This window comes from Pseudonocardia nantongensis, from assembly GCF_046546495.1.
In the GTDB taxonomy this organism is placed as follows: Bacteria; Actinomycetota; Actinomycetes; order Mycobacteriales; family Pseudonocardiaceae; genus Pseudonocardia; species Pseudonocardia nantongensis.
The window spans coordinates 113,013-153,912 of the sequence record NZ_JBKGXT010000016.1; the positions used below are offsets into that span (position 1 = coordinate 113,013).

The following is a 40,900-nucleotide window of genomic DNA, read 5'->3' on the forward strand; positions in this document are numbered from 1 at the left end:
CGACTGCCGTGTGCCGAACCTTCTCGGGCTCGGCGCTTCGGTGGGGGGGCTGGTCGTCGGTCGGCGGATCTGTGAGCCGCGTCCGGAGCCACGGGACGATGCTCGGTGCTGACGGTGGGCCGGCAGTTTCAGTGCCCAGGATGCGCAGCATGGGCGTCACGCTCGACAGCTCGTCTGTGCTGACGTTCCCGTGTGTGAGAGCGGTTCCGGGGGATACGACGTCCATCGCGGTCCAGGTGCTGGTGGAAGTATCGCGGACGAGGTGCACGGCGGGGGCGAGGTCGATGCGGGCCAGGTGCTCCAGCACCGCGGCCTGGTGAGTGGCATCCGGGTCAGGACTCGACCGCAGAATGAGGTGCGCACCGTTCCGGGTGGTTGCCTCGACGACGTGGGCGAAGCGTGCGGCGAAGGTCCGTCCGGTCGGTGTCACTGCGAGGGCTTGGCATATCTCGACCAGCTCGGCGGGTAGGGCCGCGACCCATGCGGTCCCGCGGTCGGGCCATCGGGAGCGTGCGGCGTCGGCGACGGCCTGGTTGAGCGAGGGCATCAGCGCAGTGCAGTGGCGAGCGTGTGCATGTCGTCGACGACGACCAGGGCGTCCGCGTCGGCGAGTCCCTCGGCGCGGTCGGGCTTCTTGGCGTAGCCGATGCAGGGGACCCCGGCGGCGCTTCCGGCGATGGCGTCGGTGATCGAGTCCCCGACGAACACGGCCTGGGTCGGTGCTGCTCGGGTGATGTCGAGTGCGGCGTTCAGGAGGTGGGGGTCGGGCTTCATCTGCTCGGGGTGGCCGAAGGGCCGGCCGATGATGTGCGCGACATGGTCGGTGAGGTCGTGACGGGCGAGGTAGGTCCGGATTGCCCGTTCGGAGTTGTTGCTGACGATCAGCACCGTCCGGCCGGTCGACGTGGCAGCGCGGATGAGCTCGTGAGCCCCGGATGTGGGTGCGGCGACGGCGGCGGCGCGGGTCTCGTGCTCGATCACGTGGGCCTCGACATCCCGGCCGGATTCCGAGGAGTGCCGGTAGGCGGCGCGCAGAAGCACGAGCGGATCGTCGGTGTGGATGTCGGAGAGATCGACGCCACGCACCGTGGCGAACCGGCGGACGGCGTCAGCGACATCGGGTGCGGAGGGGCCGGCGAACAGGTGCGCGACGGGGCCGTCGAAGTCGAGCAGGATCACGCGGGCACCGCGGAGCAGGTCGGCGAGCTGGGCTCGGGTTCCGGCCGGGAGGCTCACTGCGGGTACTCGCGGCTGATGGTGGTCCACACGGAGTCGAACCAGGTCCGTGCCTGCGCGACGTACTGGGGGCCGTTGCTGGTCTCGGTGTCGTCGCCGGTGGAGAAGTGGAACAGGGTGGCGTCCTTGCCCATCGGGTCGAAGATCGACACGGGGGCCTTGTCGATGGTGACGGTGTGCTCCAGGACGGGGTAGAAGCCGAAGAAGGCTTCCTCGTCGTTGATCAGATAGAGCTTGAACAGCGGCGAGGCGCTGTGCGCCCGTACCTCGGCGGTCGCGGTCTTCACGAGTCCGAGGTCGGCGAGTTCGCCGACGCCGTCAATGATGCTGTCGACGGCGCGGCGGGTGATCCGGTCCGCGCGCCTTCGTACCGCGGGGTCGTCGGCGGCGGTGTCGGCCCGGCACGGCAGCGCGAGCGGCGCCCCAGGGTCGGACAGCATGACCCGGATCGCGATCGACTCCGGAGTGAGTCGCCCGGCGCGGACCTTGTCCAGGACCTCGGACAAGGTGTTCGCCAGGGTCTCGCCGGAGAACCCGGCGAAGTCGATCCGCACATGCGGGTCCTCGAACGCAGCCTCGATATGCGGGCGCAGCCCGACCGGTAGCTCGGTCTGAGCCCGGACGAAGACTCCGCTCCCCTGCCGGCTGATCAGCAGCCGTTCCGCATAGAGGGGGCGCAGCGCCGCCTTCACGGTCTCGCGGGCCACCCCGTAGCGCTCGGCCAGGTCCGGCTGCGACGGCAGTTTCTCCCCCGCCTTGAGCTTCCCGAGCTTGATCGCGGCACGGATCTGGTTGGCGATCTGCTGCGACGGAGTGCGCGGATCGTCCTGGTCCAGGTGCGCGAGGAAGTCGGCGGGCGTGCTCATGTCTCCACCGTATCCGGTGGCTGACTAGCCCGGCTAGCCATCTTCGCCGAATGGCCTTGACATGGCTAGTCATCTCCATCATTCTGATCTGGCTAGCCAAGCTGGCCAAGTGATTGAAGGAGAGAGCAATGAGGGATCTTCCGGTGGTGCTCGACGGCTTCAAGCTCACGGTGGTGGAGCCGCCCGCACCCAAGACACGGCAGGACGCCAACGGTGCCGATGTGCCGGTGACCGACCGGGACGGGGTGGCGCAGTTCGTGGTGTCGCTGTTCGCGAAGTTGCAGGTGCAGGCGGGGCAGCGGGCCCCGAAGGGTGAGGAGATCAAGGTGACCCTGACCGCGGACCCTGGGGAGGGGTTTCCGGAGGACACCCGGGTGCAGCTGATCGACGCGAAGATCAACCCGTACTCGATCGAGTCCCCGGACGGGCGCACGGTGTCGGGGATCGCGTTCAAGGCGATGGGGATCAAGCACTCCGGCCCGGCGCCGGTGCCGATGCGGCGTGGCAAGGACAACGGGGAGGGCGAGTCGTGAGCCGCCCGGACTTCCTGCCCTCGTCCACGGTCTCGGTCGGGCTCCACGTCTACGAGAGCACCGAGTTCGTGACCCGCACCTACCCGGACGAGGACCGGGTCACGATCGACGCGACCGGCTCCGGCGGATCGGTGACGATGTTCCTCGACCGCCCCGACATCGCCCGCCTGTGCACGGTGCTGGGGCAGGCCGAGCACGACCTGACAAGCAGACAGCACGACAACGGGGCCCGCGCGATCAGCGGTCCGGCCGCCTGACACCGCGGCCCCGTTCTTCCGGCCGGACCTGTTTCCGGCACTTCCATGCAATTCCGAGACGGGGACACCTGTGTCCCGAATCAGGGGTGATCGCCAGTGGTGTGTGGCGACTGCAGCAGTAGCCGCGCCTGCGACGTCTGCGACGGCTACGGCGACTCGACCAACGGAATCGAGTGCGCGGCGTGTGGCGGTTCCGGGGCCTGCCCGGGCTGCTTCGGAGACGGCGAGACCAGCGGCACGGCGTCGCTGGCGGAGACGGAGGCACAGCGATGAACACGACCACGAGCACTCGGCCCCGGACGACGGGGGTCGGGCGGTTGGTGCGCCGGTTGGAGATCGAGCGGCGTCGTTGGTCGCGCAACGACTACCCGGTGGTGCCGACCGAGCAGGCGTGGCGGGCCGGAGTCGCCGAGGGCCTGCGCCTGGCCCAGCTCGCGATCCGCAAGGGCGTGTAGGCGGTGGCGCTCAACCTCGGGCCGCGGGACCGGGTCACGACCCTGCCGAAGGTCAACCGGCGCGCACTGCGCAAGTACGGCGAGTTCTGGCGGGCCCTGCAGCTGGTCGGCGACGCCCTCGCGGAGGCGGAGAAGGTCGCCGCCAAGTCCACCGACACCGGCCAGGGCAAGCGTGGCGGCAAGGGCGTGTCGGCGAAGGCCGGCGCCGACGCACAGCACTGGTCGGTCGCCTCCCCGGACGAGATCTCCGCGTCGGCGAAGAAGGCCCACGCCTCGCTGAAGGTGATGGCGTCGTCGGCGAAGAAGTGGGAGGCCGAACTGGTCTCCCGGGAGTGGAGGAAGTGATGTCGAAAGCCGTCGACCGCACCGTGGAGGAGTTGGACGCGGCGATGCGCGAACTGCGGCGCTCGCTGCACGGGATCCCGTATCGGACCGGTGGGTTCAAGAACACCCACGACAACCTCGCCCGCGACGTCGCCCACCTGACCGTCCATCTGGACTCGGCGCGGGGCGCATTGCGCGAACAGAAGTGACCACCCGTGGTGGTGGGGTCGCCCGCCGAACTGATTCTTGGCGGAAACACACGGCGGGCGCCCCTGCTACCCGACATCTCATCGTGAGGACTGGTAGCAATGACCAAGCGTAGTAGCACCGCAACCCGCATGAACGGCCCGGCTCGATCGCATGCCGGGCGCGCCACCCGGCCCCCGGGACGGGAGTTCCAGGCCCTCGCCTGGGTCGCCCGGCATCCCGGGTTCGTCGCCGTCCCCCTCGTGGTGCTCGGCCTGGCCCTGATCCTCGGCCCGCTCGTCACGACGGCCGTCCTCGGCGGCCTGGTCGTCGGCGCGCTGGTGTGGGGCCGGGCCCACCCGGCGAGCTTCGACCGATTCGCCGCCCCGCTGCTGCGGGCTACGTGGCGGCGCTGGACGGTCTACCGCGGCCGCCGCTGGGCGCAGCTCATGTCTGACACCGGGCTGAGCCGCGAGCACCGCCACACCGGCGCCCAGCTCGTCCCGCGCGTGCTGCGGGTGCGGTCGTCGTCGGCGTCGATCGACACCGTCTACGTCCGCATGGTCCGCGGGCAGGACGTCGCCTACTGGCAAGAACGCGCCTCCGTGCTCTACGAGGCGTTGATCGCGCACCGGGTCGCGATCACCCGCCACCGCCCCGGCGTGGTCGCCGTGGTGATCGAGTGGGAGCTGCCGTTCACCCGCACCATCCCCGCCCCCGACATCCCCGAACAGACCGACGACGTCGACCTCGGCGCGGTCGAGATCGGGGACAACGAACGCGGCGAACCCTTCACCGCCCCCGTCATCGGCGGACACCGCCTCGTCGCCGGCGCCTCCGGAGCGGGCAAGGGCTCGATCCTCTGGTCCACGCTGCGCGGGGTCGGGCCCTGCCTGCGCGACGGCATCGTCCGGGTCTGGATGGTCGACCTCAAGGGTGGGGTGGAGACCGAGCAGGGCGCGCCCCTGTTCCACCGCTACGCCACCACCATGGCCCAGGCGCTGGAGCTGCTGACCGAGTTCCGCGACAGCATGCGGGACCGGCAGGACGACATGCGCGAGCAGAACATCCGCGCCGCCACCCCCTCAACCGGAACCCCGGTGGAGCTGCTGGTCATCGACGAGATGGCCATGCTCACCGCCTACGGCGACCGCACCAGCGTCCGCGACGCCCTACGCCTGCTGGCCGAAGTGATGACCCAGGGCCGCGCGTCGCTGTTCGCCGTCCACGGCTACCTCCAGGAGCCCTCCAAAGACGTCCTCGACGTCCGCGAACTGTTCACTCAACGGATCTGCCTCGGCGTCACCGCCGCGAGCCACGTCGACATGGTCCTCGGCGAAGGCGCCCGGGAACGGGGAGCACTCGCGGACGAGATTCCCGGCGACACCCGGCACGCCGGTATCGGCTTCGTCATCGACCGCGGGTCGCGGCTGCCCATCCGGTTCCGCGCCGCATTCACCACCGACGACGACATCGCCGAACTCGTCCAGCGGTGCACCCCGCCGGCCGATGCCGACGTGATCGACCTCGACACGGAGCGGGGCGCGGCGTGATGGGCACGACCACCGTCTGGGTACTGCGCACCTGGATCAAGTCCACCCTGCTCCTGACGCTGATCGTCGTCGGCACCTGGCTCTACCTCGGCACCGCCTCGGGCTGGTTCTGGGTCGTCACCAGCGGCGCCCTGGTCGCCGAGTACTACGTGATCCGCCAACTCGCCCGCGAATGGTCCTGGGAGGCCCGCGCCACCTGGTGGTGGTCCGCATGACCAGCACAGTTCAGGGAGCGCTGTTCGGCGAGCCCGTCACGGTCGAGACCAGCGACCACGGCCCGGCCGCAACGCAAGACCCGCGCGAGGTCGCCCGCATCGTCGCCGCCGCGCAGGAACCGGGGTTCCTGATCATCGAACGGACCGGGCACGTCCTGCGGGCCGACCCCGCCCGACCCGGCTGCGCTGACGCCGTGTCCCGCCACGACGGGGACACCGTGGTCCAACTCCTGGACTCCGGGCACTTCCGGCTCGGCGGCACCCACCACGTCCACCACAACAGCTCGGAGGGACCGGCCCGGTCCGTACTGGTGCCCAAGGCGACGCGGGACACGGTGTCGCGCTGGGACCACCTCCACCCCATCCCGGCCCCGGAGCCGATGAAGGCGCCGCAGCGCTCCACCGGCGTGATCGGTGTCGACGTCGTCCAGCCCGGCAAGGCGCTGGTCACCCTCGGCGGCACCGGGGCTGGCGGCACCGTGCTGCGCGACGGCACCCGCTATCGGGTCGAGAACGACCACGGCGCACTCGTCGGCCACGCCAGCTCCTACCGGGCCGCTGCGCGTCTCCTGGCCCGCTACCACGGCTTCACACCGGGCCCGGTCGAGATCGAGCACGAACACCGCACCTACCGACGCTGAACCCGCCACCTTCCGCCCCGGCCCCGCCGCGTGAGACCAGCCCCGGCCAGGACCGGCGCCCACCCACAGCCATAAACCGTCCCGGGAGGGATGCCGCCATGACGGCTGCCACCACCCAGCACGACCACGACCTGTCACACCTGCTCCGCTCCGACGGATTCCAGGAATGGCGCCGCGAGGTCACCGCCCTCGGCGGCTGCGCCGCCCCCATCCACCTGTCCGGGTCCTCGCGGATCCACGACCGCGCCACGGGCGCCGTGCTGGCCGAGCGGGAGGGCGACATCCTCGCCCCGTGCGGGAACCGGCGGGCGTCGGTGTGCCCGGCCTGCTCGGACCGCTACGCCTCCGACGCCTACCACCTCCTCCGCGCAGGAATGGCCGGCGGCAAAGGCGTCCCCGACTCGGCCGCAGCGCATCCGCGGCTGTTCGTCACCCTCACCGCCCCGTCGTTCGGGCCGGTGCACACCCGCCGGGTCACCGCCCGCGGGCTCGTCGCCCCCTGCGGGTGCGGGGACAAGCACCACCGCGACGACCCCCGCGTCGGCACCGCCCTCGACCCGGATTCCCACGACTACACCGGGGCGGTGCTCTGGCAGGCCCACGCCGGGAAACTCTGGAACCGCTTCGCCATCCGCCTGCGCCGCATCCTCGCCGGAATGCTCGGCATCAAGGTCCGCGACTTCACAGATCACGCCCGCCTCTCCTACGCCAAAGTCGCCGAATACCAACGCCGCGGGCTCGTGCACTTCCACGCCGTCGTCCGCCTCGACGGCCCCGACGGACCCACCACCCCGCCTCCTGCCTGGATCACCGCCGAGGGCCTCAACGTTGCAGTCCGGGACGCGGCCCGCTCGGTGTCGCTCGTCGTGGACCGGCCGGACGGGACGCCGCTGCCGCTGGCCTGGGGGCGGCAGGTCGACATCCGACCGATCACCTCCACCGCGGCCGCCGCGCTCGAGGACGACCACGGCGAGATCACCGACTCAGCACTCGCCGCCTACGTGGCCAAGTACGCCACCAAAGGCACCGGCAAGAGCGAGGCAACCGACCGGCCGATCCGCGACATCACCCACCTCCGCCACCTCGACATCACCGACCACCACCGCCGCCTGATCGAAACCGCGTGGGAGCTCGGCGGCCTGGACCAGTACGAGGAGCTGAACCTGCGCCGGTGGGCGCACATGCTCGGGTTCCGCGGCCACTTCCTCACCAAGTCCCGCCACTACTCCACCACCTTCGGCGCCATCCGCGGCGAACGCCGCAGCCACCGGCTCGGCGAGACCCTCGCCGCCCTCGACACCCCGGTCGATGCCGGGTCGGTGCTGGTGGTCAACGACTGGCAGGTCGTCCAGATCGGGCACCGCAACGACGCCGAACGCGAGATCGCCCTCGGCATCGCCGAACGACGACGCGAACAACGCCGCAACGGCAACACCGACGCACGGAGGACGTCATGACAACGCGATACCTGACCGTGCCGGAGGCGGCGGACTACCTCAACACGTCGGTGCGCTTCGTCCGCCGACTGATCGCCGAGCGCCGGGTCGCCTTCCATCACGTCGGCCGCCACGTCCGACTCCGGGTCGCCGATCTGGAGGCGTTCATCGAGGCCGGACGAGTCGAGCCGGTGACCGCCGCCGACGTCCGCCGCCAGCTCCGGAAGGTGGGGTAATGGCACGCGGTAACCGACCCGGACACCGCCGGTTCGGACTGATCAGGAAGCTGCCATCCGGGCGGTACCAGGCGTCCTACCTCGGCCCCGACGGACGACGACGGTCCGCGCCGGACACGTTCGCCCGCAAGCGCGAGGCCGAGCAGTGGCTCTCGACCGTCGAGACCGAGTTGCTCCGCGACGACTGGACCGACCCGGGCCTAGGCAAGGTCCCGCTGCGCGAGTTCGCCGAGCAGTGGATCGCCGAGCACAAGATCAGCCGCCGGACCCGGGACGAGTACGCGAGCCTCTGGGAGCGGCACATCGCGCCGTTCCTCGGCGACTACCCGCTCGGCCAGATCAGCACCGATCGGGTCCGCTCGTGGCGCGCGAACCTGCTCCGCGGGGGCCGTTCCGAGGACCGGACGACCAAGGCCTACCGGCTCCTGCGCGCGATCCTGAACACCGCGGTCGACGACGGGCTCATCAAGCGCAACCCGTGCCGGATCAAGGGCGCCGGGCAACACCGGACCCCCGAGCGCCCGACAGCGACCGTCGCGCAGGTCAACAAGCTCGCCGGGCTCGTACCGCGGCGGTTCCGAGTGCTCGTGCTCGCGGCGGCGTTCACCGGCCTGCGGTGGGGGGAGCTGGTCGGCCTGCGGCGCTGCGACATCGACCTCGACGGCGCCGCCGTCCACGTCTACCGGCGACTGGCCGAGCACAAGAACGGAGAGATCGAGGCCGGCCCCACCAAGTCGATCGCCGGCGCCCGCACCGTCGCCCTGCCCGATGTCCTCGTCGGCGAGCTACGCCAGCACATCGCGGAGTTCGCCGAGTCCGGCTCCGAGGGCCTGGTGTTCACCGGCGACCGGGACGGCCCGCTACGCCGGGGGAACTTCCACCGCGCCACCGCCTGGACTCGCACCGTCGTGGCCGCAGGCCTGCCCAGCGGCTTCCATTTCCACGACCTGCGCCACACCGGCAACCACCTCGCCGCCACAGCCGGGGCCAGCACCCGCGAGCTGATGCACCGGATGGGCCACGGCTCCATGCGCGCCGCGCTGATCTACCAGCACGCGACGACCGAGCGGGATCGGGCCATCGCTCAGCGGCTCAACGACCTGGTCCAGCGCGACGACGACAACGCCGGGGACAACGACGGCTAATTGCACGTTAGTTGCACGGAACGACAACGGCGCCCCTCCCAAGATCGGGAATGGGCGCCGTTTTCGCTGGTAGAACCACTTGAGCGGGCGACGGGAATCGAACCCGCGTAGCCAGTTTGGAAGACTGGGGCTCTACCATTGAGCTACGCCCGCATGCCCGACCGGAACCCGATCGGACATCACCAGCGTAGCCGACCGCACCACCGTGAACACTTCCGGCCCGCCCTACGAACACACCTTCCGGACGAACCGGGAGGTGACGAACGCCGATGGCGGTGCGCAGACGGACCGTGCGGGCGGCACAGCCGGACGCCGCCGGCCCCGGCATGGACAGCGAAGCCGGGTTGCGGGCGGCGTACTCCGCGCACGGGGCGGAGATCTACCGCTACGCGCGTCGCCAGCTCGGCGACGACGGCGGGGCCCAGGAGGTGGTGCAGGAGGTCTTCCTGCGGGCATGGCGCCGCGCCGACGCCTACGACCCCTCGATCGCGAGCCTGCGGGTGTGGCTGTTCGCGATCGCGCGCAACGTCGTCGTCGACGAGATCCGGCGGCTGAACGTGCGCCCCTGGCGCCGCGAGCTCACCGACGAGCCCGAGTCGGGCCGGGACTCGGTCGACCCGGCCGACGACGTCCTGGTCGACACCTGGCTGGTGGAGGAGGCGTTGAGACGGCTCCGGCCCGAGCATCGGCAGGCGATCGTCGAGGCCTACCTTCGCGGCCGCCCGCACGCGGAGATCGCGGCGGAAGCAGGGGTACCGCTCGGGACGATTCGGAGTCGGGTCTTCTACGGGCTCAAGGCGTTGAGGCTGGCGATGGACGAGATGGGGGTGGAACCGTGACGCCGGACGAGCACCGGACCCTGCGCGAGTCGCTCGGCGACCACGCGCTCGACAGGCTGACAGCCCGCGAGGCGGCCACCCTGCAGGCCCACCTGGACGGCTGCCCGGAGTGCCGAGCCGAGCTCGAGGAGATCTCGTCGGTGTTGCCGGCTCTGCGCCGGGTCGATCCCGATCGGCTCGACCACACGCCGATGCCGCCACCGGACCTGGGTGATCGGATCGTCGCCGCGGCCCGGGCCGAGGGGCGCGACGCCCGCCGGCGTCCGCGGTGGATTCCGGTGGCCGCCGCGGCGACGGTCGCGATCCTCGTCGGCGGGGCCGCCGGGTACCTGGCCGGCGACTACGACGGCATTCCCCGCGAGCCCGTCGCGGTGCAGGCGATGGATCCCGCGGTGCAGGCCGATGCCATGGCGATCCCACACACCTGGGGCGTCGAGATCGTGCTGGCCGCGGACGGCTTCGCCGAGGGATCCACCTACCGCGTCGTCGTCGAGTCCGACGACGGGCGGGCGGTCAGTGCGGGCGAGTTCGTCGGCACCGGAGCGGACCCGATGACCTGCAACCTGAACTCGTCGGTGTTGCGCGCCGAGGCAGCCGGGTTCCAGGTGCTCGACGACCGCGGCTCGGTGGTGCTGCGCGGCGAGCTCTGATCGCGGTGGCCCGTCACACCGCGCGGGCGTGCACGACCAGGTTGTCGTGGTAGCTGCGCTCGCCACGGTCGAACTCGCCCGCGCAGGTGACCAGCCGGAGCACGTCGCCGGACGCCGCGCCGAACACCTCGAACGTCGGGAACTCGTCCTTGGGAACCTGCTGCGTGCGTTCCACCGTGTAGCGACCGACGGTGCCGTCCCCGCGACCCACCTCGATCACGTCCCCGGCCGCCAGGTCCCGCAGCCGGTAGAACACCGCCGGACCGGAGCGGGAGTCGACGTGCCCGAGCAGCACGGTCGGGCCGGGCCCGTCGTGGTCGAACCAGCCGACACGGTCGTAGTCCTGCGGGACCTCGGCGGCGCCGTCGCCGTCGATGCCGAGCCGGAGCAGCTCGGGCTCGTCGACATCGATCGCGGGGATTCGCACGGACGTCGGCGCCATCCCGTCGGCGTCGGCGGCGACCGGCGCCTGCACGACCGCACCGGCCGGGGGCTCCGGCGCGCTCGGCGTCCCGCATCCCGTCAGGACCAGCAGCAACGCGACGACGCCCGGGAGCAGCAATGCTCCCGGGCGCCCGTCACGTGCGTGCTGCTCAGCTCTGGGCACGGCTCCGGCGGACCAGCACGACGCCGGCCCCGGCCGCGGCCGCCAGCCCGGCGGCACCGATCGCGTAGGCCGTGGTGTCGTTGGACGAGCCGCCGGCGCCGGTCTCGACGCCGCCCATCGGGACCTCCATCAGCTGGCCGCGGACCGCACCGGGCACGAAGTCGGCGGTGTGGGTGTCACCGAAGAACGCCGACGGGTCGGCCTCGATCTGCTTGAGCGAGAAGCCGGTCGCCGTGTCCTGGCCGTCGTCACCCTCGAGCCCGGTCGTGAACGGGCCCTGAAGGCATCCCGACGAGGTGCGGACGTCACCGTCACCCTCCGGGTTCGGGAACGCCAGGCGCGGGGGACCCGACTCGCCCGCGGCCGCCTCGTGGATGTGCGTCGCGGTCTTCGCGGGACTCTGGTACTCGCCGGTGACCCCGCGCAGCGTGAGGTCGTAACAGACGATCTCTTCGTCGCTGTTGAGCCGGTAGTTGAACTCGCCGGTCGCACCCTCCTGGCCGGGGGCCGACTGACCTTCACCGTTGATGATCATGTCGGGGGTCGCCGACGCGGTGTACATGCTGGTGAACGAGTCGGGCTCGGGAACCGAACCGTCCTGGGCGAACGCCGTACCGGCGGTGGCGGCGAACGCGAGGGCGCCCGCCGCGGTGACGGCGGCGAGACGGGGCAGGGAACGGCGCATCGCGGAGTCCTTTCCGGGGTTTTTGTCCTTGATGCCCTTCTCTACGACGCTCGCGGTGACCGCGTTCACCGGTCCGCCCGATCCGGTGAGGCTGCGGATCGCCGTCGGACGGGACTGCCCGTGGAACGGTGACGGAGATCGCGCACCGGGAGAGGTAGGCCACGTCCGGGGACGGGAACGGATCGCGAGATCGACGCGATGCAATGGGTGCAAGCAACGATCCACACACGACTTGAAGAGAAGGAAGCGATGACTGCCCTGTCCCGCACGTCCCAGCCGACTGCGACCTCCCGCCTTCGCCCGAGCAATGTCGCGGCTCTCGCTCTCGGTTTCGTGGCGTGCCTCAGCGGCCTGATCCCGACGGCGTTCGTCGTACTGGCGTTCTGATCCCGCAGCGTCCACGTGCTGCCCGAACCCTCGCGGACCCGGGCAGCACCGGACACGCGGTTCGGCCGTGCCGATCCGCCGGCCGAACCCCGGTGGTCCCACGCGGACTGCACCGCACGGCCACTCGATGTCCGGCGCCCCACCGCCGGGCCGACCGGACGCCACACACCGGATCCACGGCACCTCCCGTCGGAGAACAGGCCTTCGTCCGGCGGCGATGAGACCGGTCTAGACTCCGCGTCACGGGGTGTGGCGCAGCTTGGTAGCGCACTCGCTTTGGGAGCGAGGGGCCGTGGGTTCAAATCCCGCCACCCCGACCACATCCGACCTGCGGAAACAGGTCGGCGCTACACACCCAGGTAGAAGCGGGTGCCCTGATCGTCGGCGCAGCTCGACAGGAGCCCGTAGGGCTGGCGTTCCGGATCGGTGGCGGTGCCGCCGGCCGCACGCACCCCGTTCACAGTGGCCTCGATGTCGTCCACCGCGTACATCGGCACCACGGTCGGCTGTCGATGCCCACCGTGCAGGCCTGCCATCGGGTACATCTCGTCGACCTGCCAGCCGTCCTCGTGGCTTCCGGGGCTGAACGTCCAGCCGAACGCGGCGCCGAAGAAGGCACGGGCGCGGGCGGAGTCGGCGACCTCGAAGGTCAGGTAGGTGAGCCGGCCGTGTCCGCGCGAATCGCCCTCGTGAATGGCGAACGGCAGTCCCTGGTCGTCCGTGCAGTTCGCGGACCGCCCGTGGTCGGTGTCGACAGGGTCCTCGGCCCGCCCACCCGCCGACCGGATGCGCTCGACGGCGGCGTCGGCATCGTCCACGCCCTGGCTCAGGAACATCGTGTTGTGCCGCGGCCAGTCGTCCCACACGCCCGCGGGCAGCGCCGCCAGGGAGACGATGCTCTGCGGCGGCGACGCCCCCGCGACCATCCGGTGCTGCGGCGCCTCGTCGCTGTAGGACCAGCCGAGCGCCGTCGCGAAGAACGTCGCCGCGCGTTCCAGATCGGCGACCCACAGGGCCGCGTAACCGACCGTGCCATGAATGCTCATCGTCGTCATAACTGCAGGCTAGGACCGGTGTCGCACGGTGGCTTGGAGGAATCGGACTCCTCGATCGACCTGGCATCGACGTCGATCACGCCGATAGCTCGTGAGGCGCTCGCCGCGCCCCACACCCCGGGCGACCTCCGGGGAGGGGTATCTCCCCGGAGGCCACTCGCGGCGGTAGCACCTCCGGTGGGCGGAGTGACCGTCAGCGTCCGGGTGGCGCGGGTCCGTCGCGCGCAGGCCCTCCCGGTAGCCCAACGCCGTCCCTGGGAGCGAGGGGCCGGCCAGGCCCTGGAGGGTTCGCAGACCACCGCATCTGGCATTGATGGCCCCTTCGAGTCCCGCCGTGAGGGATGAGGAGTGAGGTAGCGGCCAGGCACTCGACGAACGTCGGCAGCCAGCCCCCGGACCGCTACCCCGGGATCACCCGGTCGGTCAGGCCGGCGAGCCGGTGGCCGAGGGGAACTCGGGCGCGCGCTTCTCGCGCAGCGCGGCGGCGCCCTCGACGACGTCGGGGCCCATGAAGCAGAGCATCTCGTAGGCAGCGGAGGCGTCGAAGGTCGGGCCGGCGGTGCGCAGCCAGCTGTTCAGCGAGCGCTTGGTCAACCGGATGGCCTGCTGGGAGCCGTTGGCCAGGGTCTGCGCGACCCGCAGCGACTCGGTGAGGACCTGGTCGCGGGGCAGCGCCTTGGCCACCATCCCGAGGCGCTCGGCCTCGGCGCCGGTGACCATCTCGCCGGTGAGCAGGTAATAGCGGGCCTTGGCCATCCCGGCCAGCAGCGGCCAGATGATCGCGGCGTGGTCCCCGGCGGAGACGCCGAGTTTGACGTGACCGTCGCCGAGCTTGGCGTCCTCGGCGCAGATGGCGATGTCGGCCAGCAGCGCGACGACGACTCCGGCGCCGACGGCGACACCGTTGATCGCGGACACGATCGGCTTCTCGCAGTTGATGATGTTGTAGACGAGGTCGCTCATCTCGGTGAGCATGTGCGAGACACGCTCGTGGTCACCGGCCATCCGCTCGACCATCTCCAGGTCGCCACCGGCGGAGAAGGCCTTGCCCGCGCCGGTGATCACCGCGACCCGGGTCCGCGGGTCGGTGGAGACGTCCTTCCAGACGCGGGCGAGCTCGCCGTGCAGCTGCTCGTCGGTGGCGTTGTACTTGTCCGGGCGGTTGATGGTGATCTGGAGGACGCCGTTGTCGAGGCGCTCGAACGCGAGCTGGTGGTAGTCGGCGAAGTTCATGGCAGATGGTCCTTCCTGTCGGGTCAGGGGGTTTCGAACCGGCCCTGGGCGTCGTCGTCGATGGCCTGGTCGCGGGCCTGGTAGTGGATCTTCTTGCCGGTGGCGGTGAGCGGGAGCCGGTCGACGAAGCGGTAGCCGCGCGGGCGCTTGTAAGTGGCCAGCATCGTGTGGGCCCGGCAGTGCGCCTCGCAGTCGGCGGCGGTCAGTGCCGCGTCCTCGCGGATGATGTAGGCGACCACACGCTGCCCCCAGCGCTCGTCGGGAACGCCGACGACCAGCGAGTCGGAGATGCCCGGGTGCTCGTTGAGGGCCTCCTCGACCTGCACCGGGTGCACGTTCTCCCCACCCGAGATGAGCATGTCGTCCTTGCGCCCGACGATCGTGACGTACTCATCGGCATCCCAGGTGGCGAGATCGCCGATGTAGATCCAGCCGTCGTGGAACTTCTCGGACTCCTGATCCGGGGAGTTCGCGTAGGCGTACCCGGCCTTGGGGGTCTGCACGATCACCTCGCCGACCTCGGTGCCGTCCTGGGCGACACGCTCGTCGGGCGTGGCCCGCCGGTCGTCGTGGATGCGGACCACGCGCACGTCGTCGTCGGTGCAGGCGCGCCCGGCGGCGCCGGCGTGGTCGGGCAGGTCGCTGGGGCGCAGGAAGGTGTTCCAGAACGACTCGGTGGTGCCGTAGCCGTTGAAGATGCGCGGGGTCAGCAGCTCCTGGTAGCGCAGGCAGGCTTCCCGCTCCAGCGGCGCCCCCATGGTCACGATGCCGCGCAACGTCGACAGGTCGCGCGGCCGGTCGGACTGGGCCCTGGCCAGCATGGCCAGGTTGGTGGGGGCGCCGATCAGGTAGGTCAGCTCCCACTCGGCGACCTGGTCCAGGCACAGCTCGGGGTCGAACGTGCGCATCGGAACGATCTCGGCGCCCAGGTAGAGCGCCGGGTTGGGCCCGCCCGAGTACAGCCCGCCGCGGTGGAACCACGGTGTCATGTTCAGCGTGCGGTCCTCGGGAGCCAGCGGGAAGTGCATGATCACGTCGTGCGCGCTGAACACCTCGACCATGCTGTTGAGGGGGACGCCCTTGGGCATCCCGGTGGTGCCCGAGGTGTAGAGGCGGGTGGTCTCGTCGTAGACCGTGCGCGACGCGGCGGGCACGGTGGCGTCGGTGTCGAACAGCTCCTCGAACGGCATCGCGCCGGGTAGCGGGGCACCGGCGCCGACGGCCGCGACCACCGCCGGTCGGTGCTCGGCCCGCTCGAGCGCACTCTGCACCTGCGGGCTGAGCTCGGTGTCGTAGACGAACACCGTCGGGCGGCTGTCGTCGAGGATGTACGCCGTCTCGCCGGCGGCGAGCCGGAAGTTGATCGGCGAGCCGACCGCGCCGCAGGCCTGGGTGGCCACGTAGAGCTGGGCGAACTCCGGGCAGTTGTAGAGCTGGTAGACCACCACGTCCCCCGGACGGACGCCGGCCGCGGCGAGCCCGGCGGCCAGGGCGTCGACCCGGGCGCCGAGCTCCGCGTAGGTCCACCGCGCCCCCGTCGCCGGGTCGCTCATCGCGACCCGGTTCGCGAATCGGCGGGTGTTGCGGCGGAAGCCGGCCAGATAGGTGAACTCGCGTTCGAAGAACGTCCGGTAGGCAGTCGGGTCGTAGGTGAACATCGGATGCCTCCTCGTTGAGGGCGGTGCGGGGCGGTGCCGGCCCGGCCGGGTCAGGCGAAGGCGGAGATTCCGGTGAGCGCCTGACCCATGATCAGGGTGTGCACCTCGTCGGTGCCCTCGTAGGTGCGCACGCTCTCCAGGTTGTTGGCGTGCCGCAGCGCCGAGTGCTCCAGGGTGATGCCGTTGCCGCCGAGCACGGTGCGGGCCTGCCGGCAGACGGCGATGGCCTCGCGTACGTTGTTGAGCTTGCCCAGCGAGATCTGCTGGGGGCGGAGCGTGCCGGCGTCCTTGAGCCGGCCGGTGCGCAGCGCGACCAGCACCCCCTTCTGGATCTCCAGCATCATGTCGACGAGCTTCTGCTGGGTGAGCTGGAACGCGGCGATCGGCACCCCGAACTGGCGGCGCTCCAGCGCGTAGGCCAGGGCGTCCTCGTAGGCGTCGCGGGCGGCGCCCATCGCTTCCCACATGATCCCGTAGCGCGCCTCGTTGAGGCAGGAGAACGGCCCGCGCAGCCCGAGCACCTCGGGGAGCACCGCGTCCTCGGGAAGGCGGAGATCGCTCAGCGCGATCTCGGCCTGGATGGAGGCCCGCATCCCCAGCTTGGGTTCGATCGCGGTGGCGGTGAACCCGGGGGTGTCGGTGGGCACGACGAAGCCGCGGACGCCCTCGTCGGTCTTGGCCCAGACGACGGCGACGTCGGCGATCGTGGCCAGTCCGATCCAGCGCTTGGCGCCGTTGAGCACCCACCCGTCGCCGTCGCGCTGCGCGCGGGTGGTCATGCCGGCCGGGTCGCTGCCCGCGTCCGGCTCGGTGAGCGCGAAGCAACCGATCGACTCGCCGGCGGCCATGTCGGGCAGCCAGCGCTGCTTGTGCTCCTCGGAGCCGAACTTGTGGATCGCGCTCATCGCCAGCGATCCCTGGACGCTGACGAACGTGCGCAGCCCCGAGTCACCGGCCTCGAGCTCCATCGCCGCGAGGCCGTACTCCACGGCGCTGCGGCCGGCGCACCCGTAACCGGTCAGATGCATGCCGAGCAGGCCGGACGCGCCCATCTCTCGGGCCAGCTCGCGCGGGAAGTACGCGTTCTCGTACCAGTCGGCGATGTTCGGCTTGATCCGGTCACGGACGAACCCGCGGACGCGGTCGCGCAGCTCGAGCTCCTCGGCCGAGAACATGCCGTCGAGGTCGAGGTAGTCGTAGGCCAGGTCGGTCATCGTGGACTCCTCGTCAGCCGGTGGAGGGTCAGCTCATCGACAGGCCGCCGCTGACGGACAGGGTCTGGCCCGTGATGTAGGCGGCCTCGTCGGAGGCCAGGAAGGCGACAGCGTTGGCGAGGTCGGCCGGCTGGGCCAGGCGGCGCATCGGGATCGCCTTGATCAGCGACTCGCGCAGCTTCGGGTTGCCCTCGGTGACCGAGTCGAACAGGGCGGTGTCGGTCGGGCCGGGGCACACACAGTTGGCGTTGACCTGGTGGCGGGCCATCTCCCGGGCGGTGGTCTTGGTGAACGAGATGACCCCGCCCTTGGCCGCGGAGTACACGGCCTCACCCGAGGAGCCGACCCGGCCGGCGTCGGAGGCGAGGTTGACCACCGAGCCGTGGCCCTGCTCGGCCATGATCGGCAGCACCGCCTTGGAGGTGTTCAGGACGCCGTAGAGGTTGACCTGGATCGCGCGGTCCCAGTCGGCGGGGTCGGACTCGACGAACGGGCCGACCTTGTCCCAGCCGGCGTTGTTGATCAGCACGTCGATCCAGCCGAACCGCTCGCGGACCTGGCCGACCATGGCATCGACCGACTCCCGCGAGGTGACGTCGGTGGGGATCCCCACCGCGCCGGAGCCGATCGCCTCGGCGGTCTCCTCCGCCGTGGCCTCGTTGACGTCGGTGACCACCACCGTGGCGCCCTCGGCGGCCAGCTTCTCGGCGATTCCACGGCCGATGCCCTGCCCGGCGCCGGTGACGATCGAGACCTTGTCGTCCAGCTTTCCCATGGTTCGTTCCTCTCTCAGGAGTCGGTGTGGTTCGGTCGCCGTCACTCACGGGGCGAGCTCGCGGCCCAGGTACTGCCGGGCGATGACGAGCTTCATGATCTGGGCGGTGCCGTCGCCGATCTGCAGGCCGAGCACGTCGCGCAGCCGCTGCTCGATCGGCAGCTCGGTGCGGTAGCCGTACTGGCCGTGCAACAGCAGGCACTGGTTGATGACGTCGTAGGCGGTCTTCGGCGCCCACCACTTGCACATCGCGGCCTGCGCGGTGTGCGGCTTCCCGGCGCCCTTGAGCCACAGGGTCTGGTGGCACAGCAGCCGGGCCGCCGAGAGCAGCGTCTCCGCCTCGGCCAGCGGAAACGCGACGCCCTGGTTCTTGCTCAACGGCCGGTCGAACGCCTCGCGCTCGCCGACGTAGCGCCAGGTCTCGTCGACGGTCTGTTGCGCCGAACCGAGACATTGCAGGCCGATCAGTGCGCGGCTGAAGTCGAAGCCCTGCATGACCTGGGTGAAACCGCGGCCCTGCGCGCCCAGGAGGTGGTTGTCGGGGACGCGGACCCCGTCGAGGTGCGCCGCACCCCGGCCCACCGCGGTGGTTCCCATGTCGGAGTAGGGCTCCCGGGTCACCCCCGGCGCGTCGAGCGGGACCAGGAACGCGCTGATGTCCTTGCCCCGGTCCGCGGACGGTCCCGTCCTGGCGAACACCACCACCGCTGCAGCGTCCCCGGCGAACGACAGTGACTTCACCCCGTCGAGCACCCAGTCGCCGCCCTCGCGCACGGCCGTCAGCGCGGGCATGCCCGCGTCCGACCCGGCCTGCGGCTCGGTCAGCCCGATCCCGACGATCTCCTCGCCACTGCAGATCCTGGGCACCCACTCCTGAGCGACCTCGGGTGCGGCGGCGTTACCGGCGAGGATCTGCCCGACCAGCGAGCCCACCACCTGCAGGTAGGCGACATTGATGTCACCCCGGCCGATCTCCTCGGTCACCACACCGGCGGTCAGCCGATCCTGATCGCGGCCGCCTAGCCCGGTCGGCAGCTCCGGAGCGATCAGCCCGAGCGCTCCGATCTCGCGCCGCAGCTCGGGATCGATCCGCCCGTTCCGCTCCCGGTCCCGGTAACCGGCCAGGAGCTGCCCCCGGGCGATTCCACGGGCGCGGTCCCGGTACTCGCACTGCGCGTCGGTGAGCTCGAAGTCCATGTCGCCGCCTCCGCTCGGTCGATATTGACCACATTGGCAAAGTTCAACCCAATAGTCAATAGACAGGGTCAAGCTTTGACTCCCGAGTCAGCGCAAGGGAGACTGCGCTCGGGAGGTGACCGCCGATGAGCAGCCAGCCCGCGGTGGACGGCGCCGCGCAGGTCAGCCGGGTCCAGCGCAAGCGGGGACGCCGGATCCAGGAGATCCTCACGACCGCCGCGGAGCTGTTCGGCGAGCGTGGTTACGACGCGGTCAGCCTCGAGGACGTCGCCGAGCGGCTCGACGTCACCAAGGGGTCGCTCTACTACTACTTCGCCAGCAAGGACGAGCTCGCCGTCGCGGCGATCGAGACGCTCGGCGCCACCTGGACGGCGCGTCTCGAGCGGCTGGTCGCCACCCAGGAGGGCCCGGTGGGCGAACGGTTGCGCGCGCTCATCCGCGAGCACGTCGCCATCGCCGTCGGCGAGTACCCCGCGGCGCTACGCCTCTTCCTGGTGCCCAGCACCTGGCCGGACGACCCCCGCGCACGGATCAAGGAACTGCGCCGGCGCCACGACCGCGTGTTCCGCGGCCTCGTCGAGGAGGGCGTCGCGTCCGGCGAGTTCGCCGTCACGAGCGTGGGAACCACGCTGCAGTGCATGCACGCCACCATGGCGCAGGCACCGCTGTGGTGCGCCGACCAGGACACCCGGGAGCGCGACAAGTGTCTCGACCAGCTCGCCGACACCCTGATGAAACTCGTCGCCCCGGCCGCGGCCGACCTCTGAACCTCATGTCGGCGAACATGTGACCGACCTCGGCGATCTCCGGGTCATCCAGCAGCCCAGCCCCTCACGTAACCGTCCGGTCGCATCCCGTACCCCGGGACCGGTTCCGGCCCTGGCCCGGCTCGCCGCACCGTGGTCCCCTCGGGTATCGCAACCACGCCCGGCCGGGACGGTCGGCAGCGAAAGGGGACCTCGTGCACGACGCCGACGAGCCGGGCCGCTTCCGCACCCTGGACCTGATCGACGCCCATGCCGGTGGCGATGTGGGTCGTGTGGTCGTCGGCGGCGTCGAGCTGCCCGCGGGCACGGCGGCCGAGCGTGCCCGAATGTTGCAGCGCGACGGGGACGGTCTGCGCCGGCTGCTCACGCAGAAGCCACACGGGGACCCGTCGCAGTGCGTCGACCTGCTCCTGCCTCCCTCCACACCGGAGGCGCACGCGGGGCTGGTGATCATGGGGACGATGGGGTATCCGGGCTTCTCGGGCTCGAACGCGATGTGCGCCGCGGCGGCCATGGTCGAGGCCCGGCTCGTACCGCTCCCGGACCCCGAGGACGACCTGCTCCTGGAGACGCCGGCGGGGCTGACCCGGCTCACCCTCACCGCCCGCCGGGGACGCCTGGACTCGGTCGCCTACGACGCCCTGCCCGGGTTCGCCGTCCCCGGCGATCACGTGACCGAGGTCGAGGGCTGGGGGCGGGTTCGGTTCCGGCTCGTCTACGGCGGTGTGTTCTACGCCGTCGTGAACGCCGCCGAGGTCGGTCTCGATCCGGCGCGCACGCCGGTCTCCGAGCTCGCCCGGTTCTTCGACGCGTTCCTCCCGCGAGCCGCGGGAGAACACGAGCTCGTCCATCCCGAGCACGGCGTCATGCCACCGCTGTCGCTCGGGCTGCTGGCAGGCACCGTGGACCTCCAGCCTGAGCAACCCAGAGTCGACCTCGCCGTGTACATGGACGGTGGCGTCATCTGCCGGGGGCCGACCGGTACCGGGACCACCGCCCTGCTCGTGTGGCTGCACGAGCAGGGCCGGATCGCCCCGGGCGCGACGGTGCGGGCCGTCTCGCCGTTCGGCCAGGAGTTCACCGGAACCCTGACCGGCACCACGGCCGTCGGCGACCGCACCGGGGTCCGCACGCGGATCGCGGGACGGCCGTACCTGCTCGCGCGCAGCCAGATCATCATCGACTCCGACGACCCGCTGGTCGACGGACACGACCTGCCCCGTGGACCGTCGCCGGCACCGGGTACGTCCTGAGCAGCAGGTCGCCGACGGCGACGCGCGCAGGACGCCGATGCTCAGCCCGCCGCGGTTGCGCGCAGCGCGATCCGGACGAGGTCGGCGGCCGGTCCCACCGGCGGCGACCCGGCGGGCCACACGAGCCGGAGCCGGCGGGTCAGGTCGATCCCGTCGGTCGGGACGTCGACCAGCAGCCCGGCGGCGACGTCGGCCGCCACCACCAGCTCGCTCAGCAGCGCCGGTCCGGCGCCGGTCAGCACCGTGCTCCGCACGGCCGCGCTGGAACCGAGCTCCAGCAGCGGCTCGACCGGGCCGGCTCCGGTCCCGGCGATCGCCCGCTCGGCGGCGGCCCGGGTACCGGAGCCGGCCTCCCGGCTGACCAGCGGTGTCCGGGCGAGCTCGGCCGCCCCGACGGCCCGGCGCCGACGCGCCCACGGGTGCCCGGGGGCCACCACGAGCACGAGACGGTCCCGGGCGACCGTGCGGGACCGCAGGCCGGACGGAACCTGCGGCGACTCGACGAAACCGAGATCGACCGCCCGCTCCCCGACCAGCTCGCACACCCGGCTCGAGTTGGTCACCTCGAGCCCGACGCGCAGCTCCGGGTCGGCACGGCGCAGCTGCGCGAGCCAGCCGGGCAACACGTGCTCGGCCACGGTGAGGCTCGCGGCGACCGCGAGGTGGGCCGCGGCCTCCCGGCGCAGTGCCCGCGCACCTTCGACCAGGACGTCGAGGTCGTCCAGCACCCGCGTGGCCCAGCCGGACACCAGCTGGCCCGCCGCGGTCAGGCTCGAGCCCCGCCGGGTCCGTTCGAGCAGCCGGACCCCGAGCCTGCGCTCGAGCCGGGCGAGCCGCTTGCTCGCCGCGGGCTGGCTCACCCCCTCGAGACGCGCCGCGGCGCCGAGGCTCCGGTGCCGGCCGACCAGCACCAGCAGGCGCAACGACTCCACGTCCGGCTGCCACGTCATTCCCCCAGGTTATGACGTCCTGCGCGACCGGCCGCTACCCGAGACCCGTTCCGCGGAGCACGGTCACACCATGACCACGACCGAGCCACCCGGCCTGCTGCCCCGAACCCGGCACCGCGCGGCCGAGCTCGGGCCGGGCATGCTGGTCGCGGCCGCCGCGACCGCGGTCGCGCTCGGGGTGAACGCCGTGCTGCCGGTGCTCAGCGCGCTGACCGTCGCGGTCGTGCTCGGCATCGGGGCCGGACCGGTCCTGCCGGCTGGCACCCGGGCCGGACTCGGCTGGGTCACCCGGCGGTTCCTGCGGCTCGGCGTCGTCCTGCTCGGGCTGCAGCTCGGGCTGGGCGAGGTGCTCGGGCTCGGCGCCGGCACCGTCGGCGCGGTCGTCGGCACCGTCCTCGTCGCGTTCGCCGGCATCCTCGTGCTCGGACGGCTGCTCGGCGTCTCACGCGGCCTCACCCTGCTCGTCGCCACCGGCTTCTCGATCTGCGGCGCGTCGGCGATCGCGGCCATGGACAGCGTCACCCGCTCGGAGAAGGAGGACGTCGCCACCGCCGTGGCACTGGTGACGCTCTACGGCAGCGCCGCGATCGCGCTCGTCCCGCTGACCGCCGACCTGCTCGGGCTCGCCCCGGGGCTGACCGGCACCTGGGCCGGGCTGAGCGTGCACGAGGTCGCCCAGGTCGTCGCCGCCGCCTCCCCCGCCGGAGCCGCCGCGGTCGGCGTCGCGGTGATCGTGAAGCTGACCCGGGTCGTGCTGCTGGCGCCGATCGTCGCCGGGACCGGCATCGTCGAGCGCCGGCGGAACACCGCCACGGAGTCCGGCCGGCGGCCGCCGCTGGTCCCGCTGTTCGTCCTGGGGTTCCTGGCGATGATGGCGATCCGCAGCAGCGGGCTGGCCCCGGACACCGCGCTGTCGGCCGCCCGGACGCTGTCGACACTGCTCTTCGCCGCCGCCCTCTTCGGCCTCGGCAGCGGCGTCCGGGTCGGTGCACTGCTCCGGACCGGCCGCCGCGCCCTGGCGCTCGGCGCGGCCGCGACCGTGCTCGTCGGTCTCGCCGGCCTCGGGGCCCTGAGCCTGGTGCCGGCCTGACCGACGAGCGGGCCGGACGGGCCGGGGGCGGGCACGTGCCCACCCCCGGCCCGTCCGACCCCGGTCAGCGCTCGCAGGCGGCGGTGCGGGCTCAGCTCCGGGCCGCGCGGAACTCGCTCGCGATGTACTCGGCCTGCCGCATCGCGAGGGCCACGATCGTCAGCGTGGGGTTGGCCGCGGCGCCGGTGGTGAAGACGCTGCCGTCGGAGACGAACAGGTTCGGGACGTCGTGCGCCCGCCCGAACCGGTCGACCACGCCGTCGCCCGGACGCTGACTCATCCGGCAGGTACCCAGGTTGTGCGTCGAGGGGTACGGCGGCGTCTCGATCGTGTTGGTGGCCCCGACCGCCTTGTAGACGGCCGCGCCCTGCTGGTGCCCGTGCCGGCGCATCGCCACGTCGTTGGGGTGGTCGTCGAAGTGCACGTTGGCGACCGGGAGCCCGTGCGCGTCGGTGTCGCCGGACAGCGTGATCCGGTTGGACTCCTGCGGCATGTCCTCGCCGACGATCCACATGCCGGCGGTGTTGAGGTACCCGTCGACGATCTCCGCCAACCGCGGGCCCCAGCTGCCCGGTGCCACGAACTTGGCGAAGAACGCGGGCCCGAGCGCGATCGTCTGCATGTAGTAGCCGCCGGCGAAGCCCCGGTCGGTGTCCAGGCGGGACTCGTCGCCGATCACCCCGGCCATCGTCTCGCCGCGGTACATCCGCACCGGCTTGTCGAACTGACCCCAGACCGTGCCGGTGGTGTGGCGCATGTAGTTGCGCCCGACCTGGCCGGACGAGTTCGCCAGCCCGTCGGGGAACTGGGTGGACGCCGAGAGCAGCAGCAGCCGCGCGGACTCGATCGAGTTGCCGGCCACGCAGACGACGGCGGCGCGTTGCCGGCGCAGGGTGCCGTCGCGGTCGGTGTAGAGCACCCCGGTGGCCCGGCCGGTGGTGTCGTGCAGGATCTGCGCGACGTGGCTGTCCGGGCGCAGGTCCAGGTTGCCGGTGGCCTCGGCCTTGGGCAGCTCGGCGACCAGCGTGGACCACTTCGAGCCGTGCTTGTCGCCCTGGAAGTTGAAGCCGTCCTGGATCGAGGCGGGGCGGCCGTCGTAGGGCTCGGCGTTGGTGGCGTACGGGCCGGTGGCGTAGTTCCGGTAGCCCAGCTTCTCCGCGCCGTTCGCGAAGACCTTGTAGTTGTTGTTCGCCGGCAGCGGGGGGCGGCCGTGCCGGTGCGTGACGCCCATCTTGATCTCGGCCCGGTCGTAGTAGGGCTCGAGCTCGGACAGCGTGATCGGCCAGTCGAGCAGGCTGGTCCCGTCGACGGTGCCGTAGGCGGTGCGGGCGGCGAGCTCGTGCGGCTTGAACCGCGGGCAGGCCCCGGCCCAGTGCGTCGTGGTGCCACCGACGGCCTTGACGATCCAGGTCGGCAGGTCCGGGAAGTCCCGTGCGATCGCCCAGCTCCCCGACGTCGTCCGGGGGTCGGTCCAGGCCATCTGGCCGAAGGCCTTCCACTCGTCGTTGTGGTAGTCCTCCCCGGTCAGGTGCGGGCCGGCTTCGAGCACCACGGTCTTGAAGCCACGCCGGCACAGCTCGTGGGCCAGCGTCCCGCCGCCGGCACCGGAGCCGACGACGACCACCACGTCGGAGTCGTCGTAGTCGAAGCGGGTCATGCCGAGGCCTCCTCGTAGCTCTCGATGCGCGGGTCGGGCAGCCAGTCCAGGTCGTCGAACCCGCGGTTGATGTAGCCGCCCTTGTCGTAGGACGCGCCCTCGTACCCGAGGACGTCCCAGACCTCGTGGTCGTCGTAGAGCGCGACGACGGCGACGTCGAGAATCCCGGCGAAGAACGGGGTGTCGGCGATCCCGCGCAGCACGACCGCCGCCGTCTCGCCGTCCAGCTCCGAGAACGGGACCCCGCGCTGCTGGTCCAGATCGGACAGACCCTGGACCAGCAGTGCCTGCAACCGGGGTTGGGTGGCGGCCGCGTCGATCACCGCCTGCGCGGTCCGCTCGTACGGACCGGCCGGGAACGTGCTGTGCGGGAACGCCGCACGCAAGAGGTCGACCAGCGTTCCGCGCTGGGTGTCGGACAGAAGGGTACTCACCGATGAATTCCTTTCTCGATCGTTTCCGGGCAGCATTCACCGCGGAAGGAACTGGCGAGGAGCGGATCCGGAGTTCGCGGATCAGGCGGTGTCGGCCTGCCCCCGGATCCCGTACACCTCGATCCGGCGGTACAGGGTGGCCCGGCTGATCCCCAGCCGGGCCGCGGCCTGCCCCATCGTCGTCCCCGGCTCGGCGAGGCAGCGCACGATCTCGTCGCGCTCGACCATCTCGATGCGTGACAGGACCCGGCGCGGCGCGCCGCAGGACACCTCGGTCGGCAGGTGCCGGGCGTCGATCACGTCGCTGCGGGCCGCGGCGCCGTCCACGACCGTCCGCAGCTGCTCGACGTTGCCCGGCCAGTGGTACGCCGTCAGGCAGCGCCGCGCCGCGGCGGTGAACCGGACCTCACGGTGCCGGCGCCTCGCGGCGAACGCCGTGGCCAGCGGCATGACGTCCTCGCAGCGGTGCCGCAGCGGGGGGCAGCTCGACGTAGGTGTCGACCAGGGGTCGCAGCGGCGTCGGGACACCGCCCGGGCTCCGCACGGTGAGCGCGAGTCCCGGGCGCCGGTCCGGCGCCCCGGCCACCGACCGCACCTGGTCGAACACGCCACCCAGCTCGGAGGCGACCCACGACGTCAGCTCGTCGACCCGGCCGACGACGACGCTGGTGGCGTCCCGGCCGAGCTCCGGCCGCCAGAGATCCAGCCACGCGGGGGTGTCCTGGACGGTCGGCGGCCGGGTCACCAGGACCCGGTCGTGCGGGTGGGTCCGGGACAGCGCGTCGGTCAGCAACGTCGTGCGCCCGGCACCCTCCTCGCCGACGACCGCGACCACCCGGCCCTCGTCCAGCGCCGCCTCGACCTCGGCGGACGCCGTGCGCCACTGTGACGAGCGCGGGGCCACCGTGGCCGCAGGCGCCCGGAGATGGACCCGGAACACCTGCCCGTGCGCGGCCGGCCGCGGCGCGCGCCCCCGGTGCCGCGCCAGCATCAGCGTCGACGTGCTGCCCGCCGCGCTCTGCGCGAGCGCCAGGAGGAGCTTGTCCGACTGCTGCGCCCAGGTCGTCAGGTTCACGGTGCCGGCCAGCTCGCCGCTCACCGGGTCCAGCACCGGCGCGGCGGCACACGTGTAGCCCCACAGCCCGGTACAGAAGTGCTGGTCGGCACGGACCAGCGAGGGTGCCCGGTCGGCCACCGCCAGCCCCAGCCCGGTCGTGCCGGTCTCCTGCTCGCCGTAGTCGAAGCCGGGCGCGAGGTAGACCGCGTCCAGGGCGGAGAGCAGCGACCGCTCGTGGCAGAGCCGGTTGAGCACGACGCCCTCGGGGTCGGTCAGCATCAGGCTGATCGGCTCGTTCGCCAGCGTCTCCTGCAGCCCGCCGAGGACCTCCACCCCGCACCGGTAGAACAGCGACTCGTCGTCGACCGCTCCGCAGAACGACGGTGCGACCTCGTCCAGCGACGCGCCGAACGCGGCACTGCGCTGCCACGACGCGGCGATCCGGTCCGGCACCTCGAGACCGGATCCCACTCCCGTCGTCCGTGCGATCTGCTCCCGTTCCGAGAGCCCGGCCGAGCTGTTCATACCCTCGAACCTCCGAGGCCTCGTTGCGCTCTTCAGGTCCGTGGACTGTGACACACACGACCCCACCGGGGGCACCGCTCGCCGTCTCAGCCTGAGACAAGATCCACTTCGGTGGTCCGGTCAGCCGCGGCCCGCCTCGGCGAGCTGCGGGATGCGCCCGCCGGCGAGGACGGCGTCGACCTGGTTCGGCGACAGGCTGTGCCGCAGCCGGAACTCGGTGCCGTCGTCGTCGGTCGCCGTGATCCCGTCGGTGTCCGGCAGCCCGCGCAGTCCACGGAAGTGCAGGACGGTCCCGCCGGAGATCCGGTCCAGGTCGTCCGGATCGGTGAACTCGAGAGCGAGGATCCCGAAGTTGGCCAGGTTCTGCCAGTGGATGCGCGCATAGGACCGGGCGATCACGACGGCGAGGCCGAGGTGGCGGGGCGTGATGGCGGCGTGCTCGCGCGACGAGCCCTGCCCGTAGTTTGCCCCGGCCACGACGGCGTGCGGGCCGGTCTCCCGGGCCCGCGCGGGGTAGTCGGCGTCGATCCGGGTGAACGTGAACTCCGCCAGCTCCGGGATGTTGGAGCGGTACGGCAGCGCCTTGGCCCCGGCCGGGGAGATCTCGTCGGTCGAGACGTTGTCGCCCATCGTGAGCAGCACCGGCAGGTCGAGCGAGTCGGGCAGCGGCGGGAAGTCGGGCAGCCCCGAGATGTTGGGGCCGCGCACGAGCTCCTGCTGCTGCGCCTCCTCGGCGGGCGGGGGCGCCACCAGCATGTCGGTGTTGATCGAGGCCTCGGCGGGCAGCTCCGGTGTCGGATCGTCCAGGCCGAGCTTCTCGGCGAGCTCCCGCGGGTCGGTGACGACGCCGGTGAGGGCGGCCGCCGCGGCCGTCTCCGGCGAGCACAGCCACACCGCGTCCTCCGGCGTCCCGGACCGGCCCGGGAAGTTGCGCGGGAAGGTCCGCAGCGAGTTGTGCCCGGCCGCCGGGGCCTGCCCCATCCCGATGCAGCCCATGCAGCCGGCCTGGTGGATCCGGGCGCCCGCGGCGATCAGGTCGAACGTGGCACCCATCTTCGTCAGGTCGGAGAAGATCTCCCGCGACGACGGGTTGACGTCGAAGCTCACCGCGTCGTTCGTCTGCCGACCGCGCACCATCTGCGCGGCCACGGCGAAGTCCCGCAACCCCGGGTTGGCCGACGAGCCGATCACGACCTGCCCGACCGGTTCGCCGGCGACCTCCCGGACCGGCACCACGTTGTCCGGCGCCGACGGCTTCGCGATCAACGGTTCGAGCGTGGACAGGTCGATCTCGTCGGTGACGTCGTACTCGGCACCGTCCTCCGCGCGCATCGCGCGGTGGTCGTCGGCGCGACCCTCCGCGCGCAGGAACTCCTCGACGCGCTCGTCGGCCGGGAAGACGCTGGTGGTGGCGCCCAGCTCGGCGCCCATGTTGGCGATCACGTGCCGGTCCATCGCGCTCAGCCCGGCCAGCCCGGGACCGTGGTACTCGATCACCCGGTTGACCCCGCCGCTGACGCCGTGCCGGCGCAGCATCTCCAGGATCACGTCCTTCGCCGACACCCACGGTGGCAGCTCGCCGGTCAGCCGCACGCCCCAGACCTGCGGCATCCGGATCCGCAGCGGCTCGCCGGCGATCGCGAACGCGACCTCCAGGCCACCGACGCCGATCGCCAGCATCCCGAGCGAGCCGGCCGCGCACGTGTGCGAGTCCGAACCGACCATCGTGCGGCCGGGCTTGCCGAAGCGCTGCATGTGTGTGGGGTGCGAGACGCCGTTGCCCGGTTTGGAGAACCAGAGCCCGAACCGCCGCGCCGCCGTCCGGAGGAACTCATGGTCCTCGGCGTTGCGCTCGTCGGCCTGCAGCAGGTTGTGGTCGACGTACTGGACGCTGACCTCGGTCCGGGCCCGTTCCAGCCCGATGGCCTCCAGCTCCTGCATCACCAGCGTGCCGGTCGCGTCCTGGGTCAGGGTCTGGTCGATCCGCAGCGCGATCTCCTGTCCCGGAACGGGATCGCCGGACACGAGGTGCTCGTCGATCAGCTGGTGGGTCAGCGTCCGGGGCATCGGGACCTCCATGGTGTAACGGTGCGGCACGTCGCCCGACGGGTTCCCCGCTCCCGCCGGTTCCACGCACGGCTCCGCGCGACGCCGGTCCGGAACCCGTTGCCCGACGACCGGTCCAGCCGGTTGGCTCACCGGCATGACCGAGACGCGCGTCCTTCGCGGACTGGGTGCGCGAGGCGAACGCCGGGCGCGCCCTGTGGTTCGTCGCCGACGACGACGAGCTGGTGGCCCGACCGGAGCCGTGCCCGTCGGGGCAGGTCAGCCGGGGAGGCCCAGAGGCAAGCCGGTGATCGAATCCACAGAACGCACGTCAGGGGGCGGGCGCCGAGTGCGGCCCGACCAGCATCACCGGGGCCTCGGCGTGCTGGATCAGCGCCAGTCCGGTGGAGCCGAGCAACAGCCCGGTGAAGCCGCCGCGCCCCCGGGTCGCGACGACAACCCCGCGCGCCCCGGCACTGGCCTCGACCAGCGCGCGGGCCGGATCGGCCCGCCCGATCCGGCGGGTGACGGCGACGTCCGGGTAGCGCTGCGACCAGCCGGCCAGCCGCTCGGCCAGTGCCCGCTCCTCGGCGTCACGCATGGTCTCCCATGGCGAGGCGGCGAACAGCGTGCCGAGGTGCGCGCGCTGGGTGTCGGCATCGCTCCACACATGCACCGCGACCAGCGGCGCGTCGTGCCGGGACGCCGCCGCGAACGCGTGCGCGAGCGCGGTGTCCGACAGCGGCCCGCCGTCCACTCCGACGACGATCGGCCCGTCGGCCGCGACCGCGCCCCGCACCACGACGACCGGGCACCCGGCGTGCGAGGCGACGGCCAGGCTGACCGAGCCGAGCGCGGTGCCCAGCGCGCCCCGGCCGGCCGAGCCGATCACCACCAGCAGCGCGTCACCGGACTCCGTGACCAGCGCGGGTGCCGGGGCCTCCCGGTCCCGGCGGACGTCGATCGCGATCTCCGGGGCGGCCTCGGCTGCGGCGGAGCGGGCCCGGTCCAGGATCTCGGCGGACTCGTCGCGCATCGTCGCCTCGACGTCCTCGAGCAGCGACGCGATGGCGGCGTCGGTGTAGAGCCCGGCGACGTCGAACGCGTGCACCAGGAGCAGGTCCGCTCCCCGGCCCGCGGCCTCGCGCGCGGCCCAGCGGGCGGCGTCCAGGGCCGGCTCCGACCCGTCCACCCCGGCGACGATCTTCCCGGCAGTCATCGTTCCGCTCCTCCCGGCCGGTACGGCGTCGCCGGCCACCGCCCTCCACTGTGCACCCGAAGCGCGGACGGGGGCACCCGGAACGCGGCCCCTGCGGGCCGGGACGGGCACCCGGGGCCCGCACGGCGATCGCTACGGTGATCCCGTCGACGGAGTGTTCTCCGCGGCCCGTGGCGACAGGGAGGTCCCATGCACGCACCGAGCGTTCTCGTCGTCGGCGCCGGGTTCGGCGGCATCGCCGCCGCCATCGAACTGCGCGCGCACGGCATCCGGGACGTCACGATCGTCGACGCCGCCTCCGGCCTCGGCGGGACCTGGCTGCACAACACCTATCCGGGCGCGGCCTGCGACGTCCCGAGTCACCTGTACTCGTTCTCGTTCGCCCAGCGCGCGGACTGGTCCCAGCTGTGCTCACCGCAGTCGGAGATCCTGGAGTACCTGCAGGGCGTGGCGAAGGAGTTCGGCGTCGCCGACCTGGTGGAGCCGAACACCCGGATCGTCTCCGCCGAGCGGCCCCGCGCCGACGGTCCGTGGACGGTCACCGCCGAGGACGGCCGCACCTGGCACCCGGACGTGCTGATCGTGGCCACCGGCCAGCTCAACCGGCCGATCACCCCGAACATCCCGGGGATCGACACGTTCGCCGGGCACGCGTTCCACTCCGCGCGCTGGGACCACGACCACGACCTGCGCGGACGCCGGGTCGCGGTGATCGGCACCGGGGCGAGCGCCGTGCAGTTCGTCCCGGAGATCGCCCCCGAGGTGGGGCACATGAGCGTGTTCCAGCGCTCCGGCAACTGGTTCCTGCCCCGCCGCAACCGGAGGTTCCCGGCCTGGTGGCGGGCCGCGGTCCGGCACGTCCCGGGGCTGCAGCGCTGGCGCCGGACGTTCATCACCGAGTACTGCGAGTCGCTGACGCTGATGATCCGCCACCCTGCGACCTGGGGCCGGATCGGACGGCTGTACTCGACGATCTTCATGCGGCTGCAGCTGCGCGACCCCGAGGTGCGGCGCAAGGCCTGGCCGGACTACACGTTCGGCTGCAAGCGGATCCTGTTCAGCTCGCACTGGCTGCCTGCGCTGCAGCGGGACAACGTCGAGCTGGTCACCGACGCGGTCACCGCGATCGAGCCGTCCGGCATCCGGACCGCCGAGGGCCGGCTGCACGAGGTCGACACCATCATCTGGGGCACCGGCTTCGCGGCGACCGACTTCATGTTCCCGATGGAGATCACCGGCCCGGGCGGCCGGTCGCTGGCCGACGAGTGGTCCGACGGTGCGCACGCCTACCTGGGCATGACGGTCCCCGGCTTCCCGTCGCTGTTCGTGCTCTACGGCCCGAACACCAACACCTCCGGCGGCTCGATCATCCGCTACCTGGAGTCCCAGGTCCGCTACGTCCGCCAGGCGATCCAGGAGGGACGCCGGCGGGCCGCGGCCGGGATCGAGGTCCGGCGCGACGTCGAGCAGGCCTACGATGCCGAGGTGCAGGCCCGCTTCCCCGGCACCGCCTGGACGCGCTGCGACTCCTGGTACCGCGACGGGAGCGGCCGCATCGTCACCAACTGGCCCGGCTACATGCGCGACTACGACGCCCGCACCGAACGGCTCGACGCCGAGGACTACGTGTTCCACGGCTGAGTGACCGGTCCGCGCCGCGCCCCGTGGCGGCGGGGCGCGGCGCGGCGGTCACCGTCGGCCGGGACTCCGGCCGGCGGCGCTGCGGGCCTCAGTCGCAGCTGGTCGGGTTCCCCTTGTTCTGGGCGTTGCCGGTGCCCAGGATCCCCAGCACGTTGCCCAGCGCCGCATTGACACCGGGGCAGACGTTGGCGTTGTTGAGCACGTTGACGTCGTCGAGGTTGACCAGTCCCGCCTGGTCACCGCGGGTGTTGCCGACGTCCTGCACGAACGAGTCGCCGTCGTCGTCGTCCTGCGGAGCGGACCCCGCCATGGCGATCGGGCTGAACGCGACCATGGTCGCGACGACGGCGGCGCCTGTGACCGCGAGCTTCCTGCGCATGACTTCTCCCCGAACGTGACCGGTGGGACGAGCGGGTGCGATGGGACTGTCCGAGTCCCCTGTGCACCACCGGGACGGCTGTGCGTCACGGCAAGCGGAACGTAGGCAGCCGGTCACGGGCGGGGATACGCCGCCCACCCGGCCGGGTGAGATCGTCACCGGGGGTGCCACACAGCGGGTTCGGGAGTCCCCTCGGCGAACTTCCCCAGGAGACCCGACACGGACGGTTCCGGACCCCGGACCGGCGGTCGCGGTCGGTGATCGCACGGGTGCGGCCCGGTGGTCCGCGGGACCACCCGCAGGGGTGACCACGCGTCGGCGTGTCGTGACCGGTCCGTGTCGGCGTGTCGGTCGAGGCGGCCGGCGGCCCGGATCAGCAGATGATCGACTACGTCCGGGCGGCGCAGGACACTCAGGACGCCGAGTAGCCGGTGTGGACGCGGCGGGCGGTCGTCGTTCCTCGGGGACCGCCCGCCTCAGGCCGCGAGCGCGCGGCTACGCGCGACGACGTCGAGGTGGCGGCGGCTCTCCGCGGACAGCTCACGATCCAGGACGAGCCGCTCGTGCACCCGGTTGACGACGTCGTCCCCCACCTGCCAGGCGCGAGCCACCTCGATGAGCTGGTCGGTCTCGACGCTGGTGACCTCGCCGTCGTCCAGCGCGCGGGCGACGGCCTCGGCGTACGCGGTACTCGCCGCGTCCGGCCAGGTGCCCTCCGCGACCCGCGGCCGGAGGACCGGACCGGAGCGGTGCAGCACCCGCCCGGTCGCCGGAACCGGGCACCACTCATCGGGAAGCGCCGCCGGGCGGACGCCGAGCTCCACCGGATCGACGGACCCGGCCGCGGCGAGTTGCGCCGCCAGCAGCCCACACCAGGAGAGCTCGGGCGCGAAACGATCTCCACCCGTCACGTTCAGTGCTCCCCTTCCCGAGCAGCAGCCTCGCCGCACGCCTATCTGAGAGGGTGTCAGACCTGCACGGTTGCCTCGGTGTCGGCCCCGCTCACCCCGGCCGCGTCCAGCAGCGCCGGCAGCACCGGGTTCGCCGCCGCCCGCTTCCAGGCCAGTGCCAGCGGCACCACCGGCGGGTCGGTCATCTCGACCAGCACCACCCCGGGTGTACCCAGGTCCGCGGTCGCCTCCAGCGCCAGCCCCACCCCGACACCGGCCCCGACCAGCGAGAGCAGGGTGTGCGTGTCCGGGGCCTCCTGCTCGGTGCGCGGGGTGAACCCGGCCCGCAGGCAGGCCGCGTCGACGGCGGTGCGCATCAGCGCCATCCGCGCCGACGGGTAGGCGACGAACGGGTCGTGGGCCAGCTCGGCCAGGTCGATCCGGTCCCGGCCGGCCAGCGGGTGCTCCTCGGGCAGCGCGGCCATCAGCTGCTGGCGGGCGAGCTCGTGCACGACCAGGCCGTCGTCGTCGACCGGGGTGCGGATCAGCGCGGCGTCCACTCTGTCCTCCCGCAGGTCCTCGGCCAGCTCCCCGGAGAACCGCCCGGTGACCAGGGCGAGCCGGGCCTGCGGGTGCCGGCTGCGGAACCGGCGTGAGGTCGCGTAGAGCCAGCGGTTGGAGCTGGGTCCGGCGAACCCGAGCCGCACCGTGCCCGACCCGCCCGCGGCCGCCTGCCGGGCCTCGACGACGGCCTCGTCCGCGGCGGCCAGCGCCCGGCGGGCCCGGGACAGGAACGCCTCGCCGGCCGCGGTCAGCGCGACCGAGCGCGTGTGCCGGGCGAACAGCTCCGCGCCGACCTCGCGTTCGAGGCGGCGGATCTGCTGGGACAGCGGCGGCCCGGAGACCCGCAGCCGGGCCGCCGCCCGTCCGAAGTGCAGCTCCTCGGCGACGGCGACGAACGACTCCATCTGGCGCAGTTCCACCCGCCCACCATGTCGGTTTGGCGACATGGTTGGAAGCCAGATCGTCGTACCGACGACCGAATGAGGCTCTACCGTTGCGGCGCGACAGTCACGGGCGGCAACGCGCCGGGCCGGGCCGTCGCTCCCTGGACGCGACCGTGCGAAGGAGCACGTCATGAGCCCTGCGGCCGGCCCCGCGCCGAGCACTCCCGCGATGCGCCGGAAAGCCGGCATCGCCTCGTTCGTCGGGACCACCATCGAGTGGTACGACTTCTACATCTACGGCACCGCCGCGGCGCTGGTGCTCGGGCCGCTGTTCTTCCCGAACGCCTCCCCCGCCGCGGGGGTGCTCGCGTCGTTCGCGACATTCTGGGTCGGCTTCCTCGCCCGCCCGATCGGCGGCATCGTGTTCGGCCATCTCGGCGACCGGCTCGGCCGCAAGACCGCGCTGGTCGCGACGCTGCTGCTGATGGGCGTCTCCACGCTCGCGGTCGGCCTGCTGCCGACCTACTCCTCCATCGGCGTGCTCGCCCCGGTACTGCTGGTCGCGGCCCGGCTGGTGCAGGGCCTGGCCGTCGGCGGGGAGTGGGGCGGCGCGGTGCTGATCGCCTCCGAGCACGCGTCGAAGAGCAAGCGGATCCTCTACGGCGCGTTCGCCCAGCAGGGAAGCCCGGCCGGGCAGATGCTGGCCACCGGCTCGTTCGCGCTCATCGCGCTGCTGCCCGAGCAGGACTTCCTGTCCTGGGGCTGGCGGGTGCCGTTCCTGGTGTCGGCGGCGCTGGTCGTCGTCGGGCTGGTCATCCGGCTGCGGATCGAGGAGAGCCCGCAGCTGGACCGGCTGCGCTCCTCCGGGCGCACCGCGCGGTTCCCGCTCGGCGAGCTGTTCCGCGAGGCCAAGGGCATGGTGCTGCTCTCGATCGCGGCGTGCGCGCTGGTCGCCGCGGCCGCCTACTTCAAGAACACCTTCGCGCTGTCCTGGGCCACCAACGAGCTCGGCTTCGACCGCGGCACGTTCCTCAACGTCATCCTGATCAGCTCGTTCGTGCAGTTCTGCACCCAGCCACTCGGCGCGTTCATGGCCACCTGGTGGAACCCCCGCAAGGTGGTCACCACCCTGCTGATCTTCGAGATCCCACTGTTCCCGCTGATGTTCGCGCTGATCTCCACCGGGGACTTCGGGCTGGCCGCGCTGGGGATGGCGCTGGCCACGCTGCCGCACACCATGTACTACGCGATCCTGGCCGGGATGCTGGCCGAGGCGTTCCCGGCGCGGATGCGCTACACCGCGATCTCGCTGTCCTACGCGCTGGCCGGGACGCTGTTCGGTGGCACCGCACCGCTGATCGGGCAGGCGCTGCTCGCCGCGACCGGATCGATCGTGCCGGTCGTCGCCTACTCGGTCGTGATCGTGCTGCTCACCCTGTTCGCCGCCCGGATCATCCTGGCCCGTGGCGCCGTGCCCGACGACACTGATCCCGGGGCCACCGATCCGGACGCCACCGAGCCCGCCACCGCCGTCGAGAGGACACCGTGACCACCCGCTTCCCGGAACCCGCCGTCCCGGCCGGATCGACGCCGCTGGCCGCCCGGCTGCGCGAGCTGGTGGCCGCGGCCCCGGGCGCGCCGGCGGTCTCGGACGGCGACACCGTCCTGACCCGGGCCGAGCTCGACGCCCGCACCAACCGGCTGGCCCGGGCGTTCGCCGCACGCGGGGTGGTCCGGGGCGACCTGGTGTCGATCGCGCTGCCGAACGTCGTCGCGCACGTGGAGTGCTCGGTCGCGGCGTGGAAGCTGGGCGCGGTCCCGCAGCCGCTGTCGGCTCGGCTCCCCCCGTCGGAGAAGGACGCGGTGCTGTCCGTCGCCGCGCCCGCGCTGATCGTCGACGAGCCGGTCGACGCCTCCGGGCACGACGACGCCCCGCTGCCGGACGTGGTCGGACCGTCCTGGAAGGCACCCACCTCGGGCGGCAGCACCGGGCGGCCGAAGGTCATCGTCGCCGGGCAGGCCGCGTGCGTCGAGCAGGCGCTGGGCCGGGTGGACGGCCTGCGGATCGACCGGGACGGCGTGTTCCTGTGCACCGCCCCGCTGCACCACAACGCGCCGTACATGTTCTCGCTGATGGCGTTGCTGCAGGGCCACCACGTGGTGCTGATGCAGCGCTTCGACGCCGCCCGCACCCTGGAACTCGTCGGTGCGCACGGCGTGACCTGGCTCTACGTCGTCCCGACGATGATGAGCCGGATGCTGCGCCTGCCGCCTGACCACTGGACGGACGCCGAGCTCGGGAGCCTGCGCACGGTGCTGCACGTCGGCGCACCGTGCCCGCCCGAGGTCAAGCGCGGCTTCATGGACCGGGTCGGGCCGGAGACGGTGCTCGAGCTGTACTCGGGCACCGAGTCGCAGGCCGGCACGGTGATCGACGGCCGGGAGTGGCTCGCGCACCCCGGCTCGGTCGGCCGGGTCGTCCGCGGTGCGATGAAGGTCTGCGACGCCGAGGGCGCCGAGCTGCCGCCCGGCGAGATCGGCGAGATCTGGATGCGTTCCGAGGGGATGCCGACCTACCACTACCTCGGCGCCGTCGCGCACGCCCGGGACGGCTGGGAGTCGCTGGGCGACATGGGTTCGTTCGACGCCGACGGCTACCTGTACCTGGCCGACCGCCGCTCGGACATGATCCTGGTCGGCGGGGCCAACGTGTACCCGGCCGAGGTGGAGGCGGCACTGGCCGCGCACCCGGAGGTGACCGACGCCGTCGTCGTCGGGGTGCCCGACGACGACTACGGCCGGACCGTGCACGCGATCGTCGCGCCCGCGCCGGGGGCCGGCCCCGGGCTGGCGGACCGGCTGCGCGAGCACGTCGGGGCGCGGCTCAGCCCGTACAAGACCCCGCGCAGCTACGAGCTCGTCGACCACCCCCTGCGCGACGACGCCGGCAAGGTCCGGCGCTCCGAACTCGCTGAGGCCCGCGCCGGGAGGCGGTGATCACCGATCCGGCGGTCCACCCGGCCACCGGCGGTGACCGCATCGACCACCGGATCGGTGATCATGGCTCGCCCGATGCGACACCGCGCGCGAGGATGGGTCCATGACCGATCTCCTGGAGCGACTGCGTGGCGTGCAGGTGTCCTCGCTGTGCGACGCGGACAAGACCCTGCCGGTGGTCGACCCGCTGATCCGGGCGATGCTGCCGGACGTGGCGATGGCCGGCCCGGCCGTCACCGTGAGCTGCATCGACGACCACCTGCCGATGTTCGCGGCGCTGCGCGTGGCCGCCCCGGGCTCGGTGCTGGTGGTGGCCGGTGCGGGCGGGCAGCGCGCCGTCTCCGGCGACCTGTTCGCGACCGAGGCGCACCGGCGCGGGCTGGCCGGGATCGTCGTCGACGGGCTGGTGCGCGACGTGCGCGGGATCCGCGAGACCGGGCTCCCGGTGTTCGCCCGCGGCACCTGCCCGGCGTCCGGAACGGTGCGGGACCCGGGCACCGTGGACGAGCCGGTGTCGTTCGGCGGGCTGGTGGTCGCGCCCGGCGACATCGTCTGCGGCGACGACGACGGCCTGCTGATCGCGCCCCCGGACCGGCTCGCCGAGATCGTCGGGAAGGCCGAGGAGGTCGAGCGGGCGGAGCGGGCGCTGGTCGCGGCGATGCGCGACGGCGCCGAGCTGCACGGGCTGACCACTGTGGACGAGCACGTGGCGGCACTGCACCGCGACGAGGACAGCGCCCTGGGCTTCCGGGTCTAGGACCGCCTCAGGCCGCGGTCTCCCAGGTCCACTCCTCGGCCATCGGACCGGCGCAGTCCGGGCACGGGACCTCGACCCCGGCGGTCTCACCCGCCGGCAGCTCCGCCTCGGCGCCGCAACCGGCGCACCGGCACCAGGACACCTCGCGTACGTACATGTGTTCGAGGGTGAACCACACGCGTGTAGTTCGCAACCGCGGCGGCGGTACGCTAGACGTCGTCGATCAGGTCGGCCACCGACGGCACCACCCGGGTCGGGCGGAACGGGAACCGATCGATCTCCGACGAGTGCGTGATGCCGGTCAGCACCAGCACCGTCCGCATCCCGGCCTCCAGCCCGGCCAGGATGTCGGTGTCCATCCGGTCCCCGACCATCAGCGTGGACTCGGAGTGCGCGCCCAGCCGGTTCAGCGCCGCCCGCATCATCAGCGGGTTCGGCTTGCCGATGAAGTAGGGGTCCACCCGGGTCGCCTTGGAGATCATCGCGGCGACCGAGCCGGTGGCCGGGAGCAGCCCCTCCGGCGACGGCCCGGTGGCGTCCGGGTTGGTGGCGACGAACCGGGAGCCGTTCTCGATCAGTCGGATCGCGGTGGTGATCGAGGAGAAGCTGTAGGTGCGGGTCTCGCCCAGCACCACGTAGTCCGGGCTCGCGTCGGTGATCACGTAGCCGACGTCGTGCAGCGCGGTGGTCAGCCCCGCCTCGCCGATCACGTAGGCGCTGCCGCCCGGGCGCTGCTCGTTCAGGAACGTCGCGGTGGCCAGCGCCGAGGTCCAGATCGACTCCTCCGGAACGTCCAGCCCGGTTGCCTGCAGCCGGTATCGCAGGTCGCGTGGCGTGTGGATGCTGTTGTTGGTCAGCACCAGGAACGGGATGTCCTTCTGCCGCAACCGGGACAGCAGCTGGTCGGCACCGGGCACCAGGCTGCCCTCGCGGACCAGGACGCCGTCCATGTCGGTCATCCAGCACTCGATCGGCTTCTGCTCCACCACGACGGCACCCTATCCCCCGCCCCACCCCGAGTTACGGCTCCACGACGCCGGGGGTGGGGGGTTGGCAGGTGGGGCAGTGGAAGAGGTTGCGGTTCTGGTGCGCGGAGTGCTCGATCGGGGTGCCGCAGACCAGGCAGGGCAGGCCGGCGCGGCGGTAGACGTAGACCTCGCCGCCGTGCCGGTCGCGCCGGCCGGGCTCACCGCGCCGGCGCGGGTCGTGCTCCGGGCGCACGGTGTCGATCCGGCCCAGCCGCACGCCGGCGCGCATCAGCGCGACCAGGTCCGGCCACATCGCGTCCCAGACGTCCCGGTCCAGGTCCCGGCCGGGCAGCAGCGGGTCCAGGCCGTGCCGGAACAGCAGCTCGGCCCGGTAGACGTTGCCCACCCCCGCGACGAGGGTCTGGTCCATCAGCAGCGTCGCGAGTGGGGAGCGGGACCGCGAGATCCGCGCCCAGGCGTGCTCGGGATCGCTGTCGCGGCGCAGCGGGTCGGCGCCGAGGCGCGCCCGCACCGCCCGCGCCTCGGCCGGGGTGATCAGCTCGCACGCGGTGGGCCCGCGCAGGTCGGCGTAGTGAGTCTCGCCGACCAGCCGCATCCGCAGCTGCCCGACCGGTTCCGGCGCGGGCAGCGCGGCCTCGACGAACGTGCCGTACAGCCCGAGGTGCACGTGCACCACCCGGTCCCGGCCGTAGGAGTGGAACAGGTGCTTGCCGTGCGCCTCGGCGCGGGTGAGCACCGCGCCGTCCAGCAGCGCCGCGGACTCGGCGAACCGGCCCTGCGGGCTGGACACCGCGACCGGCCGGCGGGCGAACAGCCGCTGGTGCAGCCGGGCCAGCCGGTGCAGCGTGTGCCCCTCCGGCATCAGCGCACGGGGCTCGCCACCCGGCCGCCGCTGCTCACGAGGGCAGCTCGACGTCGCCCGTGCGCTCGAAGCCGGCGAGCTGGTCGATCCGCCGCTGGTGCCGCTCGTCGCCGGAGAACCCGGTGCCCAGGAACGCCTCGACGATCACCAGGATCTCCTCGTAGGAGTGCTGGCGGGCGCCGATGCCGACGACCTGGGCGTCGTTGTGCTGGCGGGCGAGCTTCGCCGTCTGCTCGCTCCAGGCCAGCGCCGCCCGGATACCCGGCACCTTGTTCGCGGCGATCTGCTCGCCGTTGCCCGACCCGCCGATCACGATGCCCAGCGCGCCGGCGTCCTCGGCAACCCGGCGGGCCGTCTCGATGCACCAGGCCGGGTAGTCGTCCTGCGGGTCGTACGTCGGCGCCCCGACGTCGACGACCTCGCGGCCCTGACCGGCGAGGTGCTCGACGAGCTTGGCCTTCAACTCGAATCCGGCGTGGTCACTGCCCAGGTAGACGCGCACGGGGCAGGATCCTCCCATGCGGATCGGCGGGGTGGACGGGGTCCCCGGTGGCTGGGCGGTGTGTCTGCTGGAGGGGACCCGCGTGCGCTGGTCGGTGCTGCCGGACGCGGCCGCGGTGCTGGCGGCGACGGCCGGCTGCGACGCCGTCGGGGTGGACATCCCGCTGGTCCTGCCGGTCGGCGGCGGGCGCCGGAGCGCCGAGGTCGAGGCGTCGGCCCGGCTCGGGCGGGCCCGGTCGTCGCTGTTCCCGACGCCGCCCGCCGAGGTGCTCGCGGCCGGCAGCTACTCGGAGGCGTGCGCGGCCGCGCAGCGGGTGACCGGGAGGAAGATCAGCCTGCAGGCCTGGCACATCACACCGAAGATCCGCGAGTTCCAGCAGGTCACGCTGCCCACCGGTGGGTCAAGTCCTGTGGCGTGGTGTGTGACGGCTGACGCGTGATCGTTCTGGTTCAGGCGCCCAGCGCCGGGATGCTCGGGGCCGAGATGGCCTCCTCAGCGGTTGTGTCGGGGTCGGTGGCGGCGCGGGCTCGGGCGAGGACCTCAAGGCCGAGGTAG

46 protein-coding genes and 2 tRNA genes (1 of these 48 running past the window's edge) are annotated in these 40,900 nt (G+C 72.3%); 22 read left to right on the forward strand and 26 right to left on the reverse strand.

What is annotated here, in order from left to right; all coding sequences use genetic code 11:
* The 3 genes in view from ACLFMI_RS18210 to ACLFMI_RS18220 are tightly spaced (each overlapping or abutting the next) and all read right to left on the reverse strand, a layout consistent with a single transcriptional unit that may run on beyond the window.
* Positions 1-547: the 5' portion of a phosphotransferase gene (locus ACLFMI_RS18210; RefSeq protein ID WP_410949079.1), read on the reverse strand. 278 nt of this gene lie to the left of the window's left edge; the window shows 547 of its 825 coding nt (coding positions 1-547); the start codon lies at positions 545-547; its stop codon lies beyond the left edge, outside the window.
* A complete protein-coding gene (locus ACLFMI_RS18215) occupies positions 547-1,236 on the reverse strand; it encodes an HAD family hydrolase (RefSeq protein ID WP_410949080.1) in 690 nt (229 codons plus the stop codon). Before ACLFMI_RS18215 ends, ACLFMI_RS18210 begins: the two co-directional genes overlap by 1 nt.
* A complete protein-coding gene (locus ACLFMI_RS18220) occupies positions 1,233-2,102 on the reverse strand; it encodes a winged helix-turn-helix domain-containing protein (protein WP_410949081.1) in 870 nt (289 codons plus the stop codon). The genes ACLFMI_RS18215 and ACLFMI_RS18220 overlap by 4 nt, the downstream gene beginning before the upstream one ends.
* Before the next feature lie 128 nt (positions 2,103-2,230).
* On the opposite strand from ACLFMI_RS18220, the gene ACLFMI_RS18225 reads away from it, so the two are divergent.
* The 11 genes from ACLFMI_RS18225 to ACLFMI_RS18275 all read left to right on the forward strand — a co-directional run bounded on the left by ACLFMI_RS18225 (position 2,231) and on the right by ACLFMI_RS18275 (position 9,083).
* Positions 2,231-2,635: a hypothetical protein gene (locus ACLFMI_RS18225; protein WP_410949082.1), complete on the forward strand. Its 405-nt coding sequence runs from the start codon at positions 2,231-2,233 to the stop codon at positions 2,633-2,635.
* The gene (locus ACLFMI_RS18230) at positions 2,632-2,892 is read left to right on the forward strand and encodes a hypothetical protein (RefSeq protein ID WP_410949083.1); all 261 of its coding nucleotides are present in this window, start codon (positions 2,632-2,634) and stop codon (positions 2,890-2,892) included. The genes ACLFMI_RS18225 and ACLFMI_RS18230 overlap by 4 nt, the downstream gene beginning before the upstream one ends.
* 269 nt (positions 2,893-3,161) lie before the next feature.
* Entirely contained in the window at positions 3,162-3,347 is a 186-nt protein-coding gene (locus tag ACLFMI_RS18235) for a hypothetical protein (protein ID WP_410949084.1), read from the forward strand.
* A gap of 3 nt (positions 3,348-3,350) precedes the next feature.
* Positions 3,351-3,692, forward strand: coding sequence for a hypothetical protein (locus ACLFMI_RS18240; protein WP_410949085.1), 342 nt, complete (start codon positions 3,351-3,353; stop codon positions 3,690-3,692).
* The gene (locus ACLFMI_RS18245; RefSeq protein WP_161152823.1) at positions 3,692-3,880 is read left to right on the forward strand and encodes a hypothetical protein; all 189 of its coding nucleotides are present in this window, start codon (positions 3,692-3,694) and stop codon (positions 3,878-3,880) included. Before ACLFMI_RS18240 ends, ACLFMI_RS18245 begins: the two co-directional genes overlap by 1 nt.
* Before the next feature lie 99 nt (positions 3,881-3,979).
* Positions 3,980-5,410, forward strand: coding sequence for an FtsK/SpoIIIE domain-containing protein (locus ACLFMI_RS18250; RefSeq protein WP_410949086.1), 1,431 nt, complete (start codon positions 3,980-3,982; stop codon positions 5,408-5,410).
* Positions 5,410-5,625, forward strand: a complete 216-nt coding sequence (locus ACLFMI_RS18255) for a hypothetical protein (RefSeq protein WP_410949087.1) — start codon at positions 5,410-5,412, stop codon at positions 5,623-5,625. The genes ACLFMI_RS18250 and ACLFMI_RS18255 overlap by 1 nt, the downstream gene beginning before the upstream one ends.
* The gene (locus ACLFMI_RS18260) at positions 5,622-6,266 is read left to right on the forward strand and encodes a hypothetical protein (RefSeq protein ID WP_410949088.1); all 645 of its coding nucleotides are present in this window, start codon (positions 5,622-5,624) and stop codon (positions 6,264-6,266) included. Before ACLFMI_RS18255 ends, ACLFMI_RS18260 begins: the two co-directional genes overlap by 4 nt.
* Before the next feature lie 98 nt (positions 6,267-6,364).
* Positions 6,365-7,723, forward strand: coding sequence for a replication initiator (locus ACLFMI_RS18265; protein ID WP_410949089.1), 1,359 nt, complete (start codon positions 6,365-6,367; stop codon positions 7,721-7,723).
* Positions 7,720-7,938, forward strand: coding sequence for a helix-turn-helix domain-containing protein (locus ACLFMI_RS18270; RefSeq protein ID WP_410949090.1), 219 nt, complete (start codon positions 7,720-7,722; stop codon positions 7,936-7,938). The genes ACLFMI_RS18265 and ACLFMI_RS18270 overlap by 4 nt, the downstream gene beginning before the upstream one ends.
* Positions 7,938-9,083 (forward strand): tyrosine-type recombinase/integrase, encoded by a 1,146-nt coding sequence (locus tag ACLFMI_RS18275; RefSeq protein ID WP_410949091.1) that lies wholly within the window; start codon positions 7,938-7,940, stop codon positions 9,081-9,083. Before ACLFMI_RS18270 ends, ACLFMI_RS18275 begins: the two co-directional genes overlap by 1 nt.
* Positions 9,084-9,165: 82 nt before the next feature.
* Here ACLFMI_RS18275 and ACLFMI_RS18280 read toward each other — a convergent pair.
* Positions 9,166-9,236: transfer RNA gene (locus ACLFMI_RS18280), tRNA-Gly, on the reverse strand.
* A 116-nt stretch (positions 9,237-9,352) separates the two neighbouring features.
* Between ACLFMI_RS18280 and ACLFMI_RS18285 the strand changes: the two genes are divergently transcribed.
* Positions 9,353-9,922 (forward strand): sigma-70 family RNA polymerase sigma factor, encoded by a 570-nt coding sequence (locus ACLFMI_RS18285; RefSeq protein WP_410949092.1) that lies wholly within the window; start codon positions 9,353-9,355, stop codon positions 9,920-9,922.
* A complete protein-coding gene (locus tag ACLFMI_RS18290; protein ID WP_410949093.1) occupies positions 9,919-10,572 on the forward strand; it encodes an anti-sigma factor family protein in 654 nt (217 codons plus the stop codon). The genes ACLFMI_RS18285 and ACLFMI_RS18290 overlap by 4 nt, the downstream gene beginning before the upstream one ends.
* A gap of 13 nt (positions 10,573-10,585) precedes the next feature.
* Here the strand turns inward: ACLFMI_RS18290 and ACLFMI_RS18295 are convergent, their stop codons facing one another.
* Both ACLFMI_RS18295 and ACLFMI_RS18300 read right to left on the reverse strand, forming a co-directional pair.
* Positions 10,586-11,179: a sortase domain-containing protein gene (locus tag ACLFMI_RS18295; RefSeq protein ID WP_410949094.1), complete on the reverse strand. Its 594-nt coding sequence runs from the start codon at positions 11,177-11,179 to the stop codon at positions 10,586-10,588.
* A complete protein-coding gene (locus tag ACLFMI_RS18300) occupies positions 11,166-11,864 on the reverse strand; it encodes a CHRD domain-containing protein (protein WP_410949095.1) in 699 nt (232 codons plus the stop codon). Before ACLFMI_RS18300 ends, ACLFMI_RS18295 begins: the two co-directional genes overlap by 14 nt.
* A 630-nt stretch (positions 11,865-12,494) precedes the next feature.
* Here ACLFMI_RS18300 and ACLFMI_RS18305 point away from each other — a divergent pair.
* A tRNA-Pro gene (locus ACLFMI_RS18305) sits at positions 12,495-12,571 on the forward strand.
* Positions 12,572-12,598: 27 nt separating this feature from the next.
* Here the strand turns inward: ACLFMI_RS18305 and ACLFMI_RS18310 are convergent.
* The 6 genes from ACLFMI_RS18310 to ACLFMI_RS18335 all read right to left on the reverse strand — a co-directional run bounded on the left by ACLFMI_RS18310 (position 12,599) and on the right by ACLFMI_RS18335 (position 19,383).
* Entirely contained in the window at positions 12,599-13,306 is a 708-nt protein-coding gene (locus ACLFMI_RS18310; protein ID WP_410949096.1) for a VOC family protein, read from the reverse strand.
* A 423-nt stretch (positions 13,307-13,729) separates the two neighbouring features.
* Positions 13,730-14,539: an enoyl-CoA hydratase/isomerase family protein gene (locus tag ACLFMI_RS18315; protein ID WP_410949097.1), complete on the reverse strand. Its 810-nt coding sequence runs from the start codon at positions 14,537-14,539 to the stop codon at positions 13,730-13,732.
* A 23-nt stretch (positions 14,540-14,562) separates the two neighbouring features.
* Positions 14,563-16,197 carry a class I adenylate-forming enzyme family protein gene (locus tag ACLFMI_RS18320; protein ID WP_410949098.1) on the reverse strand — a complete coding sequence of 545 codons (1,635 nt, stop codon included), beginning with the start codon at positions 16,195-16,197 and terminating at the stop codon, positions 14,563-14,565.
* Between the two features lie 50 nt (positions 16,198-16,247).
* Positions 16,248-17,411, reverse strand: a complete 1,164-nt coding sequence (locus ACLFMI_RS18325) for an acyl-CoA dehydrogenase family protein (protein WP_410949099.1) — start codon at positions 17,409-17,411, stop codon at positions 16,248-16,250.
* Positions 17,412-17,439: 28 nt separating this feature from the next.
* Positions 17,440-18,186 carry an SDR family NAD(P)-dependent oxidoreductase gene (locus tag ACLFMI_RS18330; RefSeq protein ID WP_410949100.1) on the reverse strand — a complete coding sequence of 249 codons (747 nt, stop codon included), beginning with the start codon at positions 18,184-18,186 and terminating at the stop codon, positions 17,440-17,442.
* A gap of 45 nt (positions 18,187-18,231) precedes the next feature.
* Complete coding sequence (locus ACLFMI_RS18335; RefSeq protein WP_410949101.1) at positions 18,232-19,383, reverse strand: acyl-CoA dehydrogenase family protein; 1,152 nt, start codon at positions 19,381-19,383, stop codon at positions 18,232-18,234.
* A 125-nt stretch (positions 19,384-19,508) separates the two neighbouring features.
* Between ACLFMI_RS18335 and ACLFMI_RS18340 the strand changes: the two genes are divergently transcribed.
* Together ACLFMI_RS18340 and ACLFMI_RS18345 are read left to right on the forward strand one after the other, a co-directional pair.
* Positions 19,509-20,150 (forward strand): TetR/AcrR family transcriptional regulator, encoded by a 642-nt coding sequence (locus tag ACLFMI_RS18340; protein WP_410949102.1) that lies wholly within the window; start codon positions 19,509-19,511, stop codon positions 20,148-20,150.
* 194 nt (positions 20,151-20,344) lie between these two features.
* Positions 20,345-21,403 (forward strand): proline racemase family protein, encoded by a 1,059-nt coding sequence (locus ACLFMI_RS18345; protein ID WP_410949103.1) that lies wholly within the window; start codon positions 20,345-20,347, stop codon positions 21,401-21,403.
* A gap of 41 nt (positions 21,404-21,444) precedes the next feature.
* Here ACLFMI_RS18345 and ACLFMI_RS18350 read toward each other — a convergent pair whose 3' ends face one another.
* Positions 21,445-22,353, reverse strand: coding sequence for a LysR family transcriptional regulator (locus tag ACLFMI_RS18350; protein ID WP_410949104.1), 909 nt, complete (start codon positions 22,351-22,353; stop codon positions 21,445-21,447).
* Between the two features lie 139 nt (positions 22,354-22,492).
* On the opposite strand from ACLFMI_RS18350, the gene ACLFMI_RS18355 reads away from it, so the two are divergent.
* Complete coding sequence (locus tag ACLFMI_RS18355) at positions 22,493-23,443, forward strand: YeiH family protein (RefSeq protein WP_410949129.1); 951 nt, start codon at positions 22,493-22,495, stop codon at positions 23,441-23,443.
* A gap of 91 nt (positions 23,444-23,534) precedes the next feature.
* Here ACLFMI_RS18355 and ACLFMI_RS18360 read toward each other — a convergent pair whose 3' ends face one another.
* From ACLFMI_RS18360 to ACLFMI_RS18385, 6 genes are all read right to left on the reverse strand, one after another.
* Positions 23,535-25,100 carry a GMC family oxidoreductase gene (locus ACLFMI_RS18360; RefSeq protein ID WP_410949105.1) on the reverse strand — a complete coding sequence of 522 codons (1,566 nt, stop codon included), beginning with the start codon at positions 25,098-25,100 and terminating at the stop codon, positions 23,535-23,537.
* The gene (locus ACLFMI_RS18365; protein ID WP_410949106.1) at positions 25,097-25,534 is read right to left on the reverse strand and encodes a hypothetical protein; all 438 of its coding nucleotides are present in this window, start codon (positions 25,532-25,534) and stop codon (positions 25,097-25,099) included. Before ACLFMI_RS18365 ends, ACLFMI_RS18360 begins: the two co-directional genes overlap by 4 nt.
* Before the next feature lie 81 nt (positions 25,535-25,615).
* A complete protein-coding gene (locus ACLFMI_RS18370) occupies positions 25,616-25,984 on the reverse strand; it encodes an AAA-type ATPase lid domain-containing protein (protein ID WP_410949107.1) in 369 nt (122 codons plus the stop codon).
* Entirely contained in the window at positions 25,941-27,116 is a 1,176-nt protein-coding gene (locus ACLFMI_RS18375; RefSeq protein WP_410949108.1) for a sigma-54-dependent transcriptional regulator family protein, read from the reverse strand. The genes ACLFMI_RS18370 and ACLFMI_RS18375 overlap by 44 nt, the downstream gene beginning before the upstream one ends.
* A gap of 120 nt (positions 27,117-27,236) precedes the next feature.
* A complete protein-coding gene (locus ACLFMI_RS18380; RefSeq protein WP_410949130.1) occupies positions 27,237-29,183 on the reverse strand; it encodes an aconitate hydratase in 1,947 nt (648 codons plus the stop codon).
* A gap of 310 nt (positions 29,184-29,493) precedes the next feature.
* Positions 29,494-30,381: a universal stress protein gene (locus ACLFMI_RS18385; protein WP_410949109.1), complete on the reverse strand. Its 888-nt coding sequence runs from the start codon at positions 30,379-30,381 to the stop codon at positions 29,494-29,496.
* A gap of 189 nt (positions 30,382-30,570) precedes the next feature.
* Between ACLFMI_RS18385 and ACLFMI_RS18390 the strand changes: the two genes are divergently transcribed.
* Entirely contained in the window at positions 30,571-32,022 is a 1,452-nt protein-coding gene (locus ACLFMI_RS18390; protein ID WP_410949110.1) for a flavin-containing monooxygenase, read from the forward strand.
* Between the two features lie 88 nt (positions 32,023-32,110).
* On the opposite strand, the gene ACLFMI_RS18395 is transcribed toward ACLFMI_RS18390, so the two are convergent.
* From ACLFMI_RS18395 to ACLFMI_RS18405, 3 genes are all read right to left on the reverse strand, one after another.
* Positions 32,111-32,401 (reverse strand): hypothetical protein, encoded by a 291-nt coding sequence (locus ACLFMI_RS18395; RefSeq protein WP_410949111.1) that lies wholly within the window; start codon positions 32,399-32,401, stop codon positions 32,111-32,113.
* 476 nt (positions 32,402-32,877) lie between these two features.
* The gene (locus ACLFMI_RS18400) at positions 32,878-33,312 is read right to left on the reverse strand and encodes a hypothetical protein (RefSeq protein ID WP_410949112.1); all 435 of its coding nucleotides are present in this window, start codon (positions 33,310-33,312) and stop codon (positions 32,878-32,880) included.
* 56 nt (positions 33,313-33,368) lie between these two features.
* Complete coding sequence (locus ACLFMI_RS18405; protein WP_410949113.1) at positions 33,369-34,274, reverse strand: LysR family transcriptional regulator; 906 nt, start codon at positions 34,272-34,274, stop codon at positions 33,369-33,371.
* A gap of 154 nt (positions 34,275-34,428) precedes the next feature.
* Between ACLFMI_RS18405 and ACLFMI_RS18410 the strand changes: the two genes are divergently transcribed.
* The 3 genes from ACLFMI_RS18410 to ACLFMI_RS18420 all read left to right on the forward strand — a co-directional run bounded on the left by ACLFMI_RS18410 (position 34,429) and on the right by ACLFMI_RS18420 (position 37,992).
* Positions 34,429-35,787, forward strand: a complete 1,359-nt coding sequence (locus ACLFMI_RS18410) for an MFS transporter (protein ID WP_410949114.1) — start codon at positions 34,429-34,431, stop codon at positions 35,785-35,787.
* On the forward strand, positions 35,784-37,235 hold the full coding sequence (locus ACLFMI_RS18415) for an AMP-binding protein (protein ID WP_410949115.1): 1,452 nt from the start codon (positions 35,784-35,786) through the stop codon (positions 37,233-37,235). The genes ACLFMI_RS18410 and ACLFMI_RS18415 overlap by 4 nt, the downstream gene beginning before the upstream one ends.
* Before the next feature lie 103 nt (positions 37,236-37,338).
* Positions 37,339-37,992, forward strand: a complete 654-nt coding sequence (locus ACLFMI_RS18420; RefSeq protein WP_410949116.1) for an RraA family protein — start codon at positions 37,339-37,341, stop codon at positions 37,990-37,992.
* A gap of 7 nt (positions 37,993-37,999) precedes the next feature.
* Here ACLFMI_RS18420 and ACLFMI_RS18425 read toward each other — a convergent pair whose 3' ends face one another.
* From ACLFMI_RS18425 to ACLFMI_RS18440, 4 genes are all read right to left on the reverse strand, one after another.
* Positions 38,000-38,149 carry a hypothetical protein gene (locus tag ACLFMI_RS18425; RefSeq protein ID WP_410949117.1) on the reverse strand — a complete coding sequence of 50 codons (150 nt, stop codon included), beginning with the start codon at positions 38,147-38,149 and terminating at the stop codon, positions 38,000-38,002.
* 52 nt (positions 38,150-38,201) lie between these two features.
* Positions 38,202-38,942: an HAD-IIA family hydrolase gene (locus tag ACLFMI_RS18430; protein WP_410949131.1), complete on the reverse strand. Its 741-nt coding sequence runs from the start codon at positions 38,940-38,942 to the stop codon at positions 38,202-38,204.
* 70 nt (positions 38,943-39,012) lie between these two features.
* Positions 39,013-39,843 carry an Fpg/Nei family DNA glycosylase gene (locus ACLFMI_RS18435; RefSeq protein WP_410949118.1) on the reverse strand — a complete coding sequence of 277 codons (831 nt, stop codon included), beginning with the start codon at positions 39,841-39,843 and terminating at the stop codon, positions 39,013-39,015.
* Between the two features lie 34 nt (positions 39,844-39,877).
* Positions 39,878-40,345, reverse strand: coding sequence for a ribose-5-phosphate isomerase (locus ACLFMI_RS18440; protein ID WP_410949119.1), 468 nt, complete (start codon positions 40,343-40,345; stop codon positions 39,878-39,880).
* 16 nt (positions 40,346-40,361) lie between these two features.
* Here ACLFMI_RS18440 and ACLFMI_RS18445 point away from each other — a divergent pair, with 16 nt between their 5' ends.
* A complete protein-coding gene (locus tag ACLFMI_RS18445) occupies positions 40,362-40,784 on the forward strand; it encodes a DUF429 domain-containing protein (RefSeq protein ID WP_410949120.1) in 423 nt (140 codons plus the stop codon).
* The last annotated feature ends 116 nt before the right edge of the window (positions 40,785-40,900 follow it).

What these genes read in the sequence shown, in the direction of transcription:
- ACLFMI_RS18220 (WP_410949081.1), bottom strand. Translation starts at nt 2,102, where the DNA reads ATGAGCACGCCCGCCGACTTCCTCGCGCACCTGGACCAGGACGATCCG.
- ACLFMI_RS18225 (WP_410949082.1), top strand. Translation starts at nt 2,231, where the DNA reads ATGAGGGATCTTCCGGTGGTGCTCGACGGCTTCAAGCTCACGGTGGTG.
- ACLFMI_RS18235 (WP_410949084.1), top strand. Translation starts at nt 3,162, where the DNA reads ATGAACACGACCACGAGCACTCGGCCCCGGACGACGGGGGTCGGGCGG.
- ACLFMI_RS18245 (WP_161152823.1), top strand. Translation starts at nt 3,692, where the DNA reads ATGTCGAAAGCCGTCGACCGCACCGTGGAGGAGTTGGACGCGGCGATG.
- ACLFMI_RS18250 (WP_410949086.1), top strand. Translation starts at nt 3,980, where the DNA reads ATGACCAAGCGTAGTAGCACCGCAACCCGCATGAACGGCCCGGCTCGA.
- ACLFMI_RS18255 (WP_410949087.1), top strand. Translation starts at nt 5,410, where the DNA reads ATGGGCACGACCACCGTCTGGGTACTGCGCACCTGGATCAAGTCCACC.
- ACLFMI_RS18260 (WP_410949088.1), top strand. Translation starts at nt 5,622, where the DNA reads ATGACCAGCACAGTTCAGGGAGCGCTGTTCGGCGAGCCCGTCACGGTC.
- ACLFMI_RS18265 (WP_410949089.1), top strand. Translation starts at nt 6,365, where the DNA reads ATGACGGCTGCCACCACCCAGCACGACCACGACCTGTCACACCTGCTC.
- ACLFMI_RS18270 (WP_410949090.1), top strand. Translation starts at nt 7,720, where the DNA reads ATGACAACGCGATACCTGACCGTGCCGGAGGCGGCGGACTACCTCAAC.
- ACLFMI_RS18275 (WP_410949091.1), top strand. Translation starts at nt 7,938, where the DNA reads ATGGCACGCGGTAACCGACCCGGACACCGCCGGTTCGGACTGATCAGG.
- ACLFMI_RS18285 (WP_410949092.1), top strand. Translation starts at nt 9,353, where the DNA reads ATGGCGGTGCGCAGACGGACCGTGCGGGCGGCACAGCCGGACGCCGCC.
- ACLFMI_RS18300 (WP_410949095.1), bottom strand. Translation starts at nt 11,864, where the DNA reads ATGCGCCGTTCCCTGCCCCGTCTCGCCGCCGTCACCGCGGCGGGCGCC.
- ACLFMI_RS18310 (WP_410949096.1), bottom strand. Translation starts at nt 13,306, where the DNA reads ATGACGACGATGAGCATTCATGGCACGGTCGGTTACGCGGCCCTGTGG.
- ACLFMI_RS18315 (WP_410949097.1), bottom strand. Translation starts at nt 14,539, where the DNA reads ATGAACTTCGCCGACTACCACCAGCTCGCGTTCGAGCGCCTCGACAAC.
- ACLFMI_RS18320 (WP_410949098.1), bottom strand. Translation starts at nt 16,197, where the DNA reads ATGTTCACCTACGACCCGACTGCCTACCGGACGTTCTTCGAACGCGAG.
- ACLFMI_RS18325 (WP_410949099.1), bottom strand. Translation starts at nt 17,411, where the DNA reads ATGACCGACCTGGCCTACGACTACCTCGACCTCGACGGCATGTTCTCG.
- ACLFMI_RS18330 (WP_410949100.1), bottom strand. Translation starts at nt 18,186, where the DNA reads ATGGGAAAGCTGGACGACAAGGTCTCGATCGTCACCGGCGCCGGGCAG.
- ACLFMI_RS18335 (WP_410949101.1), bottom strand. Translation starts at nt 19,383, where the DNA reads ATGGACTTCGAGCTCACCGACGCGCAGTGCGAGTACCGGGACCGCGCC.
- ACLFMI_RS18340 (WP_410949102.1), top strand. Translation starts at nt 19,509, where the DNA reads ATGAGCAGCCAGCCCGCGGTGGACGGCGCCGCGCAGGTCAGCCGGGTC.
- ACLFMI_RS18350 (WP_410949104.1), bottom strand. Translation starts at nt 22,353, where the DNA reads ATGACGTGGCAGCCGGACGTGGAGTCGTTGCGCCTGCTGGTGCTGGTC.
- ACLFMI_RS18355 (WP_410949129.1), top strand. Translation starts at nt 22,493, where the DNA reads ATGCTGGTCGCGGCCGCCGCGACCGCGGTCGCGCTCGGGGTGAACGCC.
- ACLFMI_RS18360 (WP_410949105.1), bottom strand. Translation starts at nt 25,100, where the DNA reads ATGACCCGCTTCGACTACGACGACTCCGACGTGGTGGTCGTCGTCGGC.
- ACLFMI_RS18370 (WP_410949107.1), bottom strand. Translation starts at nt 25,984, where the DNA reads ATGCCGCTGGCCACGGCGTTCGCCGCGAGGCGCCGGCACCGTGAGGTC.
- ACLFMI_RS18375 (WP_410949108.1), bottom strand. Translation starts at nt 27,116, where the DNA reads ATGAACAGCTCGGCCGGGCTCTCGGAACGGGAGCAGATCGCACGGACG.
- ACLFMI_RS18380 (WP_410949130.1), bottom strand. Translation starts at nt 29,183, where the DNA reads ATGCCCCGGACGCTGACCCACCAGCTGATCGACGAGCACCTCGTGTCC.
- ACLFMI_RS18385 (WP_410949109.1), bottom strand. Translation starts at nt 30,381, where the DNA reads ATGACTGCCGGGAAGATCGTCGCCGGGGTGGACGGGTCGGAGCCGGCC.
- ACLFMI_RS18390 (WP_410949110.1), top strand. Translation starts at nt 30,571, where the DNA reads ATGCACGCACCGAGCGTTCTCGTCGTCGGCGCCGGGTTCGGCGGCATC.
- ACLFMI_RS18395 (WP_410949111.1), bottom strand. Translation starts at nt 32,401, where the DNA reads ATGCGCAGGAAGCTCGCGGTCACAGGCGCCGCCGTCGTCGCGACCATG.
- ACLFMI_RS18410 (WP_410949114.1), top strand. Translation starts at nt 34,429, where the DNA reads ATGAGCCCTGCGGCCGGCCCCGCGCCGAGCACTCCCGCGATGCGCCGG.
- ACLFMI_RS18420 (WP_410949116.1), top strand. Translation starts at nt 37,339, where the DNA reads ATGACCGATCTCCTGGAGCGACTGCGTGGCGTGCAGGTGTCCTCGCTG.
- ACLFMI_RS18425 (WP_410949117.1), bottom strand. Translation starts at nt 38,149, where the DNA reads ATGTACGTACGCGAGGTGTCCTGGTGCCGGTGCGCCGGTTGCGGCGCC.
- ACLFMI_RS18430 (WP_410949131.1), bottom strand. Translation starts at nt 38,942, where the DNA reads ATGGACGGCGTCCTGGTCCGCGAGGGCAGCCTGGTGCCCGGTGCCGAC.
- ACLFMI_RS18435 (WP_410949118.1), bottom strand. Translation starts at nt 39,843, where the DNA reads ATGCCGGAGGGGCACACGCTGCACCGGCTGGCCCGGCTGCACCAGCGG.
- ACLFMI_RS18445 (WP_410949120.1), top strand. Translation starts at nt 40,362, where the DNA reads ATGCGGATCGGCGGGGTGGACGGGGTCCCCGGTGGCTGGGCGGTGTGT.